Origin of the sequence: Microbacterium sp. ZW T5_56 (assembly GCF_044987425.1) — a bacterium.
Lineage (GTDB): Bacteria > Actinomycetota > Actinomycetes > Actinomycetales > Microbacteriaceae > Microbacterium.
On the sequence record NZ_JBJDRI010000003.1, the window covers coordinates 114,941 to 155,464 of the forward strand.

Genomic DNA, 40,524 nt, shown 5'->3' on the forward strand with positions numbered 1-40,524 from the left:
GGGTGCCTCCGTGACGCTGGTCGCGGCGAACGTCTCGGGCGATGTGCTCGCCGCGGCGCAGCACCCGTCCGTAGACATCGTGCCGGTGGGGTCGGCTGCAGAGCTCGGTGATGCTCTCGCGGATGTCGTCGCCGCGGCCGACGTCGTGATCATGACAGCCGCCGTCGCGGACTACCGGCCGGTCGAGGTCGCGGCTCGCAAGCTCACGAAGGACGACGGCGAACTGAGACGGATCGAGCTCGTCGAGAATCCGGACATCATCGCCGGACTCGCTGCCGCGCGACGGGAGGGGCAGACCTTCGTCGCCTTCGCGGCCGAGACCCCCTCGGAGGAGGGCGGCGAGGAGGAGATGCTCACCCGGGCTCGACGCAAGCGCGAGCGCAAGGGCGTCGACGTGCTCGTCGTGAACGAGGTCGGGTGGGACCGCGGGTTCGAGACGGCCGACAACGAGGTGCGGGTGATCGGGCCGGACGGGCGCGTCATTGGGGCGGCATCCGGAAGCAAGCGCGAGGTTGCGGCGGAGATCTGGGACGCGGTTGTGGCGGTGCGCTCTCTGGCTTGAATGGGGCACGGAGGGTGAGAACTCACAGTGGATGTGAGTTCTCACCCTAGTTGAGGTTGGTTCGCGATTTTCAGGCAGGTGAGACTGGTGATTCCACGGATCTTGGGTCTGCTTGGATCGGCCAGTTCTCAAGCGAATTGAGAGTTTTCGAGAACAAGAGCCCAGGTCGGAGATACCTCATGGGCGCCTTAGTCCGCTGACTCACGAGACGCCGTGGCGCGCGAGGAAGGTCTCGACCGCCTCGTCGGCGATCGACGACAGGCGCCCCGCCGTGTACCGCGACGACCCCGCCGTGAGGGTGAGCCGGTCCAACGGTGCCCCCAGCACGAGCCAGGTGAACTGCTGTGCGGCGATGTCGGGATCGGAGATGCGCAGCGATCCTCGGTCGGCGAGCTGGGCGAGGGCGGCGGAGAGCAGGCGCTCGTTGCGCTCCCAACTGCGGCGGACGTAGGCGTCGGCGACCTCGGGGAGGCGTTCCGACTCCGCGATGACGAGGGTGCGCATCTGCACGACCGCGGGGCTCAGCACGCCCGCCTGGAGCACGGAGGCGAGCTCTCGCAGGCCGACGCGGGGATCGTTGTTCTGCAGCAGCCTCTCCAAGTGCGGGCGCATGGCATCGCGACCGCGGTCAACCCAGTCGGCGACGACGGCGGCGAACAGGGCCTCCTTCGATGGGTGCCGACGGTAGAGCGTTTGCTTCGAGATGCGCGCGGCGGTGGCGACGGCATCCATGGTCGTGGCGGAGTAGCCGTCGCGCACGAAGATCTCCCTGGCGGCCTCGAGCAACTCCGCCCCGGAGAGTCCGCCAGGGCGGCCGGGAGGGCGAGCGGGCTCTCGCGTCGACGTCATCCTCAAATAGTACTAGACAGTACTAAAGATGAAGGGTAGCGTACTCGCAAGTACTAAACTGGAGGTCGAGATGATCGGGATAGGCATCGCGGTGGCGACGGTCGCAGGATTCATCGTCAGTTCCGTGTACTACATGGTCTTCATGCCGCTGGAACAGCGCGTCTCGCAGGGGCATGCCATCGAGCGGGCGAAGCCGGGAGTGGTCCAGATCGTCTCCGAGCTCGTGCGAACGGCTGTTCGCGCTACGGCGTTCGCGTGGGTCGCCACCCAGGCCGGGCTGCTCTCTCTGCCCAGCGCCCTCCTGCTCGCCCTGGTGCTGTGGGTGGCCTTCCCCATCGTCCTGCTCACGGGATCGGTCATGTGGGACAAGGCGCCGGTGGCCACGGCGGTGCTGCACGTGGGTGACTGGCTCATCAAGCTTCTGCTCGTCGCGCTGATCACCGCACTCATTCATTGACGACATCTGAGAGACGAGGATGACCATGAACGCTCAGACCGGGCCTGGCCCGCTCGACATCACCTTCATCGCCACGCTGATCACCAGCGAGGCGAAGGGCGGCTGGACCTACGTGCAGCTGGACGGCTCCGCCGACCGCTTCGGGACGAGGGGGCTGGTTCGCGTGCGCGGCACCGTCGACGGGGAGCCCTTCGACGGCTCCTTCATGGCGCTCGGCGACGGCACCCACAAGCTGCCGATCACGGCCGCGCTTCGCGCCAAGATCGGCAAGACCACGGGCGAGGAGGTGACGGTCCACCTCACCGAGAGGAGGCCGTGACCGGGGTCGGGCAAGCTTGGAGGATCGGCCAACGAGCGTGAGAACCACAGCTGAATACTGACGAGCCATGGCTGATGAACCTTTCTCAACCAGGTTGAGAAAGTCTCAACTAGCTTGAGAATTCACTGTGGAGGGGCTGACGGGAATCGAACCCGCGCTGTCTGCTTGGGAAGCAGAAGTTCTGCCATTGAACTACAGCCCCGCGCCCGTACATCCGTGCGGCCGAACGGGTGCTGCAAGCCTAGTCCGCGGGCCCGCTTCCGGCAAACGAACCCGCGTCAGTCAGATGCGAGAGCCTCCAGCTGCCGGTCGAAGATCGCGGTCGCCTGGCTCGCGAGCGTGGACGTGAGCGTGGCCATTCCGGGGCTCACCTGAGCCATCACGATGCCCTCGTCGTACGCGGCCCAATACAGATCCTCATCCTCGCTGACGTTGTGCAGCCCCGACCATCCGTCGACCGCGGGTGCGGGCTCCTGCAGCGTGGTCCCGTGGGCAGCCACTCCGATGCAGGATGTGAGCTGGTGCTCCAGCGCCTTGAGGTTCGCCGCAAGCTCCGACTCGTTCAGCGGGAGCACGGCGATGACGAGAGTCGGTGTTGGGCGTTCCGCAGAGGTGGCGAGGAACGTGCCACTCGCGGCGGTGGCCCGCTCCGTGAGATAGAGGGCTGTCCAGGCGCTGTCGTGGCAGTCGCCGCCGTAGTCGTAGCCCTCCGGCGGGGTCACGAATCCGCGAAACCTGCCGCCCTGCCACAACGGTGCGACCTCCGAGACCTCGGACTCGGTGAGGACGCCGTTCGTCGCGGTCAACTCGCCGGTCGCCGCAGGCGTGCTCTCGGGGGTGGACGACGGCGTCGACGTGGGATGCGTGTGACCCACAGGCGTGCAGCCGACGAGCGCGACCGTGAGAAGGCCGGCAACCGTTGCCGTCTGTCGTCCTCCGGTCATTCGTCCATCACACCACGACCCAGAATCCAGCGGAAGCCGCACGTTCGTGCAGAGTTCGGCCGCGTCCGCACCCCGGTGTTAGCCTGCGAGCGGCGGCGCGCGGAAGCGTCGTCGGAGGAGGATCCATGGCTCTCAACGAGATCGAGTTCCCGTCGCGCAACGGCCGCGACACCATCCACGCGTGGGTCTACGAGCCCACGGTTCCGCCTCGCGCGGTCGTGCAGCTGGTGCACGGCCTGGGTGAGCACTCGCGTCGATACATCCGACTGATCGCCAAGCTGCTCGACGAGGGATTCGTCGTGGCCGCCGACGATCACGCGGGCCACGGCAAGACGGCGATGAGCTCGGGCATCTGGGCCGATGCGGGAGACGACGCCGGTGACGTGGTCGTTGCGGACGAGCAGACGCTGCGGACCCGCGTGCGCGCGCTGTACCCGAACCTGCCCTACGTGGTCTTCGGTCACTCCTGGGGATCGATGATCGCGCGCGGGCTCGCGGCGGAATCGTCCGAGGAGCTCGACGGCCTGATCCTCGGCGGCATCGCGGCCCAGATGGACGGCCTCGAATCCCAGCTGGACCGCGCCGCGCTCGCCGCCGAGCCGGACCCGACCGCCTTCGCCGACGCGTACATCGGCGATGTGTTCGCGGGCTTCATCTCCCGCTTCGGACCCGATGCCGGGGCGACCGCCTGGGTCGCGCGCGACGTCGATGTCGTGCGCGACCACCTCGCCGACCCCCTCAACAACTTCGGGGCGCCGATGACCGTGCGCTTCCTCCGCGGCTTCGTGGACCTGTACGACCGGGCGAACGGCGACGACTGGTACGCGAGCGTCCGATCCGACCTTCCGAACCTGATCCTCGCGGGGGACCAGGATCCGGTCGCGAACTACGGCGAAGGGGCCTACCACGTGGCGAACCGTCTGATCGCGACCGGCCACGCTGACGTGCGCGCGCACGTCTACCCGGGCTTCCGCCACGAGGTGCACAACGAGCCCGAGATCCGCGACGACGTTGCCGACGAGATCATCGGCTTCGTCGAGCGAGCGATCTCGGCGCGATAGGGACACGACACGACGGCGGCGAGTGCGAGCCCGCCGCCGTCCGCCTTCTCTGCTGTGAGCGGATTCCGTAGCGCGGCGCGAGTGCCGGATTCCTAGAATGGGGCATGACCGACACCTCCGTGCCCGCCTTCGGCGCCACCGCTCCCGTTCGCGACGACGCTGCCGGTCCGAAGGCTCGCGACCCCCTCTGGCGGCACCTGCTCGGCGGGTTCCTGCGTGATCGGCGCAAGGCACTGGGGAAGACTCTCGACGAGGTCGCCCACCGCGCCGGGGTCTCCCCGCAGTACCTGTCGGAGATCGAGCGGGGCCTGAAGGAGCCGTCGAGCGAGATCGTGGCGGCGGTCACCGAAGCCCTCGGGGCGAGCCTGCTGGATCTCACCCTCGACGTCGCCCGATCCCTGTCCGCCACGACACCCGCATCAACCCAGCTCTCAGCCACGCGGTCGAGTTTCGCGCTCGCGGCCTGATCGATCCGCACACCGAGCGGTGATCACCTGATCGATCAAGCCGTACTCGCGCGCCGCCGTGGCGGTGAACACGCGGTCATGATCCGTGTCGGCGCGCAGCCGCTCAACCTGCTGCCCGGTGTGATGCGCCAGGACCTCCTCTATGTCGGAGCGGAGGCGGATCACCTCGTCGGCCTGCAGGATTAGATCGGGAATCGCCCCACGCCCCTGAGCCGCCGGCTGATGCAGGACGACGCGGCCGTGAGGGAGGGAGCTGCGCTTGCCCGCAGCGCCCGCGGCGAGGAGCACCGCCCCGACCGACACCGCCTGACCCACGCATGTCGTCGCCACAGCGGGCTTGATGAAGGTCATCGTGTCGTAGATCGCGAGCATGGCACTCGGATCGCCGCCCTCGCAGTTGATGTAGAACTGGATGTCCTGATCGGGGTTGTCGGCCTCCAGATGCAGCAGCTGAGCGATCAGCGTGTTCGCGACACCGGCGTCGATCGCCGTGCCGAGGTACACCACGCGCTGGGTGAGCAGGTGCGAGTAGACGTCCATGATGCGTTCGCCGCGCGGGTGCTGCGCGATGACGTTCGGCACGGTGTAGCTGCTCATCGCCGGGCACCTTCCATCGTGTGCGAGAAGCCGGCGGAGACCCGCTCCCGTGGACGGTAGTCGTCGAAGGACGTGATGATCTGGTCCACGAAACCGTACGCGAGCGCCTGCTCTGCCGAGTACCAGTGATCGTGCAGGGAATCCTCGAAGATCCGCTCCACCGGCTGGCCGGTGTCCTCGGCGATCAAGCCGAGCACCGTGTCGCGAGTGTGCCGGAGATCGTCGGCCTGCAGCGCGATGTCCACGGCCGCACCACCGATGCCCGATGAACCCTGATGCATCAGCACGCGCGCGTGCGGCAGCGCCTTGCGCTTGCCCTTCGTACCCGATGAGAGTAGGAATTGCCCGGCGCTGTAGGCGATGCCGAACACCAGCGTCGACACGTCGTTCGGGATGGTGCGCATGATGTCGCGGATCGCGAGCATCGCCGGCACGGAGCCACCGGGGGAGTGGATCCACAGGGAGATGTCCGCGCTCGGGTCGTCGGATGCGAGTGTGATCAGCTGCGTGGCGAGGAGGGTGCCGTTGTCGTCATCCAGGGGGCCGTCGAGCACGAGCACGCGGCGCTCGTAGAACTCCCGCCGCACGGTATCGGTGAACAGTGGTGGTCGGGGTGAATCGCTCATGTGCCCATCGTCTTCGTCGTGATGACGGGGCAGGGCGATCTCTGCTGCGGGCAGATCTGCCGTCAGCGGAGACGCGAGCGGTCAGGACCCGTCGAAGACGCGCGTGGCCCCGTGGATATGGGCTTCCGCGATTCGTCGCGCGGCTGTCGCGTCCCCGTCGGTGAGGGCGGCGACGAGCTCGTGATGCTGCCTCGCGGCTTCCTGCGCCCACTCCGCGTGTTCGAGGTTCAGCGCCGTTGAAACGGCCAGTCTCGCAATCGCGCGGCGATGGGCATCGGCGAGGAACTCGTTGCCGCTGGCCTCGACGATGAGCTCGTGAAAGCGCATGTTCGCCTGCGTGGCGGCCGGAGCGTCTCCACCTTCGACGGCGTCGGCGAAGTCCTGCGCGAGGCGGGTGAGCTCGTGGAACCAGATCGGTGCGACCAGTCCTGCCTTCACCCGCTGCGCCGTGAGCTGAGCGGAGAAGCCCTCCAGTTCGCGCCGGAAGTCGAACAAGCGGCGCATCGCATCGCGGTCGAGCCCCGCGACCACGACCCCGCGTGAGACGGGTGCGACGAGCCCCTCCGCCAGCATTCGACCCAGGGCTTCGCGAACCGGTGTGCGGCTGACTCCGAGCTCCTCGGCCAGCGCCGCTTCGCGCAGCCGATCCCCGGAGCTGTAGGTTCCGTCGAGGAATCGTGTCCACAGTGCCTCGTAGACCGACTGCGTCGACCCCATGGTCCCTCGGTCAAGCGTCGTCATGCCGTGAGCATACAACGCATACGAATTTCGTGCTTGCACTCTTTGCATGCAATGCATACGATCTCATTTGGAGGTGATCGGACGTGGAACTCGGAGCGGTGGTGCTGCTGGCACTTGCGGGAACGGCCGCCGGCGCGATCAATGCGATCGCCGGTGGCGGCTCGCTCGTGACATTCCCAGCCCTCCTCGCCCTCGGCTACCCGCCCGTCATCGCGAACGTCACCAACACGGTCGCCGCTCTGCCCGGATATGTGGGTGGAGCGTGGGGCTATCGCCGCGAGCTCGCGGGTCAGCGCCGGCGGGTCATCGTGCTGGGACTCATCACCGTGGCGGGCGCCGTTGGCGGCTCCGCGCTCCTGTTGGCGGGCAGCGAGCAGACGTTCAGCGCCGTGGTGCCGTGGCTGGTGCTCGCCTCGACCGCGCTGCTGGCTGCTCAACCCGCCCTCACCCGCCTGGTGACGAAGCAGCGGCTCGCCGGGGCGGAGCGTCTGCGCTGGGCCGGACTCGGCCAGTTCGGCGTCGCCGTGTACGGCGGATACTTCAATGCCGGTCTCGGCATCATGATGCTCGGTGTGCTCGGAATCGCGCTGCGCGAGTCGCTGCAGCGATTGAACGCACTCAAGAGCGTGCTGTCCGTGGTGGCGAGCGCGGTGTCGCTGGTGTTCTTCGCGCTGTTCTCAACCGTGTCGTGGCCGGCGGCCGCCATCATGGCGGTCGCCGGCCTCCTCGGGGGATGGATGGGCGCTGCCGTCGGCAGGCGCCTGCCTGTTCCCCTCCTCCGCTGGTCGGTTGTGACCTTCGGATTCGTCGTGTTCCTCGTCCTCCTGGTGAATCATGCTTCCTGAACGCTCCACCCTGCTCCTCAAGAACGCTCACGTCCTGCCGCTGGATCCGGCCGTCGAAGAAGGCCGTGCGGACATCCTCATCCGAGATGGCGTGATCGAGCAGATCCAGCCCGACATCGACGCTCCTGCCGGAGTCGCCGAGATCGACGCGTCGGGCAGCATCGCCCTTCCCGGATTCATCGACACCCACTGGCACCTGTGGAACTCGCTCCTGCGCGGGACGGTCGGCGACGCGCCGGGCCGGGACTACTTCTCTGTGAAGCGCGGCCTTGCTCCCCACTTCGAACTCGACGACTTCTACTGGTCGGCGCGCTTCGCCCTCGCCGAAGCGGTGCAGAACGGCATCACGTCGGTGCACAACTGGGACCACAACGTCCGCGACGGCGGCGACGTCGATGCGAACCTCCAGGCGCAGATCGACTCCGGACTCTGCGGCCGGTTCTCCTACGGACCCCGCGACTCGTCGGCGACCACCGAGGACATGGACTTCGCGCGCCTCGACGCCGCGCGCGAGCGGTGGTCGGACGAGAAGCTCGACCACCGCATCCACTTCGGTGTCGCCCTCCGCGGTCCGTATCGCACGTCCACCGAATTGGCGGAACGCGAGTGGCGGGCGGCGCGTGAACGTGCGATGCCCATCACGATGCATTGCGATCGATGCCTGCGGGAGTCGGCCTGCCAGTCGTGCGGCCTGACCCGGCTCGAGGACGAAGGCCTTCTCGGCCCCGACGTTCAGATCGTCCACGCGGTGCACGCGTCGGCGGAGGACGTGGCCGCCGTCTCCCGAACCGGGACGAAGATCTCCGTCAGTCCGCTCTCCGAGATGCGCACCATGGGCTTCCCCCGGGTGACCGAGTTCCTCGAAGCCGATGTGCTGACGACCCTCTCGATCGACACGCTGGCTATGCCCGCCAACGCCGACGTTCTCAGCACGCTTCGTGCGCTGCTGTCGGCCGAGCAGGCTCGCACGGGACGCGCGACGCTGACGCCCCGCATCGCGCTGGAGATGGCCACCATCCGTGCCGCGCGAGACCTCGGCATCGACGATGTGACCGGCTCCCTGCGTCCGGGCAAACGTGCGGACGTGATGCTGCTCGACGCCGGACACGCGTCGCTGCTCCCCAGCGGTGACGTGGTCGAGAGCCTCATCTACAGCGGCACCTCCGCCGCCATTCACACCGTGATCTGCGACGGACGCATCCTGCTGCACTCCGGCGAACTGGTTCAGGAGTCGGCACGACAGGCCATCCGAACCGCCAATGACCGACGAAACGCCCTCGTTCACCGCGCTCGACTCGCGGGGACGTGGGACAACACCTGAACCCCCACAGAAAGGCAGTCAACGATGATCAGCCTCAATCACTCATCCGAGAGCACACGCAGATCCGCGCCACCCCGGCCGCTCTTCGGCTCGCGGGCAGCGGTGCTCATGTTCCTCCTCATCCTGCTGGCCTACTCGGTCAACGCGATGGACCGCATGGTCTTCCCCGTCCTGCTGTCCGAGATCCGGGCCGAGTACGGATTCGGACTGCCCGAGGCCGGCTTGCAGTCCACCCTCTTCGCACTCGGGATGGGACTCACCGGCATCCCCGCGGGCATCGCGCTGCGCCGGTGGGGCCGGAAGAACGTCGTGATCCTCGGCACGCTGCTGTTCTCCGCGGCGACCGTGCTCACCGTCGTCAGCCTCGGGTTCTGGGACATGCTCATCTGGCGCGTGCTGTCCGGTGTCGGCGAAGCGCTCCAGCTCGTCGCGATCCTGACGATCGCCTCGCACGCGTTCCCGAAACGGCGAGGCGTCGCGATCGGATCCGTCAACGTGGCCTTTGCCACCGGATCCCTCATCGGCCCCAACCTGGGCGTCCTGCTGCACGAGACGTTCGACTCCTGGCGCGCGCCGATGATCGCGTTCGGTGTGATCGGCATCGTCGCGGCGCTGCTGGTGTGGGTCGGCGTCCGCGCCGCGTTCTCCGAGCAGCACATCTCCACCGAGACCGTGCACTACGTCGGCGGAGCCACCAGGATCCTGAGCCGCAACCCGCTCATCCTCGGCATGATCACCGTGCTGTTCGGCCTCATCGACTTCGGCTACATCGGCATGTACGCCAGCTTCACCATCGAGCACCTCGGCTTCAGCGCGGCGCAGGCGGCCTTCGCCGTCGGCCTCTCGGGTCTCGCCGCCTTCGCCTCTCCGCTCGGCGGACTGCTCGTGGACAAGCTGTCGCCGAAGCTCGTGATCGGCGGGCTGAGCATCGCCCAGGCGATCTGCGGTGCGGCTCTCTTCCTCGGCCCCGCCGACCTCGCCTGGCACGCCACCTGGTCGTTCCTTTTCGGTCTGATCGCCAGCTCGGGGATCTACGTCGGACTCGCGGCCTCACTGGTGAAGAGCATGAGCGAGGAGAACGCGTCCCGTGCGTCGGGACTGTTCACCAGCTGCATCTACATCGCCGCGGGATTCGCGGGCCTCATCTTCGGGCTGATCGTCGGGGCCGCGGGATGGAACGCCGCGGGCCTCATCCAGATCACCGGACTTTCCATCGTCGCTGCCGCCCTCGCTCTCATGATCCGGGACAAGGACTTCAGCCGACTCGCACCTGTCAGCACACCCCAGGGAGTAACTCCATGAAGCCGAAGTGGCCCACCACGCCCACCCTCGTTCCCATCGCGGACTCGGACGAAGGCTTTCCGGTGCGACGCATCTATTGCGTCGGTCGCAACTACGTCGACCACATCCGCGAGATGCGTGAGGGCGATGAGCGGGATGACCCGTTCTTCTTTCAGAAGCCGACCGACGCCATCGAGCTGAACGGCAGCGCCATCCCGTACCCGGCCGGCACGCAGGACTTCCAGTACGAGGGGGAGCTCGTCGTCGCCATCGGCTCGACGTTCCGTGGCGGGCAGGATCCCCTCGGTGTCGTGTTCGGCTATGCGGCCGGCATCGACCTCACCCGCCGCGACCTGCAGAAGGACTCCGTCTCGCAGGCACGACCGTGGGAGCCGGGCAAGTCGTTCGATCGGTCGGCTCCCTGCGGGACGATCCTCCCGCGGGAACGCGTCGTTGGAATCGAGTCCGGAACGCTCTCGCTGACCGTGAATGACGAGCAGCGCCAGCGGACCACGTTCGATCTCATGATTTGGTCCGTGCCGGAGATCATCACGCGGCTGGGGGAGCTCTACACGCTTCAGCCCGGCGACCTCATCTACACCGGCACCCCCGCCGGCGTCTCGGCGATCCACCCCGGTGATCGCCTCACCGTGCAGATCACTGGACTGCCGGAACTGAGCATCTCGATCGTCGACCAGGAGGAATCATGAGGCCCACCGAACGTCTCGACTACAGCGCGATCGTCGATCGGGAGCCGCGAACGCTTCCCGACGGCAAGAAGGTGGCCGTCTGGGTCATCGTCAACATCGAGGAGTGGAACGACGACGAGCCCATGCCCCGCACCGTGCTCACGCCTCCGGCCGGAGGCGTTCCGACCCCGGATGTGCCGAACTGGTGCTGGCACGAGTACGGCAACCGCGTGGGGTTCTGGCGCATGCTCAAGGTGCTCGACAAGCACGGCATCCCTGTCGCGCTGGCGACCAACGGCAGCGCCGTCTCCCGCTACTCCGCGATCACCGACGCCGCCATCGAACGCGGCTGGGAGTTCATCGGACACGGCTTCGGGCAGAAGAACATGCAGAAGGTCCCCGACGAGCGTGAGGACATCCGACGCACCACCGAGGCGATCCGCAGCGCGACGGGCAAGGCCCCGCGCGGATGGCTGGGGCCGGGGCTCACCGAGACCTGGGAGACGCCGGACATCCTCGTGGAAGAGGGATACGAGTACGTCTGCGACTGGGTGCTGGACGACCAGCCCGTGGAGCTTCGCACGCGGACGACGCCGATCACCAGCATTCCGTACACGCAGGAGTGCAACGACGTCGCGATGATGCTGATCCAGCACCACCCCGCGCGTGAGTACCTGCAGCGCGCCACGGATCAGTTCAATCAGATCGCCGAGGACGCCGAGGACTCCGCCCGCGTGATGGCACTGGTCGTGCACCCGTACATCATGGCCGCGCCGCATCGGCTCACGTACTTCGACCAGGCCCTCGCACACATCCGCGCCGACGAGCGTGCGGTGTTCATGACGGGGGAGCAGATCCTGGATTGGCACCAGGGCACCCGCGCGTAGTCGCGCCTGCGGCGGCGGGATCACGGACGTGGTCTCGCCGCCGTTTTCAATGTCCGAGGGCCCGTGGTTGTATGGCGGCATGAGCATCGCAACGTCGGCAGACGGCACTGCCATCGAGTTCTCGGCGACCGGAGACGGTCGCACCGTCGTGGTCGTGAACGGCGCCCTGTCGCGAGCAGTGGACGCGGCGCCTCTCGCGCAGGCGCTCGTCGATGCCGGCTTCCGCGCGGTCACGTGGGATCGTCGTGCTCGTGGTGGGAGCGGGGATCGCCCCGGCTCCACGCCCGACGATGAGGTCGCCGATCTGGCGGCGGTGATCGACGCCGCGGGCGGAGCGGATGCTGTCCTCGGCCACTCCTCCGGAGCCGTGCTGGCTCTCTATGCGGCCTCGCGGGGTGTCTCGACCGGAGCGCTCTTCCTCTCCGAGCCGCCGATCGACTTCGAAGGTTCCGGTGTGCAGACACCGGAGCTCGCCGATCGGCTGCAGTCGCTCGTCGACGACGGCCGGCCTGGCGACGCGATCGAGACGTTCCAGCTGGAAGCAGTCGGTCTACCTCGTGAGATGGTCGAGGCCGGTCGCACGAACGGCATGCTTGACGCGCTCACAGCGCTCGCGCAGTCCACCGTGTACGACACACGGCTGGTGTACCGGATGCGCCAGCCGGGCATCGAGCTGCTCGACGTGAAGCGTCCGGTCACCGTGCTGCGCGGGGAACAGACCTTCCCGTTCTTGATCGCGGCGTCGGACTGGGCGGCAGCGCATATCCCGGGTGCGGAGCTGGTTGTGGTGCCCGAGTCGGTCATGCACCGGCTCGACCCGGCTGCGACGGCCCGCGTTATCGCCGCGCGGCTCTGACGACGGAATCCGCGTGCGGTTGTTGATCCGCCACTCGTTTTGCGATTTTGCTGTTGCTGAAGCGCCCTTGTGACGCAGTCGCTCGGCGAACCGAAGGCGTGGGCGTGATGAGCTCCACCACGCCCGTCGCCAAGGCCCTTCGTCTCGCTTCGCTCACTTAGGAACCTGAGGGTTCAGCGTGCCATCGCTGAGCCCCCGGTTCCTGGGCGAGGAGTGCCAGCGACGAGACGAAGGGCCTCGGGGCGTACATCGCCGGTGGTGGCCTTTGTCTCGCTTCATGATTTCTGAGTTCCGCCGCACGCCGCATGAGATTCCCGACCCCATGACCCGCGAGACTTCCCCCTGCGGGCGAGCATCCGCGCAACGCTACGGGACTCCACTACGCGGGGATTGTCGCCCACAGGGAAGTCTCGCGGGAGGGAGTTGCGAGGAACGCACGCAAGAAGTGTCAGTAATGCGGGGAGATGGCACTGAATGTCACGTAAAAGGGCCACTTTGAGCAGGGTTGCGCCAACTTTGCCGTGACATTTTCTGGAGGTGCTGGCTAACGACGTCGCATGTCGGCGAGGGATCTACGCTCCGGGGCATAGCCCCGATCAAGGTCGGTCTCATCGCCTTCGAATCGGGTTTGAGGTTCTCTGTACCTGCCCCCGAGCCTCTTCTGCAGACTCCGTCGGAGCGCTGGTGTCGGCACCACGTGACATCCTGTTCCGACTGAAGCAGCGGAGCACTCCGCGACAACCGCGGGCGCGAAGGGGGATCTCATGTGGGAAGGCTCATACGAGTTCGTTGTCGACCAATGGGGCGTGGGCGAAGGGGGTTTGCATTCGCAGGAGATTTGCTTCCAGGAGATCAAGCGGCCAGGAGCCACGCCCATCGGAGACCCGGTGTCCGTTCGAGTCGTATACGACTGTGGGTCTGGGAAAGGTCGTGCACCCAGGCAGGCGCTGGTAAACGCTGTTGATCGGATGCTTGCGGGCATCCCCGACGGCTCGGTGATCGATCTGCTCGTGATCTCCCACTTTGACCACGATCACGTAAACGGCCTCGATCACCTCTCTGCCGAGATTCGCACGCGCGGAATCAACGTCAGGCGCGTGTGGGCACCGATCCTCGGCAAGATCGAGGCGCTGTATGCGGCCGCGAGCACACCTGCCCCGACACCGTGGTACCTGCAGCTCTTGGATGATCCCAGAGGGCAACTGTCCGAGTTGTTCGAAGGAGCCGAGGTGACGTTCATTACCCCAGACGGAGCCCCGATCCTCCTCGGAGAGAGCGACGGTGGACCAGCCGAAGAGCCGATCACAGTCATACCCGCGCCCGGTACACGCGGAATCGCGGTTCAGGCGGGTCCATCAGGCAACGTGGAGCTGCTCTGGGAGATCCAGCCGTACGTGGTGCCGTCAACGCTCGTAGGGGCGCAGACCGTTGCTCAAGCAGTGCAGAAAGCCATCGGCAAGCGGATCGATCAATGCACACTCGACGATCTTCGGAAGATCGCAGCCGACACTGACTTGAAGAAGGCCTTTCACGACGCTGTGATGCAGCACCATCGACTTCCGGCTACCCAGCGGGCGTCGAGTTCCCGTACGGGGGCGAATCTGTCGACGCTCTGTCTGTACTCGGGCCCGGTGTCGCCGTATCAGTGGTGCCATTTCCGGCGGGGATGGGCACCAACCGCCACAAACCCAGCCGCTATCCCCATCGCCCCAGCGTGGTTGGGGACGGGCGATGCGGGACTCAAAGACATGCGCGATGTACAAGCGCTGGAACGGGGACTGACCGCGAGTCGTTTGGATCGGGTCGGCATCGCCTCTGCTCCGCATCATGGATCCAGGCTCGACTCGGGGGCTCCCCTCTGGGACGCTCTGCCAAATGTGAGGAAGGTGACGATCGAGGGCGACGTGCCGGCGGGCGGAAGAGGTCAGGTCCACCCGCACGTCCCGGTATTGACCGAGCTGAAGAGGCGGAACCTGCATGTGCACGTCGCCGCCAGCCCGGGCACGCCGGCTTCGCCTCCGGTGACAGCCGGCGACTTCAACTGGACCGACAAGAGGATCCGCTGACAACGAGCCCGTGCCGGAACGAACGTAAGCCGCCCACCGGTCTGCGATTGCGATGCATCTATTCCGGGACGCCTTGGGCTGTCGGGCACGCTTGAATGGAATACATGGTGATCCTTCCGTCTCCCGATGCCCTCATAAAGGCGGTCGTGGATCGGTGCCTGAAGTCGGGCGACTTCAACGGGCTCCACCTGCACACCAACGTGGAGCCGGCGCTGATCGATGCCGCAAAGCAGCTGGTACAGGACGGCATGCTGCAAGTGATGGTGTCGCGCGTTGATTACATGAACCCGCACATCCGTCCATGGGCTTCGCGGCGGACGATCGAGTCACTAGACGAACTGACGGGGGTTCGAGATCGTGATCGCGATGGACTTCCGCAGAGACCTCGCGGAGGCGGAGACGCCCGCTCAGGTCAACACCGCGACGATCGCCTACCGCGACCGAGCGGGTGCGCGGCGCTCTGACGACTTCGCGCTCGACCTTCACCAGCTCAAAGGGGCGATGTGGCGGGAGACCCGCGGGATGCATCAGCTGTCGAAGTCTGTGCGTGGCATCGCGCAGAAGATGGGCGTTAGCAGCTTCTGAACCGCCTCGCGGCCGCTGCGCATGTGCGATCAGCGCCCGACGTCGTTGGGACTGTGGCGCCGCATCAATTGCTCAGTGAACGCGTCTACCCCGATAGCGTAAGAACAGCGAGATATCTCGACCCGAACGGCGCCGTAAGGCGCAGGAGAACAGCACATGACGCTTGCCCCGGAGAACTCCGACCACCTCACCCAGCGCGAGCTGGAATCCATGCTCTGGAGCGCCGCCAACGCGCTGCGCGGGCCGGTCGACCCGGGCGACTTCAAGTCGTACGTGTTCCCAGTGTTCTTCTTCAAATGGATCAGCGACATCTCCGCTTACCACCACGACGAGGCGGTCGCGGACCTCGGCGACGGCTGGTCACAGGACCTCGAAGACGAGGATTATCAAACCTTCGTCATCCCCGAGGGCGCGCACTGGGACGACGTCTTCGAGACGACGAAGGGACTCGGCGAGAAGCTCAACGACTCGCTCGTCGCGATCGCCGAAGCGAACCCCGGGAAACTCACCGGCGTCTTCGGCGACGTGAACTGGGCAAACGAAGAGCGCATCCCCACCTCCGCGCTCAAGGCGCTGATGCAGGTGTTCCAGTCCGTTTCGCTCGACCCCGACCACGTCTCGGGCGACATGCTCGGCAGCGCGTATGAGTACCTTTTGCGCGAGTTCGCAGAAGCGTCGGGCAAGAAGGCCGGTGAGTTCTTCACGCCCCGTCACGTGGTGCACCTGCTCGTGAGCATCCTCGACCCGAAGCCCGGCGACGATGTCTGCGACCCTGCGTGCGGTTCGGCGGGCATGCTCGTTGAGACCGTCGAAGTCGTGAAGGCGGCGGGCGGCAACCCGATGTCGCTGAGCCTCTACGGGCAGGAGCAGAACCTCACCACGGCGGGCATCGCCCGCATGAACCTCTACCTCCACGGCCTCGAAGACTTCGAGATCAAGCGCGGAGACACGTTCCGCGAACCGAAGCTCCTCGACCCGCACGGTGGGCTCCGTAAGTTTGACGTCGTCATCGCCAACCCGCCGTTCTCCCTGCAGAACTGGGGCGCCGACGGCTGGGCGAAGGACCCCTACAAGCGGGCCCTCGGCGGTGTCGTGCCGCCCGCGAAGAACGGCGACTGGGCGTGGATGCAGCACATGGTCTCCACCATGCGCCCCGGTTCTGGCCGCGTCGGCGTCGTGATGCCTCACGGTGCGCTGTTCCGTGGCGGTAAGGACGCCGAGATCCGTCAGTGGATGATCGAGCAGGACAAGCTCGAAGCCGTCATCGGCCTCCCGAACAACCTCTTCTACTCGACCTCGATCCCCGTCGCGCTGATGATCTTCCGCGACAGCAAGCCCGCCGAGCGCGAGGGCAAGGTGCTGTTCATCGACGGCCGCCAGCGGTTCAAGGCCGGCAAGAACCAAAACACCCTCGCCCAAGACGATGTCGACGTCATCAACGCTGCCTACCACCAGGGCATCGACACCGACGGAGACGGCGGTGTCTCGCTGCGCTTCGTCGAACGCGCCGAGATCGGCAACAACGGCTGGGACCTCAACATCGGGCGGTACATCCAGACGGAGACGAAAGCCGAGGCAGATGTGGACGCCGCGCTCGCATCGCTGCGTGAAGCACAGGCTGCGGTCGACGTCGCCCGCGCGGCGCTTGACGAGCGACTGAAGGAAGCGGGCTTCGATGCGTGAGGGGTGGCGTCAGATCACGCTGGGTGACGTGGCAGAGACTCGTCTCGGAAAGACTCTCCCACGGGGTTCTGGCCAGGACGATGACGGCGCGCCCTACCTGCGTAATGTGAACGTCCAGTGGGGGCGAATCGCGACCGAGAACCTCAACCGGATGCCGTTCACCGCGGTGGAGCGCAGGTTGCTGGAGCTCAAGCGAGGTGACATCCTCGTTTGCGAGGGTGGGGAAGTCGGACGCACCGCGCTCGTTTCCGAGGACCTTGAGGGCATCTACTTCCAGAACGCGCTGCATCGCGTGCGCCCTAGTTCTGAAGTAGTGCCGATGTTCCTTGCTCTGTCGATCGAACGCTTCGTGCGCAGCGGCGGGCTGGATGGTATCGCGACGCGGGTCACTATCGCGCATCTGAATCAGACGAAGCTCCGTGCTATCCAGCTGGTCCTCCCACCGCTCGCCGAGCAGCGGCGCATCGTCGATCTGATCGCGGCGGCGGACGACGCGATTGCAGCCGCCGAGGGCGAATCGGCAGCGACCTCAGCCGCTGCGAGGTCGCTGAGATCGTCACTGTTCAGCGAGCTCAAGCAGTCCCACCCCGTAACTACCGTGGGCGAGCTCTTCGAGATGAAGCTCGGACGTCAGAAGTCCGCCGCTCAGTCCATTGGCGACCACGTAATTCCATACGTCCGCGCGGGAAACATCACCGAGTACGGAGTCGCTGGTGAGTTGCTCACGATGAACTTTGAGCCGCGCGAACAGGAGATATTCCGCCTTCATGAGGGCGATGTACTCCTGGCGGAAGGCGGAACGGTCGGGGTGAGCGCCCGCTGGTCAGGCGGCTCAGAGGTTCCTGTGGGGTTCGACAAACATGTCATCCGCATCCGGGGGAGGCAGGGGGTGTCGATCTCGGATTTCGCCCACGAATGGGCTCGATGGGCTTACCAGGACGGCGTTTTCGATAGGACCGCCACCGGCATCACCATTCGAGCTTTGGGGTTCGGGCGGGCAACGAGAATCGAGCTTCCCGATACACCGCTCGCGCAGCAGGAGGACGTCGTGAAGACGCTCATTCCGATCGAAGAGGCCGCCGACGCCGCCCGTACAGAGGCTAACCGCCTCCGCACTCTCCGCTCCAACTTGCTGACCGTGCTGCTCTCCGGTGAGCATGAGATCCCCGAATCTTACGACCGCTTCATCGAGGAGGCAGCGTGATGGCGCAGGCCGGCTACAACGAGAAGGTCACTACCCAGAAGGCGACGATCGAGATGCTCGTCGAACAGGGCTGGCGGCATGTGCCCGGAAACGATCTGCCGCGCACGACGAAGAACGTGCTGATCGAATCGGACGCGAAGGCGGCGATCAAGCGCCTGAACCCGCAGCTCGATGGGCGCGAGAGCGCGGTGCTGTCGAAGCTGCGCACGGTGATCAGTCAGGTGCCTGACACCGGGCTGATGGCGGCGAACGAGGAGTTCACTCGGTTCCTGCGGGGCCGTGGCACGGTGCTGGACACCGCGACCAGCCATGACCGTTCCTTCAAGCTGATCGACTTCGAGGACCCCGACAACAACGTCTTCCTCGTCACCGACGAGGTCACCTACATGGGCGCGCGTTTCGACATCGTGCTGTGGGTGAACGGCATCCCCGTCGCAGTGGGGGAGATGAAGGCCCCGTCGAGCAGCTGGGCGAGAGGCGCGAAGGACATCTACACCTCCTACGAGGTGGAGCAGCCAGGGTTCTTCGTCCCGAACCTGCTGTCGTTCGCGACGGAGACGAAGGACTTCCGCTACGCCGGGGTGCGCACACCTCTTGACCACTGGCAGAAGTGGGGCGCGATGGACGTCGACCCGAAGGTCGACGGGTTCGACCGGATGAAGATGACCGTCGCGGGTCTCCTGGCGCCGGGCGTCGTGCTGAACCTCATCGAGCATTACGCGATGTACGAGACAACCGCTGACGACGCGGGTGTGGCGCGGACGATCAAGATCTTGCCGCGATACTTCCAGTACGACGCGGTCGAGAAGATCATCGCCCGTGCGACGAGCAAGACGAAGTCGAAGGGCCTGATCTATCACACGCAGGGGTCGGGAAAGACGCTCACGATGTCGTGGGTCGCGACCCGGTTGGTGATGGAGCCGCGCATGAAGTCGCCCACGGTCATCGCGATCGCGGACCGCACGCAACTGGTGAGCCAGACGTTCGGGCAGTTCAAAGCGTCAGGGTTGCCGGATCCCGTCGAAGCCGCTTCGATCTCGGATCTGCAGGGCGGGCTGAAGAAGGACGTGCGCGGGATTATCGCGACCACGGTGCACAAGTTCGCCGGCGCCGGTGTCCTGTCAGAGCGGGAGAACATCATCCTGCTCGTCGACGAGGCCCACCGAACGCAGGAGGGCAGTCTCGGCGAGGCGCTGCGCAAGGCGCTCCCGAACGCGCATCGCTACGGTTTCACGGGCACGCCGATCTCTGACGGTGATCGCAACACGTACAAGCTGTTCGGCGACCCGGACGACAAGGGGTGGTCGCTGTCGACCTATGACTCCGACAGGTCGACGGCTGATGGCACGACGGTCGACATCGTTGTGGTGCCGCGCCCGGTGGAATTCGACCTCGCGAAAGACCAGCTGGACGACGCCTTCGATGCCCTCGCGGAGGAGGAGGGGCTGGACGAGGAGACGAAGGAGAAGATCGCCAGCAAGAACGCCACCGCCCGTGCTGTCTTCCATAATCCGAAGCGCATCCGTGCGGTCGTGGAGAACGTCGTCACGCACTTCTACTCGACGATCGACCCCACCGGCATGAAGGCGCAGATCTTCGTCGCCGACCAGGAGCTGTGCATCGAGTACGACAAGGTGCTCAAGGACGTGCTTGCTGAGCGCGGGTATGCGGACGAGTCGGCGGTGGTGATCTCGGGTACTGGTTCGAAGCTCGACCTCAGCGCCTACCAGCTGACCGATGCGCAGGAAGAGGACCTGCTGGACAGGTTTCGGGCGTTCGGGGATCCGCTGAAGTTCCTCATCGTCACGGCGAAGCTTGGCACCGGGTTCAACGCTCCGATTGAGGGCGTGTTGTACCTGGACAAGCCGATGAAGATGCACACGCTGTTCCAGACGATCACGCGCACGAACCGCCCCTGGTCGAGCCCGGAGGGCGACTTCACGAAGGAACGCGGCACGATCGTCGACTACGTCGGCCTCGGTGACGGGTTCGCCCGCGCGATGCGCCCGACCGACCCCGAGCGAGCCAAGCGCGAGATCGAGGTCGAAGCGCTGATCGTGGCTGTCCAGAATGCGCTCAAGGAGATGCGGCGTCGGTTCGTCGGAGTTCCGCGCGATGCGTCCGCGAACAGCCTGCAGCAGGCCCGTGAGCGCATCCCCACTGGCAGCGAAGACCAGGACGAGTTCCGCGCCGAGTTCCTCTTCACACAGGGCCTGTGGGAGACGATCTGGCCGAGCGAGGATCTCGACCCGCTTGAAGACGACTACGCCTGGTACGCCTCCGTGTACAAGGCTCTCCCGATCCCCACAGACGATACAGATCTGATCGTCGACCGACTGGGACCGAAGACCCGCGAGCTCGTCCACCAGTACATGACTGACGTGCACGTGAAGGATCCCGGGAAGATCGTCACCGTCGCCGATGCCGACACGATCAAGAAGCTCGTGAAAGACGGGCGCCTGCCCGAGCCACCGGAGGAGCTCTCGAACAAGTCCGCCGAGGAGATCATCGAGAATCTCACGGCACGCATCAAACGGAAGCTCGAAGGCCCGGAGGCAGCGAAGTACACGCCGATCGCGGAACGCATCGACCGGATCCGCGAGATGTTCATCTCCAACGCGGAAGAGTCCATTCGTGCCCTCGAAGCGCTGTTCGGAGCAGCTGCGGATCTGACCAAGCTCGAGAACGGCGCTGACCCCGACGACAAGGTCGGGAACCTCACCCGCATCTTCCGAGAGAACACTCCGGGCGGGCAGACGGAGGTGATCGAGCAGATCGTCACCGAGATCGACACTCTCGTTCGTCAGGCGGTGTTCGCTGGCTGGGAGTCGCGCGAGGCCAGCCAGAAGGCCGTGAAGAAGAAGCTCCGCAACGTCCTCCGGAAGCACCGGATCCCGACGACCGGGGAGCCGTTCGACTCGGCGTGGGAGTACATCGTCGCTCACTACCGTGGCGACGAGTGAGCAGGCGAAGGCAGGAGACGCTGATAGGCACTGTGGGGAAGCTTGAGCCCGTGCCGCTGCGGGAGGTGTGGGCGCATGAAGCGCTGGACTTCACCCAGTGGTTGGCGAAGCCCGAGAACCGGCGTCGCGCTCATTGATGTATCCCTGGAGCGTGGTGCCCTTGATCTCGCAGATCGGGTCGCCCGGGTACATGGCCTGTAAGGCCCGCCGAACGAGCTCGGCGCAATGGCGCCGGCTGCTCGTCGACATGTTGACTCGGCTGTCGAGTTCGCGGTCGATGATGGCCACCAGGGGCGGATCGGCCTTCGCGATCATCAACCGCTTCTTGCTTTTCGGATGCAGACGCGCATCCACGCCAGCGACGCCCTCCGACCGGTAGTCGTTCCAGAAGTTGAACCAGCGCCCGATCGACGACTGCCCACTCGTGGAGTCCAGCCGTCGTGCGACGGCTGTCCGTGCGAGGGATCCAGTGAACTCAGTGGAGGCCGTGCGCCGTCGGGGGTTGATCGGCTTTGCCTCATCTACTGGCCGCATCGCAGCCCCTCTCGCACCTGTATCCGCGTTCGGATGATGCGAAGACGAAGCGGCGACCGGAGCCCCATCGCTCCCGTATCTGCCGCTGATGTTCCTTCCGCAAGAGGCGCAACTTCTGCAAGGCATCGGCGTTTCGTGACACACGGTGTCACTCCATCGGAGCGGTGTGTCATCCAACGACCGGTTGTGTCACCGCAACGCGTTCTCGACACAAGAAGCCCTTGACACTCCACCTCGCGTGCCATAACGTACAACCAAATGGTTGCACAACGAGAACTCAGCGAAGCGGAGGTGGACCGTGTCTTTCACGCACTGGCCACGTCGACGCGGCGCGACATCCTGCGCCGGACCATCGAGGGGGAGCAGTCCGTCACCACCCTCGCGTCCCGGTACGAGATGTCGTTCGCGGCGGTCCAGAAGCACGTCGCAGTGCTCGAGGCGGCCGAACTCATCATCAAGCGCGCCGAAGGACGCGAGCGGCTGGTCCGCGCGAATCCCGAGATGATCGCGCGCGCCCGGGCGCTTCTCGCCCAGTACGAAGAGCTCTGGCGATCCCGCATCGCCCGGCTCGATGCCCTACTCGCAGAACCTCACGAAGGAGAATGACATGCCCGTCACTGACGTCATCACCGATGCCGACAATCTGACCATGACCGTGATCGCCGACCTCGCCGCTCCTGTCGAGCGCGTGTGGAACGCCTACACGGATCCCGAGCAGCTCAACCGCTTCTGGGGCCCTCCCGGATGGCCGGCGACGTTCGCCGAGTGGAACCCGGTCGTGGGCGGTCGTGCGCGGTACACAATGAACGGTCCGCGTGGCGAGAAGTCGTCCGGCTCGTGGGAATTCCTCGCGATCGACGCACCGCACCGTTTTGAGGTGATCGACGCGTTCGCCGACGAGGATGGCACCCCGCTCGAAGGGTTCCCGTCGATGCGGATGACCTTCACCTTCGAGTCCACCGATGACGGCACGCGCATGGTGAACACGAGCTACTTCGACTCCGCCGAGGCGCTGGAGCAGATCGTGGCGATGGGTGCCGTCGAGGGCACGCGCATGGCGATGGCGCAGCTTGATGCTGTGCTGCAGGATCTGCGGGACTTCGCGCAGGGCAAGGGAACGGTCGTCGAGCTGCTCGACGACACGCACGTCCGCATCACGCGCATGGTCGAAGGTCCCCGCGACCTGGTCTGGCGCGCATACAACGACGCCGACCTGGTGAAGAAGTGGATGCTGGGGCCGGAGGGGTGGGAGATGACGGAGTGCGTCATCGGCACGGAGCGGGGCGCGACGTATCGCAACTCTTGGGCACCCGTCGGCGACACCGAGGGGGAGCCGTTCGGCTTCGAGGGAGAGGTGCTCATGTTCGACCCGCCCCGCCGCGCGGTCAGCACGGAGCGGATGCAGGGCATGCCCGTCGAAACCCTCAACGACCTCAACCTCTATGAGGAGGACGGTGCGACGCTGATCACTCTCCTCATCGAGTACCCCGACAAGGACACGCGCGACATGATCCTCGCCACCGGCATGGCCGACGGCATGGAGGCGTCGTACCAGCGTCTCGAGCGCGAGGTGCTCAGCGCCTGACATCGTCAGCAGCCCGCGGATCACCCCGATCCGCGGGCTGCTGCGTGCCTGCCCGGTAGGGGCTGGTCCTGAATCCATGAGCGTGCGCCGGATCCATGACGGAATCGCCGGATGTCTCATGCTTCGGGCGCATGTTCCTGCGCTCGCCACCGCCATCCCACGGTCGACATCTGTGGCCCGTCTGGGTCGACTGGTCGTGAATTCATGAGCGTGCGCCGGAGCTATGACAGATCCGCCACATTCCTCATGCATTGAGCGCATCGTCATGCACTCGCGTCACACCTGCGCACGCCGGGCGAGGTGAGCCGTAGGCTGTGGACGTGCTGCTTTCGGATCGCGATATCAAGGCCGGACTCGCTGACGGGCGGATCGCCCTCGACCCCTTCGACCCGGCGATGGTTCAGCCGTCGAGTGTGGACGTCCGCCTTGACCGCTACTTCCGCCTCTTCGACAATCACAAGTATCCGTTCATCGATCCGTCGCAGGATCAGCCCGAGCTCACCCGTCTCATCGAAGTCGACCCGGACGAGCCGTTCATCCTGCACCCCGGGGAGTTCGTGCTCGGCTCGACGTACGAGCAGATCACGCTGCCCGACGACATCGCCGCGCGGCTGGAGGGCAAGTCCTCGCTCGGTCGCCTCGGGTTGCTCACGCACTCGACTGCGGGCTTCATTGATCCTGGCTTCTCCGGCCACGTGACGCTGGAGCTCTCCAACGTCGCGACCCTGCCCATCAAGCTGTGGCCCGGGATGAAGATCGGGCAGGTCTGCTACTTCCGACTCACCTCACCGGCCGAGAACCCCTACGGATCCGGTCCGTACGGCAACCGGTATCAGGGTCAGCGCGGACCGACCGCCTCGCGCTCGTTCCAGAACTTCCACCGCACCGACGTGTCCACCACCGACGCCGGATCAACCGGCGCATAGCGGGCCTCCCCGAACCGCCACGAACCGCCTCCGGGGCACCGAGGTGCCGGAGGCGGTTCGTCGCGGTTCGCGAAGCAGTGATCACCGGATGCGCTTTCGGTAGACGGCGATGGCGAATCCATACGCCACCAGGAGCAGTCCCACCAGCCACGCGAGTGCCACCCAGATGGCGGAGCCGACGGGCTCGCCGGCAAAGAGAGCGCGGATCGTGTTCACGATCGACGTCACCGGCTGGTACTCGGCGAACCAGGCGACGGGGCCGGGCATCGTCGAGGTGGGAACGAACGCGGAGCTGATGAACGGCAGGAAGATCAGCGGGTAGCTGAAGGCACTCGCGCCGTCCACCGTCTTCGCGGAGAGCCCGGCGATCACGGCCAGCCAGGTGAGTGACAGCGTGAACAGCACGAGGATTCCGATTACCGCGAGCCACGCACCCACGGAGGCACCGGTGCGGAAGCCGAGGGCGAAAGCCACACCCACCACGATCGCGACCGACACCAGGTTGGCGACGAGCGAGGTGAGCACGTGCGCCCACAGCACGCTGGAGCGGGCGATCGGCATGGACTGGAACCGCTCGACGATGCCGCCCTGCAGATCCAGGAACAGCCGGTACGAGGTGTACGCGATCCCCGACGCGATCGTGATCAGCAGGATGCCCGGGAGCATGTAGTCGATGTACGACCCGGGTGCTCCGGTGCGGATCGCGCCGCCGAGCACGAAGACGAACAGCAGCATCAGGGCGATAGGCGTCACCGCTGTCGTGATGATGGTGTCAGGGCTGCGCAGGATGTGGCGCAGTGAGCGCCCGGTGAGAACGGCGGTGTCGCCGAGAACGTGACTGGTCATCACGCGACCTCCTTCTTGATCGTGTCGGTGCCGGCGCGGGGGCCGACGAGAGTGAGGAAGACCTCCTCGAGAGTGGGCTGCTTCTCGACGTATTCGACCTTCGCCTGCGGGAGCAGGCTCTTGAGCTCGGCGAGAGTGCCGTTCTGGATGATCGTGCCCTCGTGGAGGATGGCGATCCGGTCGGCCAGCTGCTCGGCCTCATCCAGGTACTGCGTGGTCAGCAGCACCGTGGTGCCGTGGGCAGCGAGCTCCTTCACCGTCTCCCACACCTCGATTCGCGCCTGCGGATCCAGGCCGGTGGTCGGCTCGTCGAGGAAGATCACCGGTGGGTTGCCGATGAGGCTCATCGCGATGTCGAGGCGACGACGCATACCGCCGGAGTAGGTGCCGGCGCGGCGCGATCCGGCGTCGGTGAGTGAGAACCGCGCGAGCAGGTCGTCGGCGATCGCCCCGGGGTCGGGCAGGTGGCGCAGCTTCGCCACGAGCACGAGGTTCTCGCGACCCGTGAGCACCTCGTCGACGGCGGCGAACTGGCCCGTGAGGCTGATCGACTCACGGATGCTGTCGGGCGCTGTGGCGACATCGAAGCCCTGGATGGTGGCGGATCCGCCGTCGGCTGTGAGCAGCGTCGAGAGGATCCGCACCAGGGTGGTCTTTCCGGCGCCGTTCGAGCCGAGCAGGGCGAAGATGCTGCCACGCTCCACGTCGAAGTCGACGCCGCGCAGCACGCGCAGGTCGCCGAATGACTTCGTGACGCCGCGGACGCTGATGGCTGGGGTGGTCATGACCGTGTTTCCTTTCCTGCTGCCTCGTCGATCGCGCGGGTGAAGCGGGCGCGCTCCTTGTCGATCCATTCGCGGCCGGCGTAGGCGCGGGCGAAGGTCTCGGCGAAATCGATCGGGTCGTCGCCGACGATGGCGCGCACCGGGGTGCCGTCCACGGAGGCGGTCTCCCACAGATCGGCGAGGTCGGTGAACATGCGGGTCATGGTGTCGCCGTCGGTGATGCCGCTGGCGTACATGAGATAGCGGTGCATCGCCGTGGCGGCGGTGGCGTACGGCTGGGGGAGGGCCTCGATGCGGGCCTTGTCGGTGCGGTACTGCTTCTTCTGTTCGAGCGATCCGGTGATCACTTCGATCCACTTCGCGGCCATGTCAGGCTCCTTCGTTGGTTGTGGTGTTGCGGGTGTCGGTGTGGCGGAGCTGTTCGATGTGCTCTGCGAGGAAGCTCCAGGTCCCCCAGAATTCCGCGAGTTGATCCCGCCCCTGTGCGTTCAGCGAGAAGACCTTTCTCGGCGGGCCCTTCTCTGACGGGACCTTCTCCACGTCGACCAGGCCGCGCTGCTCGATCCGAACCAGCAGGGCGTACACGGTGCCCTCGGCGATATCGGTGAAGCCGCCGTCGCGCAGTCTCGTCGTGATCTCGTACCCGTAGGCCGATCTCTCGGCCAGGATCGCCAGGACGATGCCCTCGAGCGTGCCCTTGAGCATCTCGGTCATCTGACTTGCCATCGCGATCGCCTCCTCTACTCAGCGTTGTTGACTACCGGTACAAAGTAACACTGAGTACCGGTACTTAGCAACACCGAATAGCGAACTTTTTCTGAGACCCGCGGCCCTACGATGGGAGCCGTGACCACCACCACCCGCCGCATGCTGGATCTCACCGTCGACGACCACGTCATCACCGTTCCGCTGGTGTGGGGTGATGGCTCCGATCCGCGCACCATCGACGTGCACGCGGCGGTCGTCACGCGCGAGGGTGGCGAGAACCTGCCGTACCTCACGTTCCTCCAGGGCGGGCCGGGCAACGAAGCGCCGTCGCCGTTCCACGCTCCGCTGGCACCCGGGTGGCTGGACGCCGCGCTGCAGGAGTATCGCGTGGTCATGCTCGACCAGCGCGGTACCGGCAAGTCGACGCCGGTGAGCGACGCGATCCTGGACTCTGGGATCGATGTGGCCGAGTACCTCACGCACCTCCGTGCCGACGCGATCGTCCGCGACGCCGAGGCGATGCGCGAACACCTGGGTGCCCGCACCTGGAACACGCTGGGGCAGTCTTTCGGTGGGTTCACGACGCTCGCGTATCTGACCACTGATGCCGCCTCCCTCGACGACGTCTACATCACGGGCGGACTCAGCGCGGTGGGCCGCCACCCCGACGACGTCTACGCGCTCTGCTACGACAAGATGCGCGTGATGACCGAGCGGTACTACCGGCGCTTCCCGGAACATCGCGATGCCATGCGTCGTCTGGTGGATCTCGCCGATGCGGGGCGCATCGTCCTGCCGGGTGGCGAGATCGTGTCGGTGTCGCGCCTGCGGTCGATCGGCTCGGCACTGGGTGACGACAACGGCTGGCAGCGGCTGTGGGGAGTGCTCGATGGCGACCCGGCGACCAACGCCTTCCGCTACGACCTCGCCGCGCTCATGCCGTTTGGGGGTCGCAACCCGCTGTACTACGTGTTCCACGAGTCCAGCTATGCCGACGGATTCGCGACGAACTGGTCTGCCGAACGCACCGAGCCGCAGGACTACCGTGACGATGTCACCCTCTTCACGGGCGAGCACGTGCGGCGTGAGTGGACTCGCACCGTCCCCGCATTCCAGCCGTGGGCCGAGGTGGTCGACACCCTCGCCGTGCACGAGTGGCCGAAGCTGTACGACGCGGAGGCGATCGCCGCATCCGGCGCGACGGGTGCCGCGTCGATCTACGTCAACGACGTCTACGTCCCGGTGGAGTTCTCGCTGGAGACGGCGGCGCTGATCCCGGGCGTGCACACGTACCTCACGAGCGCGAACGAGCACTCCGGCCTCCGCACCGGCTCCGCCGTGCTCCCGCACCTCATCGACCTCGCCCGCGGCCGCGTGATTCGCTGATCCACCCGGCACGCGTGCGCCCTCGTCGCGCGTTCCGTTGCCGGGCGAGTGCGATGAGGCGCGGGAGCCCGGCGACGTACGAGCGATGCGGTTGCCGGAGGAGGGACCTAGGCTGGCCCTCATGAGCAGTGCAGCTCCCGGCGGCTTCGGCCGCGAGACCCAGTCGTCCGTGTATCGCGCCGGAATCAGCGGCGCGAAGCCCGCTGTTCCCACGGCGCCCGACGCTCTCGAAGATCGAGCCCGTCGGGCGATGTCCACGGAGGCGTTCGCGTACATCGCCGGGGGAGCGGGCGGTGAATCCACCGTCGCCGCGAATCGTGCCGCCTTTGATGACTGGCAGATCTGGCCGCGCCCGCTGCGTGATGTATCGCAGCGGGATCTCTCCACCAACTTCTTCGGTCGCGTCCGTCGTACGCCGTTCCTGCTCGCGCCCCTCGGCGTGATGGAACTCGCGCATTCCGATGCCGATCGCGCCGTGGCGCATGCTGCGGCGGCACTCGGTGTGCCGTATGTGCTCAGCAGTCAGGCGTCGTTCTCGATGGAGGCCGTCGCGGCAGCGGCGCCGCAGGGTGAGCGGTGGTTCCAGCTCTACTGGTCCGCGTCCGATGCGCTCAACGAATCGCTGCTGCGTCGGGCGGGTGAGATCGGGTGCACGGCGATCGTCATCACGGTCGACACGCACATCCTGGGATGGCGCACACGTGATCTCGACCTTGCGTACCTGCCGTTCACTCGCGGCCTGGGCCTGGCGCAGTACACCTCCGATCCTGTCTTCCGGGCCATTGTGGAGGACCGCGCGCGTGAGCCGCGTGAGGAGGGTCCGTCGGTGCGCGTCACCCCGCAGGCGGTGGCCGCGGGCCTCAGCATCGCGCGGACCGGGCGTGCGATCACCGGCACCGGCCTGCGCGACAGCCTCCGATCACCGCTGCCGCGCTTGGCGATCGAGACGTTCCTCGACGTGTTCTCCACTCCCACGCTCACGTGGGACGACCTGGCGCGGGCGCGCTCCTGGACGCACCTCCCGATCATCGTGAAGGGCATCGTTCATCCCGATGACGCCGAAGCGGCGCTCGCAGCCGGTGCCGACGGCATCTGGATCTCCAACCACGGTGGTCGCCAGATCGACCGCTCCGTCCCGACGCTCGCTGTGCTTCCGGAGATCGCCGAACGGATCGGGACGCGCGCACCGATCATCTTCGATTCCGGTATCCGCGGCGGGGCCGATGCCGCCATCGCGCTCGCGCTCGGGGCCACATCGGTGGCGATTGGCCGCTCCTACGCCTACGGACTCGGTATCGCTGGCGAGCATGGCGTGCACGAGGTCATCCGCAATCACATCGCCGAGCTCGACATCACACTCGGCCTCGCCGGCCACACCGCGGTGCGTGAGCTGTCTCCGGATTCACTCCGCCGCGTTCGCTGACACCGCCGCAGGTGACGCAACGCCGTCGCAGCAGCGCCGCCGTGTCGCGAACGGAGGGTATTTTCGCGAATCGAGGGCCGAATTGGTGTCGGGACACTGTTTCGGCGTGAATCTCCTCCGTTCGTGCACAACGCACCCGGCCTGCGGCTGCGGACCGGAGTGACGGCAGCACCGAAGCCCGGATGAGGATCAGCGCCCAGCGAGGGCTCAGTCCGGAAGCGCCGGGTGCGGCTCCCGGTACCCACGGCGCGGGATGCACAGCGCGAGCACCAGCGCGATGACCGCAGCGCCCGCACCCAGAGCGAAGGAGATGCGGAACGCCTCCGGGCTCGGGACCACGCCCTCGCCGAACGGAACGGTATCCGCGGCCAGTACGGCAGCGACGACCGCGGCGGCGACACTGGTGCCGAGAGAACGGAACAGCGAGTTCAGCCCGTTCGATGCGCCCGTCTCGCTGGCGGGAACGGAGCGCATGATGAGCATCGGCATCGCGGCGTATCCGAAGCCGATGCCGAAGCCGATGAGGATGTTCGCCACCAGGATCTGCCAGATCTCGGTGCTCCACAGCAGGGTGAACACGTAGGCCGCGATGATCGACGCGGACCCGAGCACCAGAAGCAGCTGTGGTCCGACGGCACGCGACAGCCGACCCGACAGCGGCGACAGGATCATCATCACGATGCCCGACGGCATCACGATGAGGCTGGCCGACAACAATGACAGGCCGAATCCGGAGCCCGACTCGACCGGCAGCTCCAGCATCTGCGGATAGACCACGTTCGAGGCGAACAGGCCGAAGCCGAGGGCGATCGAGGCCAGGTTGGTGAGCAGCACCGGTCGCCGCGCCGCCACGCGAAGGTCGAGCAACGGCTCCGCGATGCGAAGCTCGTACCAGCCCCACACCAGCAGCACCACGATGCCGCCGATGCCGGAGGCGAGGGTCGGCAGCGACGCCCAGCCCCACGACGCACCGCGTGACACCGCCAACAGGATCCCGAGCAGACCGATCGCGAGCCCGACGGCACCCAGGACATCGAACCGACCGCCGGAGCGCAGCACGCTGACGGGGATGATCCACGCCACGAGAATGAACACGATCGCACCGAGCGCGCCGGCGATCCAGAACAGCAGGTGCCAGTCGGCGTTCATCGTGACGAAGGCGCTCACCGGCAGCCCGATCGCGCCGCCCACGCCGAGCGTCGCGGAGATGAGGGCGATGGACGAATCGATGCGATCCTCATGCAGCACGTCGCGCAGCACCGAGATGCCGAGCGGGATCACACCCGTGGCGGCGCCCTGCAGCACCCGCCCCAGCACCATCCACGTGAGGTCGTGCGAGAGAGCGGCGATCACGGATCCGACGATCAGGATCCCCAGCAGCACCAGGATGATGCGGCGCTTGCCGTACATGTCGCCGAGTCGACCCGCGATCGGCGTGATCACCGCGGCGGACAGCAACGTGGAGGTGACGACCCACGCGGTGTCGTCGCGGCTGGCGTTCAGAAGTTCCGGGAGCGCGGCCTGGATCGGCACAACGAGCGTGAACATGAAGGACGAGCACAGACCTGCCACAGCGAGGACGGCGACCACCGCGGCCGAGTTGGGCATTCGGGGCAGATTGCGTCGTTCGTCTCGTACCACTGATCCACCCTATGTGCCGGCGGCACACCCTCGGCCCGCCGCCGCCGGATCAGCCGATCACAGCACCACGGTGTTGTTCGACGAGTACGTGCCCACGCCGGTGGAGAGGTCGGGATGCACCAGCTCGGTGATGCCCCGCGTCGCGAGAGCGTCGGGATCGGCAACCGCCAGCGAGGTGACGAACGTCGGGTCCGCGCCATCGGATGTGGCATCGACCCAGGCCTGAAAGATCGCACCGCCCGGGCTCATCGCGCCGCGGCTGATCGGAATCTCCTCGTCGTCCACATCGATCACGATGCCGAGCGAACGATGCGGCACCGGGCGCCGCTCGCGCAGCTCCGGGATGATCTCCGCGAACCGGCGCCCGATCGGCTTGGCCGCGCCGGTGTTGTCGATGAGGCCGAGCGAGTACTCCAGCTCCGGATAGTCCGCGAGAGCGCGACTCACGTCGTGCGAGCACCACCACGTGATGCCCCACAGATTGTCCGTGCGCAGCGCGGATCGCACGGTCGCCTCGAGGAAGTCGGGTGTTTCGGCCGGCTCCAGGCAGTTGGAGGGTGCCCCGACCTCCTGCAGCCAGATCGGACGGCTCGGGTCGGTTGCGAAGGCGCGCGACAGCTCGATCATGTACTCGGCGTGCCGGTCGGAGGCGGTTGATCGTCCCCCATAGCGCTGCGCGGTTCCGTTGAAGATCCAGGAGTGGACTGTGGTCATCGCGCCCAACCGGGCCGCGTGCGTCGGAACGAATCCGTGCCCGTCCATGTACCAGGCGGCGTCATACTCACTGTGCACGTGCTGCTGGGCGGGAGCGGTTCGTTCGGCTGCGTCCAGCAGTGTGGTGATCCACGTGCTCGCCTCTGCGGGCGTGACCGGCCACTGGTGCGGGTGCGTCGCTGCCGAGAACTGGTTCGTCTCGTTGCCCAGCGTGAAGCCGAGGAAGTTGCCGGCATCCCCCAACGCGGCACCGAGCCGCTCCACCAAAGCCACCTGGCCGCTGAGGGCATCTGGGTGGGTGAACATGTTCTTGTCGTGCCAGGTGAACAGCCACGACGGGATGAAGTCGAAGCTGGACAGGTGCCCCTGGATGACATCGACGCTGGCGTCGAGGCCGAACTCCGCGGCCACATCGACGACGGCGCGCACATCGGCGACCGCCTTCTCGCGGATCAGTGTGCGGTTGGGCTGCAGCACGCTCCAGAGCGGGAAGACCCGAACATGATCCAGCCCCAGCTCGGCAAGACCGGCGAAATCGCGGCGCACATCATCGAGATCGAGATCCAGCCAGGAGTGCATCCACTCGGTGGCAGGGGTGTAGTTCGCGCCGAAGCGCAGCGGGGTGTCGAGGGGCATCTGAGGCTCCGAATCTGCGGGTCGATCGACGGGAACGGTTCGACTATAGCGATTTAGTTGGGTGGTAGGAAGGGTGAGAACAAGAGGGAACCGCATCCGGACCCGAACCGCGGCTGCACCCGCCAGGACGGGTGCTGCGTACAGGTTGACGGCCCGCCGTCCCGGGTAGACTCAGAGGAGCGCGACCCCCGCGTTCTCGCATCTTCCCGCGTTCGCGCATCACAAGACGACCATTGGAGCCACCGTGGCCGAGCAGTCCCGCCTCGACAAAGTCATCGCCCTCGCCCGCCACCGCGGGTTCGTGTTCCAAGCGGGTGAGATCTACGGTGGTTCGCGTTCGGCCTGGGACTACGGCCCCCTCGGCACCGAGCTGAAGGAGAACATCCGTCGGCAGTGGTGGCAGACGTTCGTGCGCGGGCGCGGCGACATGGTGGGCCTGGACTCCTCGGTGATCCTGCCCAAGCGCGTCTGGGAGGCGTCGGGTCATGTCGCCACTTTCACCGACCCGCTCGTGGAGTGCCTGAGCTGTCACAAGCGGTTCCGCGAAGACACCCTCATCGAGGACTTCGAGGCACGCAAGGGGCGCGCCCCGCAGGGCGGTCTTGCCGAGATCGCGTGCCCGAACTGCGGCACCCGCGGTCAGTGGACCGAGCCGCGTGCGTTCTCCGGTCTGGTGAAGAGCTACCTCGGCGTGGTCGACGACGAGTCGGGCCTGTACTACCTGCGTCCCGAGACCGCGCAGGGCATCTTCGTGAACTTCGCCAACGTGGTCACCGCGGCGCGTAAGAAGCCGCCGTTCGGCATCGGCCAGGTGGGCAAGGCGTTCCGCAACGAGATCACGCCGGGCAACTTCATCTTCCGCACGCGCGAGTTCGAGCAGATGGAGATCGAGTTCTTCGTGCCGCCGGCCGAGGCGGGCGAGTGGTTCCAGCACTGGGTGGACGCCTGCTGGAACTGGTTCATCGATCTCGGGATCACCCCGGAGAACATGCGTCAGTTCGATGTTCCCGAAGACGACCGCGCGCACTACTCGGCAGGCACGATCGACTTCGAGTACCGCTTCGGCTTCCCGGGCAAGGAGTGGGGCGAGCTCATGGGTGTGGCCAACCGCACCGACTACGACCTCTCCAGCCACACGGAGGCCTCCGGCACCAGCCTCACCTACTTCGACCAGGCATCGGGAGAGCGCTACACGCCGTACGTGATCGAGCCGTCGTTCGGTCTCACGCGCTCGATGATGGCCTTCCTCGTCGACGCGTACGAGGAAGAGGAAGTGCCGAACGCGAAGGGTGGCACCGACACCCGCACGGTGCTGAAGCTGGACCCGCGTCTGGCGCCCGTCAAGGTGGCCGTGCTTCCGCTCAGCCGCAATGAACGGCTGTCCCCGCTTGCGCGCCAGGTGGCCGACGAACTGCGCGGCCGCTGGGTGATCGACTTCGATGATGCCGGTGCGATCGGTCGCCGCTACCGTCGGCAGGATGAGATCGGCACGCCGTTCTGCGTGACGATCGACTTCGACTCGCTGGACGATGACGCGGTCACCGTGCGTGATCGCGACACCATGGCGCAGGAGCGTGTGGCACTTGCGGACCTCAACGCCTACCTCACGGAGCGCCTGAAGGGCGCCTGACCCGGTGTCTCGCAATGCCCCCACCGGATGGTGGGGGCATTGTCGCTTGTGGGGTGACGGACTCGATCCGCACACCAATGACCCCAATATTGGGGTCATTGGTGTGCGTCGCTGTCATGATTTCCCAGCCGGAGGTTAGCCTCGAATGACGTGTAGGTGCCGGCGCATGGGGCCCGGCGTGTGGCTGTGGTCTCCCGACCGGGTCCGCACCCCCTACACGCCATTCCTGGGGAGGATGATCATGCGCTTATTTGCGCGCTCTCGTCGGCGATCCGACGACAACCGAATCCAACAAGCCACGTCGCGCCGAGCCGGGAAGTTCGCCACTGTGCTGCTGACGGCTGCGCTGCTTCTGGTGCCGATGCTCACGGCACCGACCGCGGCACTGGCCGCGGGCGGAACCTTGAACATGACGATGGACGCGGTGAACCCGACGGTGCTCTCGGGCGCCGGGGCATCTTTCCGCGTCCAGTGGACCTGTAGCGGCGCGGGCAGTTGTGATGGTGCCGAGATTCGTATTCCGCTGCCCACCGCTATGCCGGGTAGTACAGCATTCCCGGGTGGTGTGCCGCTCACAGTCAGCAGCCAGAGCCAGGTGAGCATTGACGGCGCCGACATCCCGGGATCGGGAACCGTCGTCGGCACCGCTCCCAACCAGGAACTGGTGTGGACGTTCCCCGCGACGGTCGCGACCGGTAAGTCCGGCACCGTGACGTTCACGCTCGTGGCACCGAATAACATCACCCCCGATGGCTCCACGATCACTCCCGTCGCCACCTTCACTGCTACGGGTGCTGCGCCGATCGTGGCGCAGGGTACGACGACTGTGACCGCTGACGTCTCGCTGCAGACGCTGAAGACCAAGTCTGTACCCACCGATGTGCCCTACGTCGATCAGCAGATCACCTACAACATCTACCTCGGCTACGACTCGCAGTTCCCGCTCTCCAGCGGAGTGAACTACGCACGCTCGATGGCCGATGTCTGCGCGTCCTTGGGAACGCAGGCTCTCCAGAACATCGTCGTCGTCGACACGCTGCTGCCTGGGGCGCAGTTCGTCAGCGCGAACAACGGCGGTGTGTACAACGCCGCCACCAACACGATCACCTGGAATCTCGGTTCCTCGATCGACGACACGACCCACGCATGTCAGCCGTTCAGCGGGTCAACGGCGTGGACCGGTGCGGCGCTGCAGGTCGCGGTGAAGTATCCCAGTCCCACGTTCACAGCGAACCCGAGCCCGACGGCCGTCACCAACAACGTGTCCGTCTCAGCAAATGCGTGGGGCCAGCCCGGCACCGTTCTGACGGACACTTCGTCCACATCGCACGGTCTTCGGGTGGGAAGCCCGGGAGCCAGCGTGTCCAAGATGCCCGGGTACGACTGGGCTATCGGCAACCCCGCCTACCGGGGAACAGCGGATAGCCGCATGTTCACCCTTTCGGTCCGGTCGAACGATGCGCAGCCCGCACGTTGGCAGGTCACCGACATGATGCCGTGTGACTTCACCTCACCCATCAACACGTCCAACACGGGCTGTGCCACGCCGGGAGTTACAGATCTGAACTTCAGCGCCTCGGGTGAGTTCAACGAAGTGCATGTCAACTACACGACCAACACCGGCGCCACCGGCGTGTGTGTCCTGCCCGCAGGCACGACGACGGAAGACCGCTATTGCGTTGGAACGACCGGCGATCGCACGCCGATCTCGCTCCCTGCGGGTCAGTGGATCACGAAGTTCGAGATCGACACCCAGATTCCCGCGTTCGGCGGTGGATGGATCTACGTCCACGGAACCCCGGGCGCGAATCTGCCGACCGACAACGTCTCTGTCGCCTACCGCAACCCGAACCTGAATGTCGACCGTTCGGATGTACACCCGTGGTACGTCACTCTGGAGAATTGCACTGAGCTCAACCGAGTGACCTACCAGGACGGTCGCGTCTGGAATCCGACTCCCAACCCGCAGTATGCGAGCGACAACGGCGGCATCTGTGGTTACCGCCAGGTTATGACGACGCCTTACGACCTGCGGCCCGTGAAATCGATGTACGACCCCGCGATTCCCGTCGCGAACCGCCCGGCAGTGCCGGCGGTGGAGACGGGGGACACCCTGACGGTCGATCTCACCATTCGTCGCTCGTCGTGGGAAGGTCCGCAGTCGGTTCGCGACACGGCGAACATCACGCCGACGGTCACCGAGTACCTCCCGTCCAATCTCACGATGGTGCCGGGATCACTGCAGATCGTGCCGATCACCACCGGTGAGGCCGGCTTCGTCGCCGCTCTCGGTGCACCCAACCTCGAAACCGAGACCGTCACGATCAACGGCGAGCAGCGCGAGAAGGTCACGGTGACCTTCCCCAACGCCGCGACGACCGGAGCGAATAGCCTCGCCAAGACCGCGTACGTGCGGTTCCAGGTGCAGGTGAACGACGGCGTCCCTGCGGGCACATACACGAACACGTACCTACTGTCCGGAGCCGAAGCCGGTCCCGGCATCGGCAACACCTACCTGGTGTGCTCGACGGGCACGTTGGTCGACGCGAACCTGCAACCGACCACCGACCGCGCTGTTGCTGTGGGCTGCCTCGCCACCGCGCAGTACACCGTGCTGCCCGTTCCGGGAGTCAGCACCGACAAGCAGGTGCAGGGCGTCTACGATCAGGCACCGGTGTCCGCTCCCGGCATCGGCACGACCAGCATCGACGGACCGGCGTCCTACACGATCGACGTCACCAATTCGGGCTCGGTCGACATCACCAACGTGGTGTCGTACGACCTGCTGCCCCGCGTCGGTGACACGCTGACGCTGCCTGGCACCTCCCAGCCGCGCAACTCCGAGTTCGCGGTGAAGCTGACAGGACCCGTGCCGGCTCCTGCGGGTGCCACCGTCCAGTACTCGACCGCGCTGAATCCCTGCCGAGGCGAACTGGCGGGAACAGGTGGCGGGACGACCGCCAGCGCACCCGCCGGCTGCGCCAACGATTGGAGTCTCGTTCCTGCCGGTGGCGACTTCTCTGCCGTGACGGCGATCCGCATCGACTTCGGTACCACCGTCTTCTCGGCGGGGCGCTCCGAGCAGCTGACGCTGTCGGTCACCACCGTGGCGGACGGCAGTTCGCTGGACGGTGTGGCCTGGAACAACGTCGCGATCACGGCGCGTGAGGCCGCGTCCGGCAGCCCGACACTGCCTACCGAGCAGAGCCCGGTGGGTCTGCAGATGCTGCCCGATCTGTCATGGAAAAAGGTGGACGGTGCCTCTGGTGCTCTCCTCGCCGGATCTGAGTGGACCGTCGCGATCGCGGACGGTCGCGTCGACGACCGCTTCCCGATGACGGTCGTGGACTGCGCTGGTGCTCCGTGCGCGGGTGCTGACCAAGATCCCGTCGCCGGTCAGTTCCGCCTCGTGGGCCTGCCCTGGGGCGAGTACACACTCACCGAGACGGGCGTACCTCCCGGCTACATCGGTCTCACCGACCCCGTTGACGTCGCGCTGACGCCGGCGAACGTCACGGCTGGTGGGAACACCATGGATCTCGGTGGACTCGACAACGACAAGATCGTTCCGGGCCTGCATGTCAAGAAGACGTCGGATCCCGCGTCGGGTTCGACGGTCACACCGAACCAGGAGATCACGTACTCCGTGGTCGCTGAGAACACGGGTAACACGGTGCTGACCGGTGTGACTGTGACGGATGATCTGTCGGACGTGCTGGACAACGCGACGTTCGTCGCTGGTTCTGAGTCGTCGACCGTGGGTGCTGCTCCGGTGCTGTCGGGTACGACGCTGACGTGGAACGGTGATCTGCCGGTCGGTGGCACGGTGACCCTGTCGTACACGGTCACGGTGAACGCTGATGTCGTGGCGACCGATGTTCTGAAGAACGTGGTTACCGGAACGTCGACCGAGGTGCCGTCCAACTGTGTGGAGGGATCCACCGATCCTGACTGCACGACAACGCACACGCCGACCCCGACGCCGGGCCTGCACGTCGTGAAGACGTCGGATCCCGCTTCCGGTTCGACGGTCACGCCGAATCAGGAGATCACGTACTCCGTGGTGGCATCCAACACGGGTAACACGGTGCTGACCGGTGTGGACATCACCGACGATCTGTCTGACGTGCTGGACAACGCGACATTCGTTGCTGGTTCTGAGTCGTCGACCGTGGGTTCTGCTCCGGTGCTGTCGGGGACGACGCTGACGTGGAACGGCGATCTGCCGGTCGGTGGCACGGTGACCCTGTCGTACACGGTCACGGTGAACGCTGATGTGGTGGCGACCGACGTTCTGAAGAACGTCGTTACCGGTACGTCGACCGAGACGCCGTCCAACTGTGTGCCGGAAGGTGCCGTGGTTGCTGCTGCTGCCGAGGGGCCGATGGCTCGTCGTGTGGTTCGCGATATCGCTGTAGCGCTGGCCGCTGCCGACGACCCTGACTGCTCGACGACGCACACGCCGACGCCGACCCCGGGTCTGCACATCGTGAAGACCTCGGACCCCGCTTCGGGTTCGACGGTGACCGCTGGGCAGGACGTCACGTACTCGGTGGTCGCCTCGAACACCGGCAACACGGTGCTGACGGGCGTGACCGTGACGGATGACCTGTCGGACGTCCTCGACAACGCCACGTTCGTGGTCGGGTCGGAGAATGCGTCCCTGGGCTCCACGCCGACGCTGTCGGGAACGACGCTGACGTGGACGGGTGACCTGCCCGTTGGTGCCACTGTCACCATCCGCTATACGGTCAAGGTCAAGGCCGACGTGGTTGCCACGGACGTGCTGCGCAACGTGGTCACCGGCGGTACGCCGGAGACGCCGTCGAACTGCGTGGAGGGCACCGGGGACCCGGAGTGCTCCACGGACCACCCGGTGTTGGGTGTGCCCGGTCTGCACGTCAAGAAGACGTCTGATCCGGCTTCGGGTTCGACGGTGACGCCGAGCCAGGAGATCACGTACTCCGTGGTCGCGTCCAACACGGGTAACACGGTGCTGACCGGTGTGACGGTGACGGATGACCTGTCGGACGTTCTCGACAACGCCGCGTTCGTCGCTGGTTCTGAGTCGTCGACCGTGGGTTCTGCTCCGGTGTTGTCTGGGACGACGCTGACATGGAACGGTGATCTGCCGGTCGGTGGCACGGTGACCTTGTCGTACACGGTCACGGTGAACGCTGATGTGGTGGCGACCGACCTTCTGCGCAACGTGGTCACCGGCGGTACGCCGGAGACGCCGTCGAACTGTGTCGAGGGATCGGATGATCCTGACTGCTCGACGACGCACCCGCCGACGCCGACCCCGGGTCTGCATGTGCTGAAGACGTCTGATCCGGCTTCGGGTTCGACGGTCACGCCGAATCAGGAGATCACGTACTCCGTGGTCGCGTCCAACACGGGTAACACGGTGCTGACCGGTGTGACTGTGACGGATGACCTGTCTGACGTGCTGGACAATGCGACGTTTGTCGCTGGTTCTGAGTCGTCGACGGTCGGTGCTGCTCCGGTGCTGTCTGGTACGACGCTGACCTGGAACGGCGATCTGCCGGTCGGTGGCACGGTGACCCTGTCGTACACGGTCACGGTGAACGCTGATGTGGTGGCGACCGACCTTCTGAAGAACGTCGTTACCGGAACGTCGACCGAGACGCCGTCCAACTGTGTGCAGGAGATGCCGGAAGACGCCGTGGTTGCTGCTGCTGCCGAGGGGCCGATGGCTCGTCGTGTGGTTCGCGATATCGCTGTAGCGCTGGCCGCTGCCGACGACCCTGACTGCTCGACGACGCACACGCCGACGCCGACCCCGGGTCTGCACATCGTGAAGACCGCGGACCCCGCTTCCGGTTCGACGGTCACGCCGGGTCAGGAGATCACGTACTCCGTGGTCGCGTCCAACACGGGTAACACGGTGCTGACCGGTGTGACTGTGACGGATGACCTGTCTGACGTGCTGGACAATGCGACGTTTGTCGCTGGTTCTGAGTCGTCGACGGTCGGTGCTGCTCCGGTGCTGTCTGGTACGACGCTGACCTGGAACGGCGATCTGCCGGTTGGTGGCACGGTGACCCTGTCGTACACGGTCACGGTTAATGCCGATGTGGTGGCGACCGATGTGCTGCGCAACGTGGTCACCGGCGGTACGCCGGAGACGCCGTCGAACTGTGTCGAGGGATCGGATGATCCTGACTGCTCGACGACGCACCCGCCGACGCCGACCCCGGGTCTGCACATCGTGAAGACCTCGGACCCGGCTTCGGGCACTGAGGTGAAGCCGGGCCAGGAGATCACGTACTCCGTGGTCGCTGAGAACACGGGTAACACGGTGCTGACCGGTGTGGACATCACCGACGATCTGTCTGACGTGCTGGACAACGCGACGTTCGTCGCTGGTTCTGAGTCGTCGACGGTCGGTGCTGCTCCGGTGCTGTCTGGGACGACGCTGACGTGGAACGGCGATCTGCCGGTCGGTGGCACGGTGACCCTGTCGTACACGGTCACGGTGAACGCCGATGTGGTGGCGACCGACGTTCTGCGCAACGTGGTCACCGGCGGTACGCCGGAGACGCCGTCGAACTGTGTGGAGGGATCGGATGATCCTGACTGCTCGACGACGCACCCGCCGACGCCGACCCCGGGTCTGCACATCGTGAAGACCTCGGACCCGGCTTCGGGCACTGAGGTGAAGCCGGGCCAGGAGATCACGTACT

General features: G+C 66.0%; 35 protein-coding genes and 1 tRNA gene (1 of these 36 running past the window's edge). 23 read left to right on the top strand and 13 right to left on the bottom strand.

What is annotated here, in order from left to right:
• Window positions 1-562, top strand: partial view of a bifunctional phosphopantothenoylcysteine decarboxylase/phosphopantothenate--cysteine ligase CoaBC gene (gene coaBC / locus ACI3KU_RS02680; RefSeq protein ID WP_404920741.1) — the 3' portion only. 656 nt of this gene lie to the left of the window's left edge; only the last 562 of its 1,218 coding nucleotides appear in the window; the start codon falls outside the window, past its left edge; it ends in the stop codon at window positions 560-562.
• Window positions 563-763: 201 nt separating this feature from the next.
• Here coaBC and ACI3KU_RS02685 read toward each other — a convergent pair whose 3' ends face one another.
• Entirely contained in the window at window positions 764-1,411 is a 648-nt protein-coding gene (locus ACI3KU_RS02685) for a TetR/AcrR family transcriptional regulator (protein ID WP_404920742.1), read from the bottom strand.
• A 28-nt stretch (window positions 1,412-1,439) separates the two neighbouring features.
• On the opposite strand from ACI3KU_RS02685, the gene ACI3KU_RS02690 reads away from it, so the two are divergent.
• Both ACI3KU_RS02690 and ACI3KU_RS02695 read left to right on the top strand, forming a co-directional pair.
• Window positions 1,440-1,868, top strand: a complete 429-nt coding sequence (locus ACI3KU_RS02690; protein ID WP_404920743.1) for a DUF1761 domain-containing protein — start codon at window positions 1,440-1,442, stop codon at window positions 1,866-1,868.
• A 25-nt stretch (window positions 1,869-1,893) separates the two neighbouring features.
• Complete coding sequence (locus tag ACI3KU_RS02695) at window positions 1,894-2,187, top strand: DUF1905 domain-containing protein (RefSeq protein WP_404920744.1); 294 nt, start codon at window positions 1,894-1,896, stop codon at window positions 2,185-2,187.
• A 128-nt stretch (window positions 2,188-2,315) separates the two neighbouring features.
• On the opposite strand, the gene ACI3KU_RS02700 is transcribed toward ACI3KU_RS02695, so the two are convergent.
• Window positions 2,316-2,389, bottom strand: a tRNA-Gly gene (locus ACI3KU_RS02700).
• Between the two features lie 76 nt (window positions 2,390-2,465).
• Complete coding sequence (locus ACI3KU_RS02705; RefSeq protein WP_404920745.1) at window positions 2,466-3,131, bottom strand: hypothetical protein; 666 nt, start codon at window positions 3,129-3,131, stop codon at window positions 2,466-2,468.
• Window positions 3,132-3,256: 125 nt separating this feature from the next.
• Here ACI3KU_RS02705 and ACI3KU_RS02710 point away from each other — a divergent pair, with 125 nt between their 5' ends.
• Window positions 3,257-4,192, top strand: coding sequence for an alpha/beta fold hydrolase (locus ACI3KU_RS02710; protein ID WP_404920746.1), 936 nt, complete (start codon window positions 3,257-3,259; stop codon window positions 4,190-4,192).
• 104 nt (window positions 4,193-4,296) lie between these two features.
• Window positions 4,297-4,659 (top strand): helix-turn-helix domain-containing protein, encoded by a 363-nt coding sequence (locus ACI3KU_RS02715; protein ID WP_404920747.1) that lies wholly within the window; start codon window positions 4,297-4,299, stop codon window positions 4,657-4,659.
• Here the strand turns inward: ACI3KU_RS02715 and ACI3KU_RS02720 are convergent.
• From ACI3KU_RS02720 to ACI3KU_RS02730, 3 genes are all read right to left on the bottom strand, one after another.
• Window positions 4,624-5,256 (bottom strand): ClpP family protease, encoded by a 633-nt coding sequence (locus ACI3KU_RS02720; protein WP_404920748.1) that lies wholly within the window; start codon window positions 5,254-5,256, stop codon window positions 4,624-4,626. The genes ACI3KU_RS02715 and ACI3KU_RS02720 overlap by 36 nt on opposite strands.
• On the bottom strand, window positions 5,253-5,882 hold the full coding sequence (locus ACI3KU_RS02725; protein WP_404920749.1) for a ClpP family protease: 630 nt from the start codon (window positions 5,880-5,882) through the stop codon (window positions 5,253-5,255). Before ACI3KU_RS02725 ends, ACI3KU_RS02720 begins: the two co-directional genes overlap by 4 nt.
• 81 nt (window positions 5,883-5,963) lie before the next feature.
• Entirely contained in the window at window positions 5,964-6,623 is a 660-nt protein-coding gene (locus ACI3KU_RS02730; protein WP_404920750.1) for a GntR family transcriptional regulator, read from the bottom strand.
• An 83-nt stretch (window positions 6,624-6,706) separates the two neighbouring features.
• Here ACI3KU_RS02730 and ACI3KU_RS02735 point away from each other — a divergent pair, with 83 nt between their 5' ends.
• The 11 genes from ACI3KU_RS02735 to ACI3KU_RS02785 all read left to right on the top strand — a co-directional run bounded on the left by ACI3KU_RS02735 (window position 6,707) and on the right by ACI3KU_RS02785 (window position 21,003).
• Window positions 6,707-7,468 carry a sulfite exporter TauE/SafE family protein gene (locus tag ACI3KU_RS02735; RefSeq protein ID WP_404920751.1) on the top strand — a complete coding sequence of 254 codons (762 nt, stop codon included), beginning with the start codon at window positions 6,707-6,709 and terminating at the stop codon, window positions 7,466-7,468.
• Entirely contained in the window at window positions 7,458-8,789 is a 1,332-nt protein-coding gene (locus ACI3KU_RS02740) for an amidohydrolase family protein (RefSeq protein ID WP_404920752.1), read from the top strand. Before ACI3KU_RS02735 ends, ACI3KU_RS02740 begins: the two co-directional genes overlap by 11 nt.
• 108 nt (window positions 8,790-8,897) lie before the next feature.
• Window positions 8,898-10,091, top strand: coding sequence for an MFS transporter (locus ACI3KU_RS02745; protein ID WP_404920753.1), 1,194 nt, complete (start codon window positions 8,898-8,900; stop codon window positions 10,089-10,091).
• Window positions 10,088-10,780 carry a fumarylacetoacetate hydrolase family protein gene (locus tag ACI3KU_RS02750; protein ID WP_404920754.1) on the top strand — a complete coding sequence of 231 codons (693 nt, stop codon included), beginning with the start codon at window positions 10,088-10,090 and terminating at the stop codon, window positions 10,778-10,780. Before ACI3KU_RS02745 ends, ACI3KU_RS02750 begins: the two co-directional genes overlap by 4 nt.
• A complete protein-coding gene (locus ACI3KU_RS02755) occupies window positions 10,777-11,646 on the top strand; it encodes a polysaccharide deacetylase family protein (protein WP_404920755.1) in 870 nt (289 codons plus the stop codon). Before ACI3KU_RS02750 ends, ACI3KU_RS02755 begins: the two co-directional genes overlap by 4 nt.
• Before the next feature lie 79 nt (window positions 11,647-11,725).
• Window positions 11,726-12,502 (top strand): alpha/beta fold hydrolase, encoded by a 777-nt coding sequence (locus ACI3KU_RS02760; RefSeq protein WP_404920756.1) that lies wholly within the window; start codon window positions 11,726-11,728, stop codon window positions 12,500-12,502.
• 968 nt (window positions 12,503-13,470) lie between these two features.
• Window positions 13,471-14,568: a hypothetical protein gene (locus ACI3KU_RS02765; protein WP_404920757.1), complete on the top strand. Its 1,098-nt coding sequence runs from the start codon at window positions 13,471-13,473 to the stop codon at window positions 14,566-14,568.
• Between the two features lie 366 nt (window positions 14,569-14,934).
• Window positions 14,935-15,153, top strand: coding sequence for a hypothetical protein (locus ACI3KU_RS02770; RefSeq protein ID WP_404920758.1), 219 nt, complete (start codon window positions 14,935-14,937; stop codon window positions 15,151-15,153).
• A 156-nt stretch (window positions 15,154-15,309) separates the two neighbouring features.
• Entirely contained in the window at window positions 15,310-16,836 is a 1,527-nt protein-coding gene (locus ACI3KU_RS02775; protein ID WP_404920759.1) for an N-6 DNA methylase, read from the top strand.
• The gene (locus ACI3KU_RS02780) at window positions 16,829-18,040 is read left to right on the top strand and encodes a restriction endonuclease subunit S (RefSeq protein WP_404920760.1); all 1,212 of its coding nucleotides are present in this window, start codon (window positions 16,829-16,831) and stop codon (window positions 18,038-18,040) included. The genes ACI3KU_RS02775 and ACI3KU_RS02780 overlap by 8 nt, the downstream gene beginning before the upstream one ends.
• Window positions 18,040-21,003: a type I restriction endonuclease subunit R gene (locus ACI3KU_RS02785; protein WP_404920778.1), complete on the top strand. Its 2,964-nt coding sequence runs from the start codon at window positions 18,040-18,042 to the stop codon at window positions 21,001-21,003. Before ACI3KU_RS02780 ends, ACI3KU_RS02785 begins: the two co-directional genes overlap by 1 nt.
• A gap of 90 nt (window positions 21,004-21,093) precedes the next feature.
• Here the strand turns inward: ACI3KU_RS02785 and ACI3KU_RS02790 are convergent, their stop codons facing one another.
• Window positions 21,094-21,318, bottom strand: a complete 225-nt coding sequence (locus ACI3KU_RS02790; protein ID WP_404920761.1) for a hypothetical protein — start codon at window positions 21,316-21,318, stop codon at window positions 21,094-21,096.
• Between the two features lie 477 nt (window positions 21,319-21,795).
• Here ACI3KU_RS02790 and ACI3KU_RS02795 point away from each other — a divergent pair, with 477 nt between their 5' ends.
• The 3 genes from ACI3KU_RS02795 (at window position 21,796) to dcd (ending at window position 24,048) form a co-directional block, all read left to right on the top strand.
• The gene (locus tag ACI3KU_RS02795) at window positions 21,796-22,143 is read left to right on the top strand and encodes an ArsR/SmtB family transcription factor (RefSeq protein WP_404920762.1); all 348 of its coding nucleotides are present in this window, start codon (window positions 21,796-21,798) and stop codon (window positions 22,141-22,143) included.
• Window position 22,144: 1 nt separating this feature from the next.
• Window positions 22,145-23,122 (top strand): SRPBCC domain-containing protein, encoded by a 978-nt coding sequence (locus ACI3KU_RS02800; RefSeq protein ID WP_404920763.1) that lies wholly within the window; start codon window positions 22,145-22,147, stop codon window positions 23,120-23,122.
• Between the two features lie 320 nt (window positions 23,123-23,442).
• A complete protein-coding gene (gene dcd, locus ACI3KU_RS02805) occupies window positions 23,443-24,048 on the top strand; it encodes a dCTP deaminase (RefSeq protein ID WP_404920764.1) in 606 nt (201 codons plus the stop codon).
• Between the two features lie 81 nt (window positions 24,049-24,129).
• Here dcd and ACI3KU_RS02810 read toward each other — a convergent pair whose 3' ends face one another.
• The 4 genes from ACI3KU_RS02810 to ACI3KU_RS02825 are packed head-to-tail and all read right to left on the bottom strand — an operon-like array spanning window position 24,130 to window position 26,405.
• Window positions 24,130-24,894, bottom strand: coding sequence for an ABC transporter permease (locus ACI3KU_RS02810; protein WP_404920765.1), 765 nt, complete (start codon window positions 24,892-24,894; stop codon window positions 24,130-24,132).
• On the bottom strand, window positions 24,894-25,679 hold the full coding sequence (locus tag ACI3KU_RS02815) for an ABC transporter ATP-binding protein (RefSeq protein WP_404920766.1): 786 nt from the start codon (window positions 25,677-25,679) through the stop codon (window positions 24,894-24,896). The genes ACI3KU_RS02810 and ACI3KU_RS02815 overlap by 1 nt, the downstream gene beginning before the upstream one ends.
• Window positions 25,676-26,047, bottom strand: coding sequence for a DUF1048 domain-containing protein (locus ACI3KU_RS02820; protein ID WP_404920767.1), 372 nt, complete (start codon window positions 26,045-26,047; stop codon window positions 25,676-25,678). Before ACI3KU_RS02820 ends, ACI3KU_RS02815 begins: the two co-directional genes overlap by 4 nt.
• A 1-nt stretch (window position 26,048) precedes the next feature.
• Window positions 26,049-26,405: a PadR family transcriptional regulator gene (locus ACI3KU_RS02825; protein WP_404920768.1), complete on the bottom strand. Its 357-nt coding sequence runs from the start codon at window positions 26,403-26,405 to the stop codon at window positions 26,049-26,051.
• 111 nt (window positions 26,406-26,516) lie between these two features.
• Between ACI3KU_RS02825 and ACI3KU_RS02830 the strand changes: the two genes are divergently transcribed.
• A complete protein-coding gene (locus ACI3KU_RS02830; protein WP_404920769.1) occupies window positions 26,517-27,773 on the top strand; it encodes an alpha/beta fold hydrolase in 1,257 nt (418 codons plus the stop codon).
• A gap of 121 nt (window positions 27,774-27,894) precedes the next feature.
• Window positions 27,895-29,196: an alpha-hydroxy-acid oxidizing protein gene (locus ACI3KU_RS02835; protein ID WP_404920770.1), complete on the top strand. Its 1,302-nt coding sequence runs from the start codon at window positions 27,895-27,897 to the stop codon at window positions 29,194-29,196.
• 207 nt (window positions 29,197-29,403) lie between these two features.
• Here the strand turns inward: ACI3KU_RS02835 and ACI3KU_RS02840 are convergent, their stop codons facing one another.
• A complete protein-coding gene (locus tag ACI3KU_RS02840; RefSeq protein ID WP_404920771.1) occupies window positions 29,404-30,804 on the bottom strand; it encodes an MFS transporter in 1,401 nt (466 codons plus the stop codon).
• A gap of 90 nt (window positions 30,805-30,894) precedes the next feature.
• The gene (locus ACI3KU_RS02845; RefSeq protein WP_404920772.1) at window positions 30,895-32,187 is read right to left on the bottom strand and encodes a glycosyl hydrolase; all 1,293 of its coding nucleotides are present in this window, start codon (window positions 32,185-32,187) and stop codon (window positions 30,895-30,897) included.
• A gap of 244 nt (window positions 32,188-32,431) precedes the next feature.
• Here ACI3KU_RS02845 and ACI3KU_RS02850 point away from each other — a divergent pair, with 244 nt between their 5' ends.
• Window positions 32,432-33,817: a glycine--tRNA ligase gene (locus ACI3KU_RS02850; RefSeq protein WP_404920773.1), complete on the top strand. Its 1,386-nt coding sequence runs from the start codon at window positions 32,432-32,434 to the stop codon at window positions 33,815-33,817.
• A 241-nt stretch (window positions 33,818-34,058) separates the two neighbouring features.
• The coding region (locus ACI3KU_RS02855) for an isopeptide-forming domain-containing fimbrial protein (RefSeq protein WP_404920774.1) at window positions 34,059-40,524 on the top strand (6,466 nt) is incomplete at its 3' end.

Bases quoted from the DNA above. Each gene is read 5' to 3' on its own strand.
- ACI3KU_RS02835 (WP_404920770.1), top strand. From the start codon at position 27,895: ATGAGCAGTGCAGCTCCCGGCGGCTTCGGCCGCGAGACCCAGTCGTCC.
- ACI3KU_RS02705 (WP_404920745.1), bottom strand. From the start codon at position 3,131: ATGACCGGAGGACGACAGACGGCAACGGTTGCCGGCCTTCTCACGGTC.
- ACI3KU_RS02750 (WP_404920754.1), top strand. From the start codon at position 10,088: ATGAAGCCGAAGTGGCCCACCACGCCCACCCTCGTTCCCATCGCGGAC.
- ACI3KU_RS02840 (WP_404920771.1), bottom strand. From the start codon at position 30,804: ATGCCCAACTCGGCCGCGGTGGTCGCCGTCCTCGCTGTGGCAGGTCTG.
- ACI3KU_RS02730 (WP_404920750.1), bottom strand. From the start codon at position 6,623: ATGACGACGCTTGACCGAGGGACCATGGGGTCGACGCAGTCGGTCTAC.
- ACI3KU_RS02825 (WP_404920768.1), bottom strand. From the start codon at position 26,405: ATGGCAAGTCAGATGACCGAGATGCTCAAGGGCACGCTCGAGGGCATC.
- ACI3KU_RS02725 (WP_404920749.1), bottom strand. From the start codon at position 5,882: ATGAGCGATTCACCCCGACCACCACTGTTCACCGATACCGTGCGGCGG.
- ACI3KU_RS02830 (WP_404920769.1), top strand. From the start codon at position 26,517: ATGGGAGCCGTGACCACCACCACCCGCCGCATGCTGGATCTCACCGTC.
- ACI3KU_RS02800 (WP_404920763.1), top strand. From the start codon at position 22,145: ATGCCCGTCACTGACGTCATCACCGATGCCGACAATCTGACCATGACC.
- ACI3KU_RS02720 (WP_404920748.1), bottom strand. From the start codon at position 5,256: ATGAGCAGCTACACCGTGCCGAACGTCATCGCGCAGCACCCGCGCGGC.
- ACI3KU_RS02795 (WP_404920762.1), top strand. From the start codon at position 21,796: ATGGTTGCACAACGAGAACTCAGCGAAGCGGAGGTGGACCGTGTCTTT.
- ACI3KU_RS02815 (WP_404920766.1), bottom strand. From the start codon at position 25,679: ATGACCACCCCAGCCATCAGCGTCCGCGGCGTCACGAAGTCATTCGGC.
- ACI3KU_RS02770 (WP_404920758.1), top strand. From the start codon at position 14,935: ATGGACTTCCGCAGAGACCTCGCGGAGGCGGAGACGCCCGCTCAGGTC.
- ACI3KU_RS02685 (WP_404920742.1), bottom strand. From the start codon at position 1,411: ATGACGTCGACGCGAGAGCCCGCTCGCCCTCCCGGCCGCCCTGGCGGA.
- ACI3KU_RS02755 (WP_404920755.1), top strand. From the start codon at position 10,777: ATGAGGCCCACCGAACGTCTCGACTACAGCGCGATCGTCGATCGGGAG.
- ACI3KU_RS02710 (WP_404920746.1), top strand. From the start codon at position 3,257: ATGGCTCTCAACGAGATCGAGTTCCCGTCGCGCAACGGCCGCGACACC.
- ACI3KU_RS02760 (WP_404920756.1), top strand. From the start codon at position 11,726: ATGAGCATCGCAACGTCGGCAGACGGCACTGCCATCGAGTTCTCGGCG.
- ACI3KU_RS02745 (WP_404920753.1), top strand. From the start codon at position 8,898: ATGTTCCTCCTCATCCTGCTGGCCTACTCGGTCAACGCGATGGACCGC.
- ACI3KU_RS02790 (WP_404920761.1), bottom strand. From the start codon at position 21,318: ATGATCGCGAAGGCCGATCCGCCCCTGGTGGCCATCATCGACCGCGAA.
- ACI3KU_RS02785 (WP_404920778.1), top strand. From the start codon at position 18,040: ATGGCGCAGGCCGGCTACAACGAGAAGGTCACTACCCAGAAGGCGACG.
- ACI3KU_RS02810 (WP_404920765.1), bottom strand. From the start codon at position 24,894: ATGACCAGTCACGTTCTCGGCGACACCGCCGTTCTCACCGGGCGCTCA.
- ACI3KU_RS02780 (WP_404920760.1), top strand. From the start codon at position 16,829: ATGCGTGAGGGGTGGCGTCAGATCACGCTGGGTGACGTGGCAGAGACT.
- ACI3KU_RS02845 (WP_404920772.1), bottom strand. From the start codon at position 32,187: ATGCCCCTCGACACCCCGCTGCGCTTCGGCGCGAACTACACCCCTGCC.
- ACI3KU_RS02775 (WP_404920759.1), top strand. From the start codon at position 15,310: ATGACGCTTGCCCCGGAGAACTCCGACCACCTCACCCAGCGCGAGCTG.
- ACI3KU_RS02765 (WP_404920757.1), top strand. From the start codon at position 13,471: ATGCTTGCGGGCATCCCCGACGGCTCGGTGATCGATCTGCTCGTGATC.
- ACI3KU_RS02820 (WP_404920767.1), bottom strand. From the start codon at position 26,047: ATGGCCGCGAAGTGGATCGAAGTGATCACCGGATCGCTCGAACAGAAG.
- ACI3KU_RS02695 (WP_404920744.1), top strand. From the start codon at position 1,894: ATGAACGCTCAGACCGGGCCTGGCCCGCTCGACATCACCTTCATCGCC.
- ACI3KU_RS02690 (WP_404920743.1), top strand. From the start codon at position 1,440: ATGAAGGGTAGCGTACTCGCAAGTACTAAACTGGAGGTCGAGATGATC.
- ACI3KU_RS02715 (WP_404920747.1), top strand. From the start codon at position 4,297: ATGACCGACACCTCCGTGCCCGCCTTCGGCGCCACCGCTCCCGTTCGC.
- ACI3KU_RS02740 (WP_404920752.1), top strand. From the start codon at position 7,458: ATGCTTCCTGAACGCTCCACCCTGCTCCTCAAGAACGCTCACGTCCTG.